Raw genomic sequence first — 54,741 nt, forward strand, 5'->3', positions numbered from 1 at the left:
GATGAAGTCATCGCCCTAATCCGCGCTAGCAAAGACACAGAGGAAGCAAAAAACGGGCTTATGAGCAAATTTGGCTTAAGCGAACTACAAGCAAAAGCTATCCTAGAAATGCGCTTGCAACGGCTAACAGGACTAGAGCGCGACAAAATCGAAAACGAATATGCCGAGCTACTAAAACTTATCGATGAGCTAAGCAAAATCCTAAAAAGCGAAGAGCGACTAAAAGAAATCATAAAAGAAGAGCTAGCAGAAATCAAAGATAAATTCTCCACACCGCGCAGGACGCAGATTGAGGAGGATTATGACAATATCGATATAGAGGACTTAATCCCAAATGAACCTGTGGTAGTAACAATGAGCCACAGAGGCTATGTCAAACGAGTGCTACTCAAAACTTATGAGAAGCAAAATCGCGGTGGCAAAGGCAAAATAAGTGGCAACACACACGAAGATGATTTCATAGAATCATTCTTTGTGGCAAATACCCACGACACGATAATGTTTATCACAAATCGTGGGCAACTCTATTGGCTAAAAGTCTATAAAATCCCAGAAGCAGGGCGCACCGCTATCGGCAAAGCTGTGGTAAATCTAATCAACCTCCAAGCTGATGAAAAAATAATGGCAACAATCACAACAAGTGATTTTAACAAAGACAAATCGCTAGTATTCTTTACCAAAAACGGAATCATCAAGCGCACAAACCTAAGCGAATATAGCAACATAAGAAGCGTAGGCGTGCGAGCGATAAACCTAGATGAAAAAGATGAAGTCGTAACCGCTAGAATCATCACCCAAGAAGTAAAAGAGCTATTTATCGCCACACAAAAAGGAATGTGTATCAAATTCCCCATACAAGATGCAAGAGAAATCGGCAGAGTAGCTAGAGGTGTAACAGGCATACGATTCAAAGAAAAAGGCGATTGTGTCATCGCGGCCACCACGATAGGAAGCGATGAAGACAAACTCCTAACCGTGAGTGAGCGCGGTATCGGCAAGCAAACAAACGCAGGTGCATATCGCTTGCAATCACGCGGAGGAAAGGGAGTCATCGTAATGAAAATAGATGACAAAAAGACAGGGAATCTCGTAAGCGTGGTAAATGTAAATGATGAAAAACTAGACCTTATGGTGCTAACAAGCAAGGGCAAAATGATACGCGTAGATACCGAAGCAATAAGAGAATCCGCACGCAATACAATGGGTGTCAAAATCGTAAATGTCGCAGGCGAAAAGGTGGCGTTTGCCGTTACTTGCCCCAAAGAGGACAAAGAAGACGAACTAGATGAGGGAGAGGGTGGAAGTGATATAAAGGGCGAAAATCTCTAAACCACACATAATCAAAAAGTGTAGGATTGAGGTAGTATAAGTCCAAAATAGCGATAAGTCAAAGTGGAGGGATTTGCTTAGATTTTATTTTGCGTATGTTTTTTATAGATTCTAAGATTTTGCGTAGTCCCTTTGCGCAGTTTAGTTTTTAGTGAATCTTTGTTTTATGAGGGATTTTGTTGTCGAGGGGAGTTTGCTATCTTTAGGTTATAAAACTATTTTTGGTGGGGGTTTGATTCTTGTGGTTTTTACTAAATTTTGGCTACAAGGTCTAGTAAGTATAAGATTTGCTCTTATAGATTGTTTGTGATTCTATTTATACCATAGCGATTATGACGGATTTTTAGCTTGATTGCTTTAAGGGGCAAGATTAGCAAATCGCCTCTTTTGCGCCTTTGCCAAGACTTTTGACAAAAATAAAATAGCTCAAAGGCAAAGTTATAATCGCTTGGGATTAGTTTGTGCAAATCGCAAGATTTGCCACCACAAGATTCACCACTAGATTCGCCAAATTTACGCGATTTCAAAATCTCTTTTGGATTCTTACCAAAGACTTTTGCCACCACAAAAGGCAACGCAAAAAATCCAAGCGGATTTTTTACACATTTTAGCAAGTAAATCGCCACGCAATTTTCGTAATTCTTATCGCTATTTGCGCTTAATCTCTCAAACTCGCTTTGCAAAATGTCCGCAAATTGTGGCGTTTTTAGCGCGACTTCCCACCAAAGCAAACTAATATTTTGTCCTTGCACATTGCAGATTTTTGGATTTTGCCACTGTTTCGCACAAGCACTTGTAAAGTGAAAAATCACAGGATTTTTTAATGCAAAATCCATCTCTTTGCGCGTGTAGTCAAATTTGAAATGATTGGATTCATCATTGCAGATACTTTGCAAAAATGCGCGTGGCAAGATGTTGAATTCAAAAGGAAGTTTTAGACGATTTTGCTCCACTATCACAGCATTTAGCGTATCTTGGTCATGCATATCCAAATGATAATTTGCCATAACCTCAAAGCATTTTTGCACAATATTTTGTTTTTTCCATTCGGGTAAATTTAGCAGTAAAAATCCCGCATTAAAATGCGTCCCTGTGAAATCAATATCTCTAAAATCACTTCTCTTAGCAATTAGTTTTGGTTTTTTACGCAATGAATTCCTTACAATATAGTCCTTTACCACGCCCACGCATTTTTCACCCATATCAAGCGCAAATAATTCCCTCAAATCGCCCACCACAAGCATATCAATGTCTAAATACAAGCACACGGCGCAATTTTGTGGTATGAATTGTGGGATAAAAAAGCGAAAATATGTCAAATAGTTACCATTTAGGCGTGGAAGTCCGCTAAATAGCTTGTCATCGCAAATATGAATGTAAATCTCACAAGGATAGATTTTGGCTAAATCTTTGGCAAGATAAGTAAACCTAGTGCGTGAATCATCACTCAAAAAATCACTAATTATGTGAAAAATATAGCCCTCGCGCCTCTCATCATCACTTAGTGAATCATAATCACGCTTTGGGTAAGAATCTAAATGAGAATTTGTAGAATTTCTTAATGAACTTTTAGGATTTAAACTCTCTCTCTCTCTCTCTCTCGTTTGCGGCAAAGAAATCTCTAAATCGTTTTGCGCTATCTGTGCTTTTGATAATGCTAGTTATCAACACAGCGGTATATTTCGCATACGCTTCATTGGCACAAAAAGATATGTGAAACATTATAAAATCCTTTGTAATGTTTAAATTTTATGAAATTTCCCGCCAAAAAAAAAAAAAAAACGACAAGCAAAAATAACATAAAAAAACTGAAGTAAAAACTACTAAGAGCTAGATTCTACAAATCTAGCTCTTAGGTAATCTTTTTTAGAGATAGGTAAAAAAAATGAATTTTTATGATTTTTGTATTTTTTTAGCTACTTTCTCCACTACGAGTTTCTAGTTTTTCACAAACTCAATAGTAGCCATTTGTGAAGCATCTCCACGCCTTGTGCGAGTGCGGTTGATACGAGTGTAGCCACCTTTGGTATCTTTATAGCGTGGAGCAACTTCTGTGCATAGTTTTTTGGTAGCGGATTTATTTTGCAAATACGCATACACAAGTCTATGTGCGTTAAAATCCCCTACCCTCGCAGTAGTTACAAGTTTTTCTATATAAGTTTGCAATTCTTTTGCCTTAAATACGCCTGTTTCAATTTTTTCATTGTCAATAAGCGCAATAGCAAGGTTTTTTAACAATGCCTTTCTATGCGAGCTTGTCCTACCCAATTTACGATAGCCGTGATTATGCCTCATTAGATTCTCCTTATCTTGTTTTGCCGATTTTTTTGTTAAACGCTGCTTGGACTTCTGGAGGTAGATTTGAGCCAATAGGATAGCCAAGAGAGCTAAGTTTTTCAGCAATCTCATCAAAAGATTTTTTGCCCATATTTTTGATACCTTTTAGGGTTGATTCTGGCATCATAGCTAGCTCGCCAATGTATTGCACACCGATTTTATCAAGGCAATGAAAGCAACGAGTGCTAAGGTTTAGGGTGTCGATTTTGATAAGCAAGGTTTTTAAGTCAATCGGGTCATCTGGTGGAAATTTTATATCTGGATTTAGCACTGAAACTTCACTGCCAAATATATTCATATGAGCCTGTGCGATAGCAATAGAGTTTTTAAACACATCAAGTGGCTCTACTTGCCCATCTGACTCAATCTCAAAAACAACTTTTTCATAGTTTGGATTATCATCCACAAGAACATCTTGAATTTCGTAGATGACTTTTTTGACAGGTGTAAAATGTGCATCCAAAGGAATAAGCCCGATTTCGCCCGTGAAATCTTTATCCTTGCGCACTAAGTCATTTGGCTTAAAGCCGATAGAGCGCTTCACTACAAGTGAGAAGCTAAACTTCGCGTCTTCATTGATAGTGGCAAGATGAGCCTCTTTGTTTACGACATCAATTTCATCAGTAACCAAATGTGCACCTTTCAACTCCATAGGTCCTTTGAAATTATAATTAACGCGAATAGTATTTTGTAATTCTTTAGATTTGCTAGCAAAGCGAATTTTTTTAAGATGCATAATAAAAGGAGTTACATCTTCAACCACGCCACGCATAGAATCAAACTCGTGAGAAACGCCATCAATATGCAGCATAACAGGTGCATAGCCCGGCGTGCAAGATAGCATAAGCCTGCGCAACGGATGCGCAAATGTGATAGCATAGCCCGGCTCAAAAGGCCACACACTTACACGAATACGATTTGTGCCAATGTCCTCTACTAAAATCTCATTTGGAATGTGAGGAACTGTCTTAAAAATATCCATATTACCACCTACTTTTTTGCATTATTTGGAATACAACTCAACGATAAGTCTCTCTTCGATAGGAATCACAACTTCTTCTCTTTGGGGATAGCGCGTGAAAATCCCAAACTTCTTATCTTTATCAACATCAACCCACGCTACGATTCCGCTTTGAGCACTCAAATCAAGTGCGCGAACAACTTGTGGATTATTTTTTGTTTTTTCTTTTAGCTCAATCTTTTGCCCCGCTTTGACTATGTATGAGGGAATATCAAGCCTCTTGCCATCGACTAAAATATGCCCGTGTGTAACAAGCTGACGAGCATTTCTCCTAGTGGTGGCAAAACCCATACGATACACGACATTATCAAGCCTTCGCTCAATAAGTTGGATAAGATTTTCACCCGTATTGCCCTCTAAGCGATTTGCCTCCACAAAAATAGAGCGAAACTGCTTCTCTGACACCCCATACATTGCCTTTGCTTTTTGTTTTTCACGCAGTTGCAATCCATAGTCCGAAATCTTACCTCGCCTTTGTCCGTGCTGTCCGGGCGCATAAGGACGCTTATCAAGCGCACTCTTACCTGCTAGTCTCCTCTCTCCCTTTAGTGCCAAAGACACACCAAACCGTCTCTCTAGCTTTTCTACTGGTCCTCTATATCGTGCCATATTACCTCCTTACACTCTTCGTCTTTTAGGTGGTCTGCAACCATTGTGCGGAAGCGGTGTAATATCCTTTAGCCAAAGCACCTTGATGCCCTCTGTCGCACCAACACTTTTTATCGCTGTCTCTCGTCCGCTTCCCGGTCCTTGCACCTTGACACCGACTTCTTTCACACCGTGCTCTTTTGCTTTAGCTAGCGCACTCTCTACTGCTTGTTGCGCTGCGTAAGGGGTGGATTTTTTACTCCCCTTGAATCCTAGCCCACCAGCAGTTGCCCAGCAGATGACATTGCCCATTTCATCGGTAACAGTTACATTTGTATTGTTAAAGGTTGCAGAAATACACACAATCCCTCGTGCGATATTTTTCTTTACAACCCGCTTTTTATTTGTAGTGGTTTTTGCCATATCTTATCCTTGTATAATACTCAAATATTATGAGCTTTTTGAGCCCACAGTCTTGCGTTTGCCCTTTCTAGTGCGAGCATTATTTTTTGTCGTTTGTCCACGCACAGGGAGTCCTTTTCTATGCCGCAAACCACGATAGCTCCCCAAATCCATTAAGGATTTTATATCCATTTGCACTTTTTTGCGCAAATCCCCCTCAACAACATAACTCTCTTGTATTTTCTTTGCAATCACGGAAACTTCGCTTTCGCTGAGATTATCAACTCGCTTATCAAAAGAAATATTTACAGCGTTTAAAATATCCCTAGAACTCTTCAGCCCTATGCCATAGATATAAGTAAGCGCATACTCAACTCGTTTCTTTTTTGGCAAATCTACACCAGCAATTCTCGCCATTTTTTATCCTTGTCTTTGTTTGTGTTTGGGTGTGGAGCAAATCACTCTTACCACGCCTTTTCGCTTGATAATCTTACACTTATCACACATTTTTTTTACCGATGGTCGCACTTTCATTTATATCACTCCTTTTTGTGTCAAAATTTGTGCCTATCATTTTTGAAAACCGAGATTTTACCCAAATTTAGTTTAAAACACGCTTATTTTCACTTATATCGATAAGTGATTCTACCTTTGTCCAAACTATATGGGGTAAGCTCAATCTTTACTGTATCCCCGGGCAAAATCTTAATATAGTGCATTCGCATTTTGCCTGCAATATGACAAAGCACGATATGTCCATTATCAAGCTGCACACGAAAAGTCGCATTTGGCAATGCTTCAATCACTTTGCCATCGACTTCTATGACATCATCTTTTGCCAATCTAACCTCCTTAAGCTGTTGTTAGGATTCTAGCTTTGCCACTTTGGATAGCGATAGTATGCTCATAGTGGCTACCATTTAGCCTATCTTTTGCCACCACTGACCACTTATCCTCCAAAATCACAGGCTCGCCATCTTTTTGCGCTATCATCGGCTCTATGCAAAACACCATTCCTTCTTTGATTTTGGGACCTTGTTTTGGGTTTGGGGATTCTAGGTAATTTGGTATTTCAGGCTCATCGTGTGGCTTCCTGCCTATACCGTGCCCACAAAACCCTTTCAAAGGCACAAATCCTTTTGAATGGATAGCTTCTTCTAAAAACGAACTTAGCTCTTTAAAATGCAAGCCCACCTTGATAAAATCTATCGCTCCATAAAGCGTATCCTTGGCGCAAGCTATAAGTTCCTCATCTTTTTTGCTAATCTTGCCAATCCCCACACTTACCGCACCATCGCCATACCAACCATCACACTCCACGCCCAAATCAATGCCTAAAATATCGCCCTCTTTTAATTTGTAGTTTGTAGGGATTCCGTGAATTATGACTTCATTTAACGACAAGCAAGTGGCATTTGGGAATCCATAAAGCCCCTTAAACGCAGGTTTGCCACCACTTTGTAAAATGTGATTTTCCACCATAGAATCTAGCTCTTTTAAGCTAACTCCTGCCTTAGCGTTTTTAGAAGCAAAGTCTAGTGCGCTAGCTACGATAGCAGATGACTTCGCGATAGAATCTATCTCTTTTTTGCTACGAATGATGATAGCCAAACTAGAATCCCACCGCGCTAAGCGTTTTATATTTATTCATATAGATTTGTGCTTCTATTTTGCGCATCGTATCAATAGCTACTTGCACGACAATCAGCACTGCTGTCCCACCAAAATAAAATGGAACACCAAGTAACTTTACCAAAATCCAAGGTAGTGTAGAGACAAGTGCAAGATACAAAGAACCCCACAAAGTAAGATTATTTGCCACAGAATTCAAAAACGAAGATGTCCCCTCTCCCGGTCGCATACCGGGGATATATCCGCCTTGTCGCTTGAGGTTATCGGCAATGTCTTTTGCATTAAACACAATAGAAGAGTAAAAATACGCAAAAAACACCACAAGCACAAACATTAAAATATTGTAAAAATATTGATTTGGATTTAGAAAATCTGAAATAGCTTGGAGATATTGATTGCTAGAGGCCTGCAAAATCGTAGATGGAAACACCAAAATCGCGGAAGCAAAAATGGGTGGAATCACGCCACTAAGATTTAGCTTGATAGGAATGTAATTCATAATACGCTTATTTTGGTTTTGCATAATGACTTTGCGAGCATACGAAATGGGAATCCTGCGCTCTGCTAGTTCAATATACACGATACAGCAAATCGTAGCAATGATAATCACAGCAATAAATATGAGGCTAAGGATATTGATTTCGCCTGTATTTACTAGCTTAAATGTCGCAGCTACAGCACTTGGTATCCCAGAAACGATACCGCCAAAAATGATAAGACTAATGCCATTCCCCACACCTCTTTGGGTAATCTGCTCACCTATCCACATAAGTAGCATAGTCCCCGTAAGCATACAAAATACAGAGATTACCAAAAATTCACTCATATTGATAAGTATCGCACCATTGCTACCACCACCGATACTACGCAAACCAAATGACACACTAATGGCTTGAACGACGGTAATAAAAATAGTTACATAACGAATAATCTGCATATATTTCTGCATACCGTCGCGCTCTTTTTTCATCTTGCCAAGTGCAGGGAAAGTCGCCGCAAGTAGTTCCATAACAATAGAAGCAGTAATATAGGGCATAATACCTAGCGAGATTATGCTTAATCGTTCTACCGCATTCCCGCTAAACATATTAAACAACCCTAACGCATTGCTTTGGTTGGTATCAAAAAAATCCTTGATAACAACCAAATCAACCCCGGGAATAGTGATATATGCCAACACCCTATATGCAAAAAGAAATGCCAAAGTGATTAAAATCTTGTTAATGATTGTTTTATTCATCGCTTCTTACTCTTTTTTACCTTTCACTCTTTGCAAACTTATATGAATGATAACCTTTAATCGTCTTTTTGGCTAGATTTTGATTTGGTATGTTTAGCATTGCTACCACTTAGCGAGATTCTATCATCTTTTATTTTGCTAGAGAGCGATTGCGCTCCCTTGCCGATAAGTTTGACTAAAATCTGCTTTTTTGACTTTTTTATTACTTCTTTTGTGTTTTTGCTCACAGTTTCCTTTTTTTGCGTTTTTTTTGAGATTTTAGCAGTGCCTTTAGAGTCAGCAATATCCAAACCACGAGCAAATGTAGGAAGTTTATGCACAGAATGGATAGATTCTATACTGATTTGTGATAATTCAGCGACTTGCTTGATTTTGTCGACATTTATTGTGTATGGCTTTTGCACCCGACTCGCAAAGCCCACTTTTGGCAATCGTCTTTGCAATGGTTGTTGCCCCCCCTCAAATCCCCTCTTTGTCTTATAGCCTGTTCGCGCAGTTTGTCCTTTACCCCCTCTAGTAGAAGTCTTACCCATTCCACTACCCTGTCCGCGCCCTACTCGCTTAATATCCTTAGTGCTACCGCTAGCAGGTTTAATTAGATGTAGAGAAGCCATTTTTTCTCCTTATGGATTTGATTTTTATGCTTTGATTTTTGAAAGAGCATCAAAAGTCGCCCTAACGACATTGTAAGGATTGCTAGAACCTAACGACTTAGTAAGAATATCTTTTATCCCAGCCAACTCTATCACAGGTCTAGCAGAACCACCAGCAATAACGCCCGTTCCCTCACTCGCAGGCTTTAGTAAAATTCTACTAGCATTGTATTTGTATTCTATATCGTGAGCGATAGTTGTGCCTTTGACATTGACTTTGATGATATTTTTAAACGCATCATCAATGGCTTTTTTTATCGCATCGGGCACTTCTTTTGCCTTGCCAAGTCCAAAGCCCACAAGCCCATTGCGATTGCCTACTACTACAAGCGCGTTAAATCGTAAGCGTCTGCCACCTTTTACGACTTTGGTTACACGCCCAATATTTACAACAACCTCGCTAAATTCTTCTCTATTGATTTCCATTTCGTTTCCCTTTTATCATAGCTTATAGCGTGATGCCATTTTCTCGCAAAGATTCTGCAAATTCTTTGACAACGCCGTGAAATAAATAGCCATTGCGGTCAAACACTGCACTGCTAACACTTTTTTTTTGCAAATCTTTAGCAAAAATACCGCCAATTTGTTTGGCATTTTCTTTATTGTTGCCAAGCTTTAATTTTCTGCCATCAACGCTTGCGATAGTCATACCTACCGTATCATCAATAGCTTGGGCATACAGATATTTATTGGAGCGAAAAATAGTGATTCTAGGGCAAGACTTCGTGCCTGAAATTTTACCACGAATACGAGCTTTTCGCTTAAGTCGTAGTGTCTTTTTTAGTTCTAAAATCTTTGATGTCATTTTGCTATCCTTTTACCTAATTTTATATCTGTCATTTTTGTATTGTGATTCTACTATTTTTTAGCAGTTTTGCCCGCTTTACGGATAATAGTTTCATCAATATACTTAATCCCTTTGCCCTTGTATGGCTCTGGCGGGCGAAATTCGCGAATTTCTGCAGCTATCTGTCCGATTTGCTGTTTGTCGCTACCTTTGATGATGAGCTGATTTTTATCCACACTCATTTCCACACCATCAGGAATAGGATACTTTATGGGGTGAGAAAAACCAAGAGCAAGTTCCAATGTTTTACCAGCCACAGAAGCCTTGTATCCCACACCATTTATCTCTAGCGTCTTGCTAAAACCACTTGTAAGCCCTAGCACAATATTGTTTGCCAAAGCCCTATAAGTGCCCCAAAACGCCCGAGACTGTGGAGTAGAATCCACCGCGCTAAAAGTCAGCTCTTTGTTTTGCAAATCAATTTTTACTCGCCCGTGAGTCTCTAGCTCTTTACTTGCTTTTGCGCCTTTAAATACAATCCTACTCCCTTCTACACTTGCTTGAATAGAATCTGGGATAGATATAGGTCGCTTTCCAACTCTTGACATAATCGTTCTCCTTATGCTAACTATAACTTTATCAAAATTACCAAATGCTACAAAGTGCCTCACCACCAACATTTTGTCGATGAGCCTCATCATTTGAAATCACACCTTTACTCGTGCTAACCACAATCACACCATAGCCATTTTTAAATCGCTTTAATTCATTATGTCCTTTGTATACACGGCGTCCGGGCTTGCTTATGCGCTTAATTTCATTTATTACAGACTTGCCTCGCTCATCATAAGCAAGCTGGACAAGGATAGACTGCTTTCCGTCTTTATCGTTTATGCTATACCCCTTGACAAATCCTCTTGATTTAAACACCTCAAGTATAGAAACGACAATCTTTGCATAGTATAGTGTTGTGGATTCTAGTCGCCTCATTGATGCGTTGCGTATTCTTGTTATAGAGTCTGCAATAATATCATTTACCATTTTTACACTCCTTACCAGCTAGATTTTCGCAATCCGGGAATCAACCCCTCATTGCCCATCTTTCGCAAGCACACCCTGCAAAGCCCAAAATCCCTATATACAGAGTGAGGTCGCCCACATACTTTGCATCGTGTATAAGCCCTCACACCAAACTTAGCCTTTCGTTTTGTTTTTGCAATCATTGATTTTTTTGCCATTTTACCGTCCTTTTGAGAAAGGCATACCAAATAGCTCTAGTAGCTTGTATGCCTCTTTGTCATCTTGTGTTGAAGTGATTATGTTGATATTCATACCGTGCGTTACCATAATATCATCATAAACAACTTCAGGAAACATAAGCTGTTCATTTAGTCCGAAGCTATAATTTCCACGCCCATCAAAGCCATTTCTTGGCACACCTCTAAAGTCTTTCACGCGTGGCAAAGAAATCACAATGAGTTTTTCTAGAAAATTATACATTTGATTCCCGCGAAGTGTTACTTTCACACCCACAGGCATACCTTCTCTTGTCTTAAAGCTAGAAACGGATTTTTTTGCCTTGGTAATAATCGCTTTTTGTCCAGCTATGATTGAGATAGTATCCGCAATGTTTTGCATAATCTTGGAATCTTTTGAGTAATCCCCTGCACCAACACTGATGACAATTTTCTCCAATTTTGGCAACAGCATAGGATTAGTAATATCTAATTCCTTCTTAAGTTGTTCTTTTATTTCTTGGTTATACTTTGTTTTGAGTGCAAACATTGATTATTCTCCCTCTTTTTTGACATTGGAAATGTGCATAGGCATTTCCTTGTTTATAAAACCACCTTTTTGATTCTCATCATTTGGCTTGATAGCTTTTTTAGCAAGTTTGCAACCCTCTACAAGCACTTGAGCGCGTTTAGGATATACTGCAAGCACCTTGCCTACCCGCCCCTTATCATCGCCAGCGACAATCTTTACCATATCGCCTTTTTTGATTTTATACTTTATCATTTTTTGCTCTCCTAATCTTTCTTAAACACTTTTTATAGCACCTCTGGTGCTAGCGACACTATTTTCATAAAATTTGCATATCGCACTTCTCGGCTTACAGGACCAAAGATTCTCGTGCCGATTGGTTCTTTTTTGTTGTCCAAAATCACGGCAGCATTATCATCAAATCTCACTAGCGAACCATTTTGTCTATGAATCTCTTTTTTTGTTCTTACTACGACCGCCTTGACAACTTGAGCTTTTTTCACCTTACCATTTGGGATAGCCTTTTTTACAGAAGCTACAATCACATCACCCACGCTAGCATACCTTTTGTGGCTTCCGCCTAACACCTTGATACACATAATCTCTTTTGCGCCACTATTATCAGCGACATTTAGCCTAGTAAAACTCTGTATCATATTTTTCTCCTGTTCTTTTCTGTAAAGTCCAACTACACGCCAACTTGAACTATCTCTTTAAGATTGAAAGACTTTGTTTTAGAAATAGGCTTGCACTCTATCGCAGAGATGACATCCCCCACCTTGACTTGATTTTTCTCATCGTGAATAGTGTATTTTTTAAATCGCTTAACGATTTTGCGATACTTTGGATGCACCACCTTTCTTTCAACCAAAATCACAGCACTCTTATCGCCAGCTTTAGAGACTACTTTACCCTGTATAAGTCGCTTATGCGGTTGCTTTTGCGTATCACTCATTTCTTAGTCCTTTTTAGCAGATATTGCCGTATTTATCCTAGCAATATCCTTACGAACAGAAGAAATCTTGCTAGTATTTGTTAGTTGCATTGTTTTAAGCTGTAAGCGAAGCTCAAAAAGTTCATTTTTTTTGTCTTTCAGCATTTTTTGTAACTCGTTTTTTTCTTTATCTTTTATTTCAGTAAATTTCATTTTCACCCTCACTTGTGATGATTTTTGTCCTAAAAGGGAGTTTGCTTTGTGCTAGCATAAGAGCTTCTCTTGCCATTTGCTCTTCCACGCCCGTGATTTCATAGATGATTCTACCCGGTTTAATATTCATAACCCATTTTTCCACAGCTCCCTTACCTTTCCCCATCCTCACTTCTAGAGGTTTAGCAGTAAGTGGCTTATCGGGAAAAACACGAATCCATACCTTACCAGTGCGCTTGATATGCCTCGTGAGAGCAATTCTTGCAGCCTCAATCTGTCTAGAATCAATGCGTCCAAGCTCCAATGCCTTAATACCTATGTTTCCATAGGCTAAACTTGAGCCACGCATCGCTTTTCCACGATTGCGACCTTTCATCTGCTTGCGATATTTTGTTTTCTTTGGCATCAACATTAGCTTTGTCTCCCTCTTCTAGATTTATGACGAGAATCTTCGTAACCGTCCTCTTTACGCTCAGGTTGGATTCCTTTTTGTAAAATTTCACCTTTGAAAATCCACACTTTCACACCGATGATTCCATAAGTCGTATATGCTTCAGCAAAACCATAATCAATCTTTGCACGAAGCGTATGCAATGGCACACGACCCTCCATATACCACTCTGTCCGTGCTATTTCAGCACCAGCCAAACGCCCAGAAACTTTGATTTTTACTCCTCTAGCACCAGATTTCATTGCGGACTGCATTACCTTTTTCATTGCTCTACGAAACGCTACGCGTTTTTCTAGCTGTGTAGCGACATTTTCGGCAGCAAGTTGAGCATTCGCTTGAGGACGTTTCACTTCCTTGATATTGATAGATACTTCTTTGCCAATCTCTTTTTTGAGTGCTTCTCGCTTGATTTCTATATCAGCACCTTTTTTACCGATGATAAGCCCCGGACGCGCTGCAACAACAGTTACGCGAACTTTGCTAGCTGCACGCTCAATGATGATTTCACTCACTCCTGCATAATATAATTCTTTTTTTAGAAACTTGCGGATTTTATGGTCCTCTATAATGTTTGCGGGAGTTACTTTAGAGTTTGGAAACCATCGCGAAGTCCAATTTCGATTTATCCCCAGTCGAAGTCCTATTGGATTAACTTTTTGTCCCATAGCTATTTATCCTCATCTTTTTTTGTGGTTTTAGGTTTTGCCGTAGTTTTCGGATTGGTAGTTGAACTAGCCTTTGTTTCTTTGTTTGTCTTAGTAGCACTTTTCTGAGCCACTTTTTTTTGAGAATCATCTTGCTTTGTTTTTGTGCTACTAGTTTTTGTTTGGTTTGATTTATTTACCACCGAAGCGGTTTCATTGGATTCTATCTTTTTTGCAGATTTAACACTTTGAGCTACTTTAGAAACTGCCTTTTTAGAGTTTTTAAAAGAAGTCTTTAGCGTGTCAATTTCATTCTGATTCATCACTTCCACAAGTATATGAGAAGTTGGTTTGCGAATCGGTGTAGCCCTACCCCTAGCGCGTGGCATAAACCTGCGCAAAACAGGACCTGCATCTACTCTGCAAGAATGAACAATAGCACTTTTTGCTTCATATCCACCATTTGCTACGGCTGAAGCAATAACTTTCGCAATAACCTTAGCCGCTTTATTAGGAGTAAATTCTAGGCTTGCAAGCGCAATTTCTGCGTTCATTCCCTGCACTTCTCTTGCTACCAAACGAGCTTTTGTGGGGGACAATCGTATAAATCGTAATAATGCTTTGCTCATTTTCTACCTCTATTTACCAATTTTCTTTTGGACACTGCCCTTGTGCCCCTTAAATGTCCTAGTAGGCGCAAACTCACCGAGCTTATAACCCACATGATTTTCTGTGATATACACAGGCACAAACGCCCTGCCGTTATGGACATTGAAAGTAAGCCCAATCATATCAGGTAAAATTGTGCTTCTGCGCGACCAAGTCTTAATGGGCTTGTTATCTTTTGTTTCCTTGCTTTTAGCCACCTTTTTTGCTAAATGAAAATCTATAAAAGGACCTTTTCTAATCGACCTTGCCATTGTTGTTTCCTTTAATTATTTTTTCTTTCTTGAAATGATAAGTCTATCGCTCGCCTTTTTCTTGCGAGTTTTAAAGCCTTTAGCAGGTGTGCCCCAAGGCGAAACGGGGTGTCCGCTAGAGCCTGTCTTACCCTCACCACCACCGTGTGGGTGGTCTACTGGGTTCATAGCACTTCCGCGAGTTTGTGGGCGAATGCCACGATGACGATTGCGCCCTGCCTTACCGATAGAAATATTGATAAAATCCTCATTTCCTACCACACCGATTGTCGCCATACATTCCTCTAAAATGTAGCGCATTTCTCCGCTTGGCATTCTTAGGATAATGTATTTGCCCTCACGCCCCATTATTTGTGCGCTTGCTCCTGCGCTTCTAGCGAGTTGCCCGCCAGCACCGGGGTGCATTTCAATATTATGCACGATTGTTCCTATGGGGATAGCCTTTAGCTTCATAGCATAGCCTGTTTTTATGTCTAGTCCAGATTCTGCTGCGATAACCACGCTCCCTACACTTAGCCCACTTGGCTGCAAAATATATCGCTTTTCGCCATCGGGGTAAGAAATAAGTGCAATTCTACAATTTCTGTATGGGTCATACTCAATGGCTACAACCTTGCCCTCAATATTAAATTTATTGCGTTTAAAATCAATGATTCTATACAGTTTCTTTGCTCCACCCTCTTTGTGTCGGCTTGTGATTCTGCCGTTGTTGTTGCGCCCTGCACTCACAGACAGCTTTGTCAAAAGTCCTCGCACACTAGGTTTTGCAGTAATATCTTTTGAGCTAAGATTGCTCATAAACCTGCGGGAGGGCGTATATGGTTTGTAGGTTTTAATCGCCATTTGTTACTCCTAATCTTGTATCTTTAACTCTTTTACTTTTAGAAAAATCTAAGCAGTAAGTGCATCGATTTTTGCGCCCTCTGGAATCTTCACATAAAATTTCTTATATGAATTCCGTTGTCCAACTCTTCCTTTGAATCGCTTAACTTTGCCTTCTTGTCGCAAAGAATTTACTCTCAATGGCACAACGCCAAAGTATTCTCTAAACACCTCTTTTAGTTGATTTTTTGTTACTTTTGTGGAAGTTTGCACCACAAGCACACTTTTTTCCTGCAACGAAAGTGATTTCTCTGTGTAAAGGATAGATTTTATATCAGTTATATCAGCCATTATTTCCCCTTATCGCTAGAATCTAAAAACGCTTCAAGCACTGCTTTTTCAATAACGACACTATGAAAAGCAGCTACAAGGTAAGCATTCATCTCATTACCGTCAATAAAATAGCAATCTTGTAGATTTCTATATGCTAAAAATGTTTTTTCATCGGCAATACTTTGTGCCACAAACAGCACACTACGCTCGCCAATAGATTTAAACACACCAAACGCATCTTTTGTCTTGCCACTAGGAATACTTAGCGAATCCAGCACATACAGCTTTCCTATGCTTGCTTTTTGTTGAAGCGCACACTCTAGTGCTAGTCGCTTCTGTTTTTTGTTGATTTTTATCTCATAGTTTTTGTTGTTGCTCGGTCCGTGAGAAACACCGCCGCCGACAAACACAGGAGAAGTAATACTCCCCGCACGCGCTCTACCCCCACCTTTTTGTGCCCAAGGCTTCTTGCCACCGCCACTGACTTCGCCACGATTTTTTGCCTTTGCACCATTGGCTCTAAGCGAAGCTAGATAAGATTTTACATACAAATAGAGATTATGCTCATTTATATCTTTATATCGCTCGGGTAGAGCAATTTCACTTGCCTTTTTAAACTTATTATCCAAAACTATTGCACTCATTTGCCACCCCTAATGACAGAGATTTTACCCTGCGCACCATTATATCCAGCCACCGAGCCTTTTAGCACCAAGACAGAATTGTCTTTGTCAAAAGACACTACCTCCGCTTGCACGGTAACTTTTTCATTTCCATAGTGTCCAGCCATTTTTTTGCCTTTTTGGACGCGTCCTGGCCACTCTCTATTGCCGATAGAGCCCACTCTGCGATGAAATCGTGAGCCGTGAGCTGCAGGACCGCCTTGAAAATTCCATCTCCTCATTACACCGCTAAAACCACGACCCTTTGTGCAAAAAGTAGCCTTTACCCTTGCTGCACTTTCTAAGACAGACATATCCAAATCAATTGCCTTTGATTTATTTGCTTCTTTGTTTGACTCTGCCTGTCCATCCGTTTGTCCAGCTTGTTGAGCGTCGCCACTCACACGAAGCGTTACAAAGCGATTAAACTCTTTGCTTAGGCTATATTTCTTTTGTTGCCCTGCTATGGATTTGTTGTGTGCTTTACCTCTTGGATATGCCACTATGGCTTTCCCATTTTCTTGCGTATCGCATACCTTAGCATTGATGATTTTCAACAAAGTAACAGGAATACTAGGAGAACCTATCGTCCTACTCATTCCTATCTTTTCTACCAAAAATTCCATTCTTCTTTCCTTAAATCTATGACTTTAACTCACATAACCCACTAAAAATGCCTACTTACTCATCGAAGTAACTTCGACATCCACTTCAGGTGCTAAATCTAGCTTCATAAGCCCCTCGACTGTATCAGGCGTAGCAGACATAATATCTATGATTCTACTATGTAGTCGTATCTCAAACTGTTCTCGAGAGTCCTTATTGATATGTGGCGAACGAAGCACGGTGTATTTTTTCTTTTTGGTAGGCAAAGGTATCGGTCCACAAATCTCTGAGCCTGTGCGCTTCACTGCCTCTACTATCGAAGCTACCGAGCGGTCTAAAACCCTATGGTCATAAGCCTTAAGCTTAAGTCGAATCTTTTCCATAATATTTCCTCTATAACTTTAATCTAAGAAAATGTTGCGCCTACACTTATGCTACCAAATGCGCCTAAAACACCGATAAAGAACATCGCTAAACACTCCAAATAGTGCTTCCAAATAGCACACCGCCAAGCAGTATCGCAAAACAAAAGCGTAATTCTAGTGAAAAATAAAACTTTAGTCAAGACTTTTTGCCTATTTTTCGCAAAAGTTTTGTTTTTTTACTTCCTTACAACAAGGAATAAAGTAATAAACTTAAAAAATAAAAAACAAAGTTTTTTACAAGTTTTTTTTTAATCTATATTCTATTAAATTTTTACATTTTATAAAATCACAACATAGATTTAGATATAACCTTTTATGATATAATCCAAAAATATTTTTGCATTTTTTCCTATTCTTTTACACTTTTGCGCTTTCTTGAGCGATTCTCAAGTAAATTTTTAACTCTTCGAGGAGAAAAAAATCTATGGCTACTTTTGATAGGACTTCATTACCTAGCTTCATCTCTTACTTATCTTGCATACCACATAGATTTAGCGGGAGGGGGGGGGGCGATATAAGTATCCTCTAAATGCGCTAGGTTTATTTTTTCTTAATCTCTCCTGCCATTTTTTCTTGCCATTCGTTTTTTTATTTCTCCTCACTTCTTGTGCTTCCAAACCAAAATACATAACAGATTCTAGTGATTATACTTCCTTTGGCATTGATTACCACGACATAGAAAATATGCTAGATGACAATGTAAAATCATTTTTAGGCTCTGATTTTGTGAAAAATTTAGAGGGTAAAAAAGTCCTTGTGATTGCGAATATAGAAAATCTAACAGATGATGACATAGATATAGAGCTGCTAAGTCGCAAATTTGCAAGGCAAATCCGCAATAGCAAAAAGTTCGTCCTTACAAACGCTATCGCAGGAAGTGGCAGTAAAAAAGATAAAATGATAAAAGATTCTCGCGCTCTACGCAACGATGAAGAATACGACCAATACACCACCAAAGAAAAAGGAAACCTACTCTCGCCTGATTATTCTCTCGCAGGCAAAATCACGCAGCGCACAAAAAACATTGGCAAAAAGGTAAGAGTTGATTATCAGTTTTTGCTTGTGCTTACGGACTTAAAAACAGGCGTAGTGCTATGGGACAATGAGGAAATCATCTCAAAAGTCATAGCAAGGGATAAATTACAAGAATTTGATGGGATGGAATCTAAACAAAACAACACACTAATGAAAGATATGCAAAACCAACAGAAAAACAAACAATATTCCTACACAGGTGAAAAAACAAAGGAGTTTTTTAGAAATGCAGGGTATAAAGCAAAGGAGTTTTTAGCCAAATCTTACGATATGACAAAAAATTTTATTCTTGGTTTTGGACATAAAAATCATATAGTTTTAGGAATGGATTTGGGACTTGGTGGAGGGAGAATAAATATGCCTCCAATTGATTTTAAATTGATAAGAGTAGACAATAATTATTGGAGTGGTCCTACCACCAAAACAGAAAACCACACACTATATATGGACGACTTTGATAGTTCTCACATATTTATAATGCCAATCAATGTTCGTGTAGGATATTTGCGTGATATTGGGGAAAATTGGGCTTTTGCACTAAATTTTATTTATAACTATACTGTTGCTTCTTTTGATTCCTACAAACTAGAAGCAACTACTTATAGTATTGAGTTTGGAAGCAAAAAATTAACTTCTACAATCCAAAGACTTGGTGGTGAGATTTTGATTTATTACAAACTGCTAGAGAAACTTCATATTTTTGTGGGTAGTGGAGTATTGAAAGATATTAGCTCAAAATATAATCTTTCATTTGAAATTGGCAGTAGAGGTTGGTATGAAGACGATATATCTATAAATGTTCAAGGTCAAAAAAGATTCAATTTTGAATCAAAAATAGATTCTTGGTATCCTATTGTAAAAATTGGCGGGCTTTTTATTTTTGGTTACTTTGGCATAGATAGCACAATTTATTGTAGCTGGGCTACGAAAGAAAGAAATTATTTGGGAACAAACTGCGGAGTTTCAATAGGAGGTCAAATAAAATATTAAATATTTCTAGTTATTTCCATACAAAAGTTGTGGACTAAAAAAGTTAAATGATGCTACTTTTTGACATTGATGAAGTTTAAGAAATATTTTTACAAACTTCATCGTTTTTTTTTGTGTATTTCCCCCAAAACATTTTTTAGATTTTGCCTTATAAATTCTAGCTTTTTTGTTTAGTTTTTTACACAATTACCACATTGACTTGCGCAAGCTAGTAAGTCAATGCTTGTGCAAAAACACAGCAAACAAACGCCACAAGCCAAGCTAAAATCACACTAGATTCTAGCTTGCCCCATTTTAGGGATTTGTTTTTGCGAAGTTTTGTAAATTTTGATTTAGAAAATGTCGACTTAAAAATAGCCCCCTTAAGCCGACACAAATCTCATTACCCCAAATTTTCCTCTATTAGCTTATGAACTCGCGAGTTAAACTCTTTCACACTTTGCAAGCCGCCAGATTCTAGTAGCACCGCGCAGTCATAAAGCAGATGGGCACATTCTTGCACTTTGGCAGATTCCGCGCCTTTTAGCTTGCTAAATATGCTATGCGAGACATTGATTTGCAAAGTCTTGGGTGATTTTGGTGGCTCTTGCCCCATTTGTCGCATTAGATTTGCCATCATAGCGTTTGCCTCCTCGCCCACAAGCGCGATAGGTGAGCTCAAATCATCGCTTAGCTCCACTTCTTTTATCTCACTTCCCAAAGCCTCTTTGAAGTCTTTGATGATTCCCTCAAATTCCTTTTTCACACCCTCATCTATGCTGCTTTCTCCTAGCTCTTTTAGTGCTTCGCTTGAGGCGGCATCTTTTAGCGGGGTTTTGTCATACTCTCCCACACTTGGCATCACAAAGCTATCGATTTCATCGCTTAGAAGTAGCACGGTATAGCCCTTTTTGGCATATTTCTCCAAAATCGGTGATGCTTTTAGTAGCTCTTTGTTTTCGCCGATGAGATAGTAGATACTTTTTTGCTCTTTTTGCATTGCTTCTTTGTAGGATTTTAGGCTTACACTCTCGCTTAGCTTACCATCGCTAGCCACACTATCAAAGCGCAAAAGCTCCAAAATCTTTTCTTTGTTTTCAAAATCACTATAAAGCCCCTCTTTTAGTGCTTTGCCAAATTGAGTATAAAAAGTCTTATATTTTTGACTATCTTTTGCTATATTTGCGATTTCTCCTAGAATCTTTTTTGTCGAGGCGGACTTGATATTTGCCAAAATCTTGTTTTGCTGCAAAATCTCACGGCTGACATTTAGTGGCAAATCCTCACTATCAATAATTCCTCGCACGAAGCGCAAATATTGTGGCAATAGCTCTTTATCATCATCAGTGATAAACACACGCTTGACATATAGCTTCACACCACTTCTATAATCCACTCTAAACAAATCAAATGGCGCAACACTTGGGATAAAAAATAGCGTGGTGTATTCTAGGTTGCCCTCTACGCGCGTGTGGATATAGCTTAGTGGTTCGCTATTATCGTGTGCAAAGCCTTTGTAAAATTCCTTATAGTCTTCATCTTTTAGCTCATTTTTAGGGATTTTCCATATCGCTTTGGCATTGTTTAGCTGCTCGGTTTTGGATTCTTTGACTTCTTTTTTGTCAGCCTTTTTTGATTGTCCCTTGCCCTCATCACTACTATCCTCGCTTTTTTCATTGCTAGAATCCTCATACCTTGTTTCCTCATAAGTTAAAAAGATAGGGAAAGCAATGTGCTCAGAGTATTTTTTGATGATAGATTCTATCTCCCAGCGACTTGCGAAATGCTTCTCATCATCTTTTAGGTATAGCGTGATTTGAGTGCCGTGTGTGTCTTTTTGACAAGGAGTTATTTCATACTCGCCACTGCCATCACTTATCCAGCTATATGCCTGCTCATCTGCCTTGCCAGCTTTTTTGGTAGTTACCACTACTTTGCTAGCCACCATAAAGCTTGAGTAAAACCCCACACCAAACTGCCCTATAAGCGCGGAATCTTTCTTTTTATCCCCACTTAGTGCGTTTAGAAAGCTCTTTGTGCCAGATTTTGCTATCGTGCCTAGATTTTGAATCAGCTCCTCCTCGTTCATACCTATGCCAGAATCCGCCACACTTAAAATGCCCTTTTTCTCATCAAATGTTATATCTATGCGCGGACTAAAGGCGATTTGCTTATATCCTTCATCGCTGATTGTTAGGTAGTTTAGCTTATCAAGCGCGTCAGAAGCGTTGCTTACTAGCTCACGCAAAAAGATTTCTTTGTTTGAATAAAGCGAGTGAATCATCAAATCTAGTAGTTGCTTTATTTCTGTTTGGAATGCCATTTTTTTGCTCATTTGTAGCTCCTTAGGTAAAAATTTGGCAATTATAGCATTTAATTGATAAATATTTGGAAACTTTATAGCCATAATATCAAGTTTAGTTAGTCTAAAGATATAAAGTTTTTTATATACAAAAAGTCAAATACATAAAAATCCACAAAAACAAGTAGTCCCAAGTCTAGATTCCATCACACCCAAATATTCGCTCAAATCACGCAACACAGCGCAAAATCTGCTACAATAGCACGACTTAATCCATAAAACCTAATCCCACAAAATCCCCACAAAGAGTATCAATGCAAAATCGCAATCCTTTTTGCCCTTACTTAAGAAAAACCCCAAACAAATGCGGTGGTTGCGAAATAGACGCGCCCTACCCTACCCAGCTAGCCAGCAAAAAAGAGCGGATTTTAGAGCTTTTTGGCAAAGACTTAAATTGTGCGAATTTTCGTGTATTTGCCTCGCCAGAAGTGGGCTATCGCGCAAGGGCGGAGTTTCGCATTTATAGAGAAAGCACAGCTAACCAAAGCGCGACTGCTAAAAATCTAGCCCAAATAGATTTGGCAATGATGAGTAAGCAAAAAACCACAAAAGCAAATCCGCAAAAAAATCTAGCAAACAAAAATCAAACAAACAAATCAATCAAAATCCCTATAAAATCCTGCCCGATTTTGCTACCAAATATCAGCCTTGCGCTCAAATCTTTTATAGATTTGATAAATGATTTGGCACGAAGTGAAAACAAGCAAGACTATGAAGTGCTATCCAACAAGCTATATGCCATAGAAGCACTTGGCGTGGCAAATCCACCATTTTCTACAAAAACTACAAATGACTTAGATTTTGCCACCCAAAATTCTAATAGCGTGATTTTGACACTTATCTATCACAAAAAGCTAGATAAAAAATGGGAGCAAAAAGCAAAAGAGCTAAGCCAAAAACTCCCGCAAAATCTAGCCCTCATAGGACGAAGCAAAAACCAAAAAATAACTCTACAAACCGACAAACTACTAGAATCTATCACGCTAGAAAAAACATACATATTTTTGCGAAGCGAGGGGAGGTTTAGCCAGCCAAATGCCTATATAAATCTGCTAATGATAAACTTTGTCAAAGACGCGATAAAATCGCACAAAAAAGAGGATTTGTTGGAGTTGTATTGTGGCGAGGGCAATTTTTGTGTAAGTTTGGCTAGCGAGTTTAGGCGCATCCTAGCCACAGAAGTGGTAAAGTCCTCTATCCCAGCTTTGAGAGAAAACGCTAAAAACAATGGCATATCAAATATCACAGCACTGCGACTAAGCGGGGAGGAAAGCATAGAAGCATTGGAGGAAAAAAGGGAATTTTTTCGCGCTAGGGAGGTGGATTTGAAATCTTTTAGATTTTCACATATTTTGATAGACCCGCCAAGAAATGGGATTAGTGGAAGTAATATTAGTCAAAGCGAGATTAGCGGGAGTGAGATTAGCATAAGCAGTGTAAGTGCAAGCAAAAAAAGCGGAGGCGAAATTAGTAGTAGTGCATTCAGCGCAAATCAAACAAATAACAAAACAAGCACAAAAAATGCAATCAAAAATCCCTTGCAAAAAGCTAGAGAAATGCTAGATTTTATCGCCAAACACGACTATATCATTTACATTTCTTGCAATCCTTTAAGCCTAAAAAATGATTTAAGCATTCTGCTACAAACACATAAAATCACGCATTTTGGACTTTTTGACCAATTCCCACATACTCATCATATAGAATCCGCCCTAATCCTAAAAAAGCACCAAAAATAGCCACTTCACGCCAAACCTTGCCACGCTTTTTTAAAATATTTTTACAAACCACACCAATCAAACACCCACACTCCACAAACAAAAAATCTTAAAAATCCTCAAATTCCCTAACAAAAGCGCACCAAATCCTTATCCACCCCACAAAAATGTGCTATAATCCGCCCTATGTGTAACCAAGACCACCTCCAAAACATTTCTCTAACCTCGCTAAATGGCTACCTCTCGCGGAGAATCGAAGCATACATAGCCACGCTTTTGCGCCCTTATGGATTGGGCGTGGAGCAGATGATTGCGCTAATGATTCTTGCAAAAAATAGCGATATTTTTGGCGATGAGTGCCAAAAACACAAAAAAAATAGCTGTATGAATGTCTCCCAACTAAGTGAATTTCTACTAAAAGACAAAACCACCACTTCGCGCCTCATCACCTCCCTAGAGCAAAAAGGCTTTGTCAAAAAATGCTATGACAGCAAAAAAGACAAGCGAATCGTATATGTAGAGCTGACAAAACAGGGTGAAGAAAAATGCAAAGAAATAGGCTCTAGCAATGTAAAATCACAAACCGATGAGATATTTGAAAAAGCCCTAGATAAAAACGAGAAAGAAGCATTTAAAAAATTATTACTAAAGATTTTGGAGGTGCTAGATGAAAAAGCTAAATAAAGATTTTATCTTTTTTGTGCTGGCTTTTGGGATTTTTGCTTGTGCGTTGAGTGCCGCTCCAAACGCAACAAAACCTCAAAACACAGCACAAAAAGGCACAGCTATTGAAGCACTACCTATCAAGCAGGGCAGTCTAAACAAAAACGAATCTTTCATCGGCAGTGTGCGCTTCAAAGAAGTCAGCTCTATCGCTTCAAGCTCACAAGGCATAGTAAAAAGCGTGTTTTTTAGCATAGGACAAAGCGTAAAAAAGGGGCAAAAACTCCTAAGCCTTGATACAGATTTGCTAGCCCAAGACATAAGCATAAAACGCGCAAAAATCGCAGACGCACGCTACACGCTAGAGCGACAAAAAAACGAGCTAGAACGCTACAAAAACCTACTGCATTCCCAATCAATCTCTATCCAACAATACGAAAACTTAGAATACGAAATCAAATCTCAAGAAGCTAGAATCCAAGCCCTAGAGGGCGAGCTAGCTATCTCAAAAACCCAAATCGCCCAAAAAACTATCTACGCACCATTTGAGGGAATCATTGTCGAGCAGGGCGTGCGCGTGGGCGAGTGGGTGAAAGAGGGGCAAGCGATATGCCAAATCCTAAATTCTCGCGACACCGAAGTCATCATCGATGTTTCAAGTGCAGTGGTTGGCAAGCTAAGCCTAAAACAAAAAGTAGATTTGCTCATAGGTGGCAAATCTCACAGCGGGCAAATCTCCGCACTTATCCCCAAAGCAGATTCTCTCTCTCGAACCTTTCCTGTGCATATCGCTGTGCGAAATGATGGGAGCTTTTTGGACGGAATGGCAGCACAAGCAAGGCTTGACATCTCTGGACAAGCCCAAGAGGAGCAAAAAGGAGGACAAGCTGGATTCCTAGTCCCACGCGATAGTATCGTATATAGTGCTGGCAAGCCCCATATTTTCATCGTGCAGACTATCTCTCAAGCTATGCAAGCTAGAATCGTGCCTATCACTATCATCACTACTCAAGGCTCTTTCGCGCTTATCAAAAGCCTAAAACAACCACTAAAAGAAAACGACTTAGTCGTAGTGCGCGGACAAGATAGCCTAAAAGACGGCTCACAAGTGTGGATAACAAACCCCCGCAAAATCTCATACAAAGATTCTTACCCAAAATCTTAAAAGGGTAAAATCCCAAAAACCACACAAAAAGCAAATAAGAGCAAGAGAGAGATAGAGAATGTCTGCAATATATTTATTTCTAAAAAACCGCGTGCTATGCGCTGTTTGTGCAATATTTATCCTACTTTTTGGATTTATCTCGCTAGAGAAAATCCCCTATCAGCTACTCCCACAGATAAATCGCCCCACCATAAGTATCTACACCACTTGGGCAGGAGCTTCACTCTATCAAGTAGAAAAAGAAATCATAGACACCCAAGAAAAACACCTAAAAAACCTAACCCATCTCCAAAGTCTAACTTCCACTTCACGCGACGGTATGGGAATCATAAACTTAGAATTCTCACTAGAAGCCGATATGCAAAGCGTATTTTTGCAAGTCAGCTCCAAGCTAGAAGAAATCAGTGGCTACCCCGAAAATGTCCAAAAACCTATCATCAAAGCCACAGGCGAGATAATCCCAATCAGTGTGTATCTTTTTGCAAAAAGTTTGGATTCTAGGCAGCCCATAGAAAAGCAAAAAGACTTCATAAATGGCGAGATAGTCCCCCTATATGAGCGAATCGAGGGTGTGGGCGAAGTGATAATTTCAGGTGGAGTATCAACCCAAGCTCATATCTACCTAAACGCCCAACAGCTAGCCTACAACAACATAACCATAGAGGAAATAATAAGCGCGATAAAAACCCAAAACCGCAATATCTCCGCAGGCAACATAGACTTTGACCAGCGCAACTATCGCTTGCAAACTATTGGAGAATATCGCTCGCTAAATGAAGTGCTAAACACTATTATCAAAGTCCAAAATGGCAAGGTTACAAGGCTAAAAGACACGGCAAGCATTGAGATTTCTCACGAGAAAAAAACAAGCCACAATATCCACAACAACGATGAAACTATCTCTATCCAAATCCGCCCCACCGCAGAAGCAAACATACTAGAGCTGACAAAAAAGGTGGAGGATTTGACAAAGCACCTAAACACCGAAGTCCTACCAAAATCTAGCCTACAAATAGAGTGGGGGCGAGACCAAAGAGGGTTTATCCTAAATGCACTATCCCAACTAAAGCTAAGTATTGCACTAGGAATGACCCTAGCAATCCTCGTTCTGTGGCTTTTTTTGCGCAATTTTACTTCGCTTTTTATCATCGCCCTTGTGATTCCTCTAAGTATCATAGGGACTTTTATATCACTGCATTTTTTCAATCGCACGCTAAATATCATCTCCCTAGCAGGCATTTCTTTTGCCATTTCTATGGTAATAGATTCTGGTATCGTGGTGCTAGAGTCGATTTTACGAAATCAAAAAAAATCCAAAAACACCATAGAATCCACTGCTAGAGGTGTGCGCGAAGTGCTAGGTGCACTTTTTGCCTCCACTATCACTACGATTGGGATTTTTGTGCCTATCATTTATTTGAAAGATGAGAGCGGGCAGCTATTTGCCGACATAGGCATAGCAGCAAGCAGCGCGATTATCATTGCGTTTTTTGTATGTATATTTATTTTGCCTGCATTTTTGCTTAAACAAAATGCAAAATCTCCTAGCGCGAAATCCACCCTAGAATCAACCAAACCAAGCACAAAATCTAACCAAGATTCTAGCCCATACCATAGAGCACAATCCAAAGATTTACACTATACAAAATCCTATTTTGACTCTCTACCACAGACAAATCCACTAAAATCATCTCTACAAACATTTTGGTATAAATCCCGCCAAAATTTCTACACACTTTGCAAAACCTTGCGCTACAAATTTTTACACTCCAAATATTCACAAAAACTTCCACAAACACTCATCACTATAAATGCCCCTTTTGTCAAAAATCTACTTCATAGCACCAAGCAAAAATGCGTAAATATAAATTTCCAATCAATCTCGCAAAAATATTTCCAAATGATTTTGCGCTACACAAAGCCGCTAGCCAAATCCTACAACAAAGCCACGCAAACCCTCATAAATTCCACAAATGTAGCAAGCGCAAAATCTAAGCAATCTTGCAAAACTCTATATGCAAAATACAGCGCAAAAGCACTGCCACTCATTGCCAAAACCACCACTCATCTAAAGACTTTTTTGCAACTTTTCCAAGCCAAAAAAACGCAATTTTATGCGTGGCTTGAGGAAGTAGGAAAATTTTTAAGTGGCAAGATAATGAAAGGATTATATTTTTGTGCGCAAACACCAAAATCTAGGATTATTAGCATTGTTTCATTTTTGGGAATTACGCTAGGATTTAGCCTGCTTGCATTTCCTAAAAGCGACTATATGCCAAAAGGAGAGCAAAACTTCATCATAGCCTATCTCGCCCCTCCGCCCGGACTATCGCTAAACGAAAAACAATACATTGCAAGCTCGATTTATGAGCATATCTCGCCGTTTTTGCGCGTAAATGGCTACACACAAAAATCCCAAAAAAAATGTCAAAAAACAAAAGACAAAAAATCCTGCGTGCCTGTGATAAAAGATTTTTTTGTAAGCGTGGGCAATAGCATTTATTTCTACCTTGTCGCGCAAGACCCAAAGCAAGCAAGTGCTCTTATAGATTTTGCTAGAAATCTCATCGCCCAAATCCCAAATGTTTCAGGCGTGGTGCTTCGTCAAGAGATTTTTAGCGCGGCTGGTGGAAGCAGTATCGATATAAACCTTAGTGGTGGGGATTTAAGCAGGCTAGCAGATGCTGCACTTCGCACGCAAGAAGTGCTAAATGAAAAATTCCCAAGCCTAAATGTCCGCATAGTCCCATCTCTTGCAGAAAATAACCGAGAGCTAAACCTATACCCAAACACCTACGCCCTGCGAACAAATGGCTTAGATGTCGCTAGCTTTGGCAACATAGTAGAAGTCATCACAGAGGGCAAAAATCTAGGAAGTGTCCGCGCTGGTGGGGTAAATGAGCAAGACTATATCGACTTAGTGCTAAAAGACAGCGAGCAAAATCGCTCCCCCGAAGATATACTCTATGCCCAAGTGTATGCACCAAGCGGACATATCATAATGCTAGGCAGCCTAAGCGAAGTAAAAAACGAGCTAGGCATAGCCCGCATAAGACACTATGAGCAAAAGCGCAATATTTTGCTCATACTAAACCCCACAAACCTAACCAAAAACGCACCATTAGAAGAAGTCATAGATTCTATAAAATCTAGCGTAATAGAGCCTCTAAGCACAGAATTTAGCGACATAGACATAAACCTTAGTGGCAATGCAAACAAACTTAGCAGGCTAAAAGGCGAGCTAGCTTTTGGATTTGGCTTGGCAGTGGTGATTACTTACTTGATTTTAAGTGCGCTTTATGGGAGCTTTTTTTATCCATTTTTTATTATTTTGTCCGTGCCTCTAGCCACAAGTGGCGGGCTTTTGGGACTTTTTCTAGTCGATAAACTAATCGCGCAACAAAATCTAGATGTCCTCACAATGCTAGGATTTATAATCCTTGTAGGAAGTGTCGTAAACAATGCGATTTTAATCATCTACCAAGCCCGCATAAATTTCTTGCACTATAAAATGTCGTGGTGGGATAGTGTGTTTGATTCTACCCATACAAGACTTAGCCCGATATTTATGAGTATGCTTACAAGCGTGCTAGCACTGCTTCCACTTGTGGTGTTTGCTGGTGCGGGCAGTGAAGTCTATCGCGGGCTTGGTGCGGTGCTTATAGGTGGACTTGTGGTGGGGGGAATCATTAGCATATTTTTGATTCCTGCACTATTGCTAAACTTCCCACCAAGAGAATCTTTGCCAAAAGAGTCTATGCCAAAAGATTTTGCTAAATCTAGTGAATCTAAAGATTTTTTATCGCAAGATTCTAGTTTAGATTCTAGTTCGCCAAACTCTAGTTTGCAAAAATAGCAAGATTCCAAAAAATCATTTTTGCAAAATCCACCCAAAAACAATACATAAAGGACAAAAATGAGATTTTACATTTTCTTTGCTGTTTTGTTCTCTTGCGCTTTTTTCATAAGCACTGCAAACGCACTAAATATGCAAGAAGCCATTACCAAAGCTACGGAATATTCTGCCAAAATTTCAGCTCAAGCTAGCACCACAAGCGCAGCTAGATTTTACAAATACTCTACTTATGCGGGATTTTTGCCAAGCCTTAGTGCAGGCTACACCTTTAGCCACAATGCCCCAAGCCTTAGCCCCACATACTCGCTAAATAGCCTAAATATCACGGCAAATATGAATGTATTTCGCGGTTTTAGTGATTATCTAAATTTCGCAGAAGCAAGGCAAAATCTAGCAAGGCAAAATCTAAGTCTTAGCAGTGTCAAAGCTGATATTATCCTCTCTACCAAGCTAGCCTATATCAAAGTCTTGCAAAATCGCGCACTACTAGCCACAGCAAGCGAATCTGCCAAACTACTAGAGGGTCAACTAAAAAAAGCGGATTCTTTCTATCAGCAAGGATTGCGTGCCAAAAACGAGGTGCTAACAATGCAGCTTCAGCTCTCAAATGCCAATATCACGCTAGAATCTGCCAAAATGAATCTAAACTACGCATTAGCCGAGCTATCAAACCTACTAGGAATAAGCATAAACGATGAGGAAGTAAGCGAGATAGACTCAATCGACTTAATAGAATACAACAAAGACAATCTACTATCACTCGCGCTAAATAACAACCCCGACTACTTAAGCCAAAAATCTCGCCTAGAATCTGCAAATATTGAGTTTAGACGCGCTAAGGGAGCGTTTTTGCCACAGGTGGATTTGGTGGGTGTGAAGTATTGGTATATCGATGGTGCAGGGCAAGCAAGTGCAAACTACGGGCTACAAAGCCAAGTGCGACTAAATGTCAGCCTAAATCTTTTCAATGGACTAAAAGATGGATTTTCCTACCAAGTCAAGCGATATGATGTGCTTGCCTCAAAATCCACACTTAGCCAATACGAGCGCAATTTGGAGCTAAGCCTAGAATCTTTGCTACGCGACTACCAAAACGCTAAGCACCAATTCCAAATCGCCCAAGATTCCCTCCAAAAAGCAAAAGAAAACTACCAAATCATAAACAACCGCTACTTGCAAAATCTATCCACTTACACCGAGCTAATCAACGCTCAACTACTCCTAACCACAATGCAAACAAGCATAAACCAAGCCCGCTACAACTTAATCTCTATCCAAGCAAATATCGAGCGACTAAGCAATCCCTAGCCTACTAAAATCTACCAAAATTTACAACGCGTTTTTTTAACCTTATCTTTTTTTGATTCTTGCAATCTTAAAATCTATCTTGCACGATTTTAGCTCACATATTTTTTTAAAACTTTAGGCACAAAATCATACTTTACACAAAAATCATAACACAAAAATCATACTTGCACAAAATCAAAAAGCATTAAAATATTTGCTTTATAATCAACTTTTGATTTTGCCAAAATCTTAAATTAAGCAAATCAACCATCCAAACGCCTAGCAAACGGACGCGCTATGAATGACACACTTACCTTTTTAGCTCTGTTTTTGATATGCTTTGTGCTAGCAGGCTGTGCTTCCATAGTCCCTAGCACGCACTATCTCAAGTCCAAGCCACAAAGCGATTTTGAAGAGAGGGATTGGCTATCTACTCCTATCGCCCTGCCCTACTTAGAAGAACTACAAGAGCCTCAAAAAAGTGGTGCACTGCTAGTGAGTGAGGGAAGCCACGCGATACTTCATCGCATAAGCCTAGCGCGAATGGCACGCTACTCTATCGAAATCCAAACATATATCTACAAAAACGAGCTTGCTTCACGCGTGCTTATGCACGAAATCTATGAAGCAGCAAATCGTGGCGTAAAGGTAAAAATTCTAATCGATGATAACGGACTAGACTCGGACTACTCTGATGTCATCGCTCTAAATCATCACCCAAATATACAAGTGCGGATTTTTAACCCCTACCGAAATAGAATCAAACTTTTTCGATTGCCAGAGATGATTTTGCGATTTGACAAAATCAATCGCCGTATGCACAACAAACTTTTTATCGCGGACAATATGGCTCTAATCATCGGTGGGCGAAATATCGCTGATAGCTACTTTGACTCTAGTGTGAATGTAAATTTTGCCGATACAGAAGCGTTTTTCATCGGCAAAATTGCCAAAGACGCCAAAGAAAGTTTCAAGCAGTATTGGGAATATCATCGCTCTATTCCTGTGGAGTTTTTGCCCTCAAAGCGTAAGATGAGGAAATTTATGAAGCACTATCCCAAAATCATCAAATCCCTAGAATCTGATGAGGAAAAGTGGGAAGAATACTCCCAAGCCATAAATGAAGCTATCGATAACTATCAGCAAAAACAAAATAAAATGTATTGGGGGGAGGCAAAACTCATAGCCGATGATGTAAAAAAAATCGATGAGCGCAATCCCACAAGCAAAATCTATGAGGAGCTAAAAGACATTTGGGAGGGCACAAATGATAGTATCTATATCTCATCAGCATACCTTGTCCCGGGCAAAAGAGGACTAAAAATGATGCAAGATTCTATCCAAAACGGGCTAAATCTATTTGTGCTTACAAACTCTCTCTCAAGCACGGACTCACTCCCTGTGTATGCAGCGTGGGAGAGGTATAGAGATAGTCTTGTGCGGCTTGGAGCACAAGTGTATGAATACCGCAGAGGCGAGGACAAAATCAAAATACGCGGACGAGCTTCCAAAGGTGCAAGCCTGCATAGCAAAGTGCTAGTCTTTGATAAGCAAATCACTTGGATTGGCAGCTTCAATCTAGACCCCCGCTCAACTGTGATAAACACCGAAGTAATGGCGACTTTTGATAATGCAGAATTTGCCACAGAAGCCACAAAACTTATCCACATAGATATGCAAAGAGCGTGGAGGCTAGAGCTACAAGGTAGCAAATCCAACAAAAATGACGAAAGTCGGGGAGGCAAACTGCGGTGGTGTGCGCCCGAATATGTCGAGGACTCTGCCGATGAAGCAAATAAGCAAAGTAGCCTCATAGATGACTTTGTGCGTGAGGGTGGCGAGCTGTGCTACAAGCACTCGCCCGATACAAGCGCATTTTTGCGCTTGCTAAATGTGTTTATGCGACTTCTTCCAGAGAATCAAATCTAGTAGAATTTTTTGAGTCTTGTTAGAGTATCAAAATTGATATAGCAGTATTTAAATTCAAACAGTGTATGATTCCATTTTTTTTTGATTCATATTTTTTTACGCAAAAAAGCTTTTTTTAAGATTTTTGCATTGCGTGGTTTTTTTATAATTTTTGTTTTATTACAAAAAGCTAAACAATGAAACATTACATACGAGTAATTACTACTGTTGCCATACTCACTCATAAGTAGAGGTACTTTGCCTTGTAATTGCGAAAATGTTGAAAATATTGGTTAATCAACACTTAATGCACCAAATTTGCGCTATTAAAGTAAAATAAAAAAGGTATGCTTATTTTGCGCCACCACTTTTGAGTCAAAATTTTTACACTCTTTTCAAATACCTTAACGCTTTATATATTTGTATGTATTGAATCCAAAATTCAGCTTTATATAACTAACTCTTTACTTTATAATGTTCATCTATCTGATGCTTAGATCTTCTCCCTTTCCGCTACAATAACACGAATTGAAATCTTGTGCGAACGCCAATATTTCTATTCTTTTTCATCAATACTATGGAATTTTTTTGTATTTTCTGCAGTTGCTGCTACATCTATGCCTCGCTTATACCAATCATAATGTTTTGCAAGATGACCTAAATCAAGTGCCTTAAATCCTTCTTTACATAAATCAGAAGCTAAAACACAAGCTGTTGCACCACACATTAAGATATGTATAAAACTCTTGTCGTAACATTTTAACCTTGATAATGTTTCATCATATACACTAAAACAATCTCTGTTCGGCACAAATTCATAGTGCAATTCTAGTGCAGTATCATAAACATTAAATTTAAGATTATCAGCAGCTTCTTTACAACCAACAAGGACGAGTTTTTTGCCCTTAAAATAATGTCTCCATATTTCAAAATCACGCCCACAATGTTGCTTTGAAAAATATTCTGTTGAATAATATTGCATAGAATAGTTTATATATTTATCATAAGCTCTCCGAGACTTTGGCACACTGTACATATAACAATTTTTTTCCATATGATTCGTATCTCTCAATAATCCAATTACATTCTGGAATGGGGCAAATATATTGTTTATCCCAACACACAAATTTTCTTGTTCATTGGCTATAATTTCTTGCATTCTCATTGCTAACTTTTTGTCATATTTTTGATAAAACATACCCTCTCCGTCAATAATGGCTATCTCCGCGTCCCCAAATCGTGCAAGGCTTTTATTTGAATTCAATAACTCTTGTATCGTGTCCTCACTAGTCTTGATATTTGGGCGTTTGACACCACTTGATGGAATTTGATATAAAATTTGCTCAATAAGTAAATCAACTTCTAATCGTTTTAATCGGTTCAACCCTTGTATGTCTTTACGAATATCCCTTATCGAAAAACGAAAACTATCCCTTATGTTCCACAAAAAATTACGCACGAATTTGTAAAGCAAAATCACTCCTTATAGATTTTTATGGTCATAGTACAAAAAAAAAAAAAACGAATTGTAAAAAATTTATGAATTCAATATAATTTAATCAAAATTTACCGTGATTATTTCATTTACACGGCACTCTACTTTTAAACAAGATAGATGGGTTTTGTTTTATTTCTAAGCCACATTAACCTTACCGATGAGTTTGAACGCACAAGAGTAGTTGAACAAGATAGAAAAAACTCTACACCACATCATAGGGGACAAGATAAGCGTAAAATTCTGCAAAGCAAACACACATTTATCTGCTAACTGATGAGATTCGCACTTGTAATGTCAAATTTAAAAAAAAGCAAAACAATCTAGAAAAAGCACTTAAAAGCCACCCTCTTCGCGAAATTTACACAGAGCATCCCCCATTTTTTTTACGAAGGAAACTATGGAGTGGTAAAAATCCACAAGACAAACAAGCAATCAAATCCCAAATTACAACCTAAAAAAGAACTTACCAAACTTAAAAAATAGCGATTTTAAAAGCACCCTCTCCTTGCAGGAGGGGTGTGATACTAAATAAATCTGCACAAGAATCTAACCACCACCTATCCCACTCGTGCTATGGGAGGGGAATCCTCCCACTCACTTTGAAAACTAGAAACTCATCATTGCAAGAATTGTGAAGCGATTAGTGGCAATCCATACTATGCCAAAAAACGCAAAAACCACAAACGCTGAATTACCCTTTGCAATCCAAAACTATTGAGCGTATGTAAGATTTGGTATATTTGTGAGATTTCAAGCAGTATTTCTATCAACGATAATTTACCTATTTTAGATACAAAATATTTAAGAAATGAAATCTACAAAAACATTTGCAGATAGCGGAAATATGGTTTTTGAAAATGATAGATTGATTTTAATGGACGGGAAAAATTCTGGCGAAGTATTTATCGCAACCGAACAAGGATTTTTTGGAAAGCACTTTGAAAAAACTTGAATATTCTACGATTGCTCAAAATATATTTGCTGGTTTTTTTGTTACTTTATTATAAAGATTTTTCGAAGAGAATAAAAAGGGAACAGCAATGCCCCACTTGGATAGAAAATTATTTGTAAATTTAATGATTCCACTCCCACCACTAGCTTAAGCAAAAGACAAATCGCCCAAACCCTTAAAAATCTCTTTATTATAAGTAAAGGTTTAAGTGTAGAGTAAAAGTCTAATTTAAAGTCATTATAGTTTTTAAGTTTTGACCTCTTACATATTTTAGCCTTTGCTAATTTGGCACTACTTCACCAAATTTTCAAGCGACTCTTTTGCTTGCTCCTCGCTTAATGCGCCCACGATATTATGCGGGATATATGCTTCCTCTAGATAGGCGATTTCATTAGCACTAAGTTTGACACTCATCGCGCCCACTGCTTCATCGATATATTTGGTTTTATTCGCACCGATGATTGGCGAACCAGCACCTTTTGCCAAAAGCCACGCTAGAGAGATTTGACTCATCGCCACGCCTTTTTTCTTTGCGAGTTCATTTACGCGCTGTGCGATGATTTTATCCTGCGCCTCTGTCTTGTCATACTTGCCCATAGCGGTTTTATCCGTCTTGCTGCGAATCGTATCGCTTTTCCACTCTGCACGAGCCAAACGGCCACTTGCCAAAGGCGAGTAAGGCATAAGCGTAACGCCTTGTTGTTTGCAGATTGGGATTAGCTCCCTCTCGTCCTCGCGGTAGAGCAGGTTATAGTGATTTTGCATAATGCTAAAAGGCGTGAGATTGTTATCTTTTGCCACTTGCTGCATATTTGCAAACTGATAGCCATACATCGCAGACGCACCTAAAGCGCGGACTTTCCCAGCCTTTATAGTCTCGTGCAACGCCTCCATAGTCTCCTCAATAGGCGTAGTGTAATCAAAGCGGTGGATAATATAAATATCCAAATAATCCGTGCCAAGTCGTTTGAGTGTGCCATCAATCTCGCGCAAAATCGCCTTGCGTGAGAGCACGCCTTTATTGAAATACACCTTTGATGAGATGATTACTTCCTCGCGTTTGGCAAATTTTTTGAGTGCTTTGCCGAGATATTCCTCGCTAGTCCCCGCAGAGTAGATATTTGCCGTATCAAAGAAATTTAGTCCCTTTTCTAGCGCATATTTGATGATTGCTTCGCTCTCTTTCTCATCAAGCGTCCAATCGAGGAAAGTCCCTGCCTTGCCAAAGCTCATCGCGCCTATGCAGATTTGTGAAATCTCAATGTCTGTGTGCCCTACCTTGACGAAATTAACGCCGTTTTTGGTGCGCGAAGTGTTTGCTTTCATACTCGCTCCTTTTGTTGAATTTGTGTCTTTTGCCATTAGTGGCAATGTGCCTATCATCGCCACGCTAGCAAGTTTGGCAGAATTTGTGATAAACTCGCGCCGTTTTAAATCGTGTAGATTTTGCATTCTTACTCCTTTATTTATGGGGATTTTGCGCTTAGATTTGCCTACCCCCACCTAAGTTTATGCTTTATAATTCGCCAAAAAGCTCACCGTTTTTGGGTCTCTATGGTCGATAAAGAGCGATTTGCCTGTATCAAGTTTGGCGATTTTTGCCTTGTCATCGGCATTTAGTTTGAAATCAAACACCGCAATATTTTCCTCCATTCGCGCCTTTCGCGTGGTTTTTGGAATGACGATGACATTGCGTTCAATTAACCACCTCAAAATCACTTGCGCAGGGGTTTTGCCGTATTTATCGCCAATAGATTTTAGCACCTTGTTGTTAAACATATCGTTTTTGCCCTCTGCGAAACTCGCCCAGCTTTGCACCGCTACACCCAAGTCGTTGTTGATTTTTTGCTCATCGACTTTTTGGAAAAATGGGTGCATTTCAATTTGATTTACCGCAGGTTTTATGTCGTTAAATAGGCAAAAGTCCGTGATTTTATCGGCATAAAAGTTACTCACGCCAATCGCGCGGATTTTCTTTTCTTTGTAAAGTTTGCTCATCGCCCTCCACGCGCCATAAGTGTCGTTAAATGGCTGATGAATGATATACAAATCAATATAATCCACCCCTAGCTTTTTCAAACTCGCATCAAAGGCTTTGAGTGCGTCTTTTTCGTTTGCGTGGCTTATCCAAAGTTTTGTTTCGATAAATAAATCCTCGCGCTTTACCCCGCCACTCATTGCGGTTTTTAGTGCCGCGCCTACGCCCTCTTCGTTAAAATACGCCTGTGCGGTGTCGATTAACCGATAGCCCACGCTTATGGCGTCTTCCACGCATCTTTGCGACTCGTTTTGTGGAATCTGATAAGTCCCATAGCCTAGTATTGGCATTTTCACGCCGTTATTGAGTTTGATTGTTTGCATATTTGCTCCTTTTTTAGCATTTTTCATATCTTTTGCAAGCAGGGGCGAAATCCCAGATATTGCGCCCGCCGCACCTACTGCCACTCCTGCTAGCGCGAGTTTGCTAGTGTTTTTGACAAACTCCCGCCGTTTTTGATTGCTGATTTTATCGCGCTGTGTAGCGCGCACATCGCGGTTTGTTTCATTCATTTTTGCTCCTTATGGTAGATTTACCCTCTAGATTCTAGAATCTAGAGGCGATAATGGAATTATAAAAGATGAGAGCAACTATCAGTCAAGGGGTAAAATGCAAATTTTTGCAAAAAATGAGGAAAACCTCAATCTTTTTCCCCTCGATTTTCCCCACTTTTTCCTTATTTTTTCAATGTCAGCTCATCAAGCGCAGCAAGCGCGTTTAAGCTGCGTGGATAGCCGATATAAGGCACAAGCGCGGTAATCACTTCGATGAGAAACGCCCTGCTATGCCCGATATTTAAGTTACCTTGAATGTGCGCTTTGACTTGCGAATCCGCCCCACCAAGAGAGGCTAAAATCACAAAGGTAAGCAACTCCCTAAAGTGTAGCTCCAGCCCCTCGCGCGTGTAGTAATCCCCAAAGCAATTCGCGCTTAAAAACTTGCGGATATGCTTTTCATCATTTGGCGCACTCGCATTGCCTTTGTCAATGGCAGAGCCAAAAAACTTCCTTTGCACTTCTAGCCCTTTTTCGGCTCGATTTTCCCGCGTAGTCGTGCCTTGTGGCTTTAGAGGGAGTTTTATGCCTTGTGCCTTAAAGACTTCGTTACTCAAAAGCAAAAAGTCCATACTCTTGCCAATGCCGATATAGGGCGTGGTTTGGTAGATAATCTCTTTGATTTCAGTGGGATTTACGCCGTTTTTTAGCGCGGCGGTAAGCATAGTGCGAAACTCCGCCTTGCCCTGCACTGCGATAAGTGCGGCTAAAATGAGCTTTAGCCGTGTTTGTAAATCAATGCTTTTGCTCTCCGCAAACACTTCATCAAAAGCGAAATTCGCGTAGTTCTCTATAAACTCGGGGTCGGTTTTTGCCACTCCCCCGCTAATGTTGCCAAAAAGTTTGGCGTGGTTTTGTTTTGCTGTTGTGGATAGATTCATATTTGCTCCTTTAGTTGATTTCGCGCTTGTGTTCGCGCTTAGTGGCAGTGCGGTGGCAAGTGCCGTGATTCCAGCGATTTTCGCCGAATCTGCCAAAAACTCCCGCCGTGCTTTATCACGCAAATCTTGTGAATCTTGCGTATCTTGTGAATCACGCCTTAAGTCGCGCAAATCGCTTGCGCTTAAATCGCATCGTGATTCTTGCAAATCACTTGTGCTTACACCTAGCGCGAAATCTTGCAAATTTCGCCGTGTTTTTTCATTCATTCTTGCTCCTTAAATTTAGGTTTTTCCCTCTAGATTCTAGAATCTAGAATGAAAAAACACAATTATAAAACCTGATAGCAACTCCAAGTCAAGAGGTAAAATGCAAAATTTATAAAAATTTGTGCGTGAAATTTTATGTGTGTTTTATACGCGCAAAAAATATTTGCATTAAACTTTAAGCCAAATATGCTAACATCTCTTGCGATATTTTGCCAAAAACAAGAGCAAAGAAAAATCTAAAAGCCACGAATAAATGGAAATGACAAAATGACAACAGCATTAGCTAAGCGCGACAATCATACCGAATTTGAACCACATAGCGACTCATCTTTGGCAGACGCATCGCGATTAAAAACCCCAAACCTTAGCTTTGCAAATTGTGATTACAAAGAGCTTATCGCTGATATGCAAAAGCAAGGTTTGCAAGTGGATTGTATCCTAACCGACCCGCCGTATAATATTTCGCGCAATCATCAGCTTGGGTTTTCAAATATGGGCAGAGCGGGAATGGATTTATTTGTCTAAAAACAATGTTTTAGACGGAGTCCAATTCTTAGCAAAACCATCTGCTTTTTGCAACCACCTTTTGATTCTGTCTTTGGGTGCAACGCTTTCCCCCCAATACTCTACAAAAAGTGCGTCTTCCATACGAAATGCGGCTTCTATCATTTCGTCTTCTATAAGTTTTAATGCTCTTTTAATATATATACCACCATTATCATCGTTGCTTGGATTTGCAACGCTACCTGCAGAAAATAAATCTCTAGCCTGATGACATAAGACACCGTGATATGTTAAAAGATATAAAACCATATCATCATATTTATTTTTAGAACGACCTGATTTTACTATTGAAGGACACAGTAAAGCCGCTTCAGCTCTTAGCTTAGTTTTTTCTTCCAAACTAAGATTAGTATATAATCTGGCTTGTAATGGCGTAGTGTGAGTATCTACTTCTCTATCATCTATCCACCACAAACGCCCATCTGGATGAATTTTTCTAGCATAAGACCTTATATAGCGCATTTTTTCTTGCATAGGCAACGAACGAAAATTATCATAAGAAATTCCCATTTGTTTAAATAATGATTCTTTTTGCTTTGTTATATCAGGTTGTAATTCAACTTCAAATCTTGGAACATGAGAGGTTCTTACATGAATTACGCTATTTTCGTATTCAGCCCATCGCACCTGCGGTGTTCCACCCATTTTACCAAACACGATATAGATATGTTTTACTTCATCTATGCGGTGTGTTTCTAATACACTATTGGCAACACTTCGCCAAGTATCATTAAGAGTAAATTTTACTTCGACACCATATTGTCCCATAGCAATATCTGGGAATGCTTGTGGATGCGGGCTAAAATCAATACTGAACTTCTTATAGGTTTTTGTGAGATTATGTAATACTTCTCTAACCCTATTTTCAAATTGCGATGATGTTTTAAATATACTTTTTTGAGATTCTGCAGTAAGTTCAATACAGCATTTATTCAAAATTGATTCAAAATCATTTTTTGTCATATATTATCTACTTTAAATTATAGATTTGATAGAGTTGGCAATGTGCCACGCCAAAACAGGTGGAACAGCATTGCCTATTTGTCGTTCCGTCTCCCTTAATCCGCAAGGAAACACAAAGCTATCAGGGAATGATTGTATTCTGGCTGCTTCACGCATTGACATTCGTCTAGGTAAAGAATAATGAAATTGTATATTCCCATGACATTCTGCCCTTATGGTATATCCTGCCCTATCAGCGAGTAATTTTCTATTGCCTTGCTCTGCACTAGCTTTTGCCTCACTCCAAATATGTGAAAAGTCCCTATCATAAGGGTGTGATTCTAAATCTTGCAAGGCAGTTTTTGCGCTTATGGGAATTTTACAAGTAGGTTTCGGTGGAATAAATTCAGCTAAATCTTTTCTAGTTCCAACAAAAATAACTCTTTGTCTAGTTTGAGGAACTCCATAATACTCAGCATTATAGGGTTGATAGTTAAGGTTATAACCCAATGAATAAAAATCGTCTAAAATTTTATTAAGAGAATCTCTATGTTGTTTTAATAATAATCCACCAACATTTTCTACTACAAATACTTTTGGCTTAATACGCCTAATCGCCTGAACAATGCTGATATATAAACCACTTCTTACCCCTTTAACTCCGAGCATTTTACCATTTATAGATATATCTTGGCAAGGAAAACCACCAATAATAATATCCGCATATATTGGCATATTATTTAACTCATTGTTAATATCCCCTTCAACAATGTGATTACCTAAATTTTTTCTATATGTTTTACACGCCGCACTGCTAATTTCATTTGCCCAAATAAGTTTAAAACCTGTTTGCTTATAGTATTTATTAAGAAAATAAAACCCACCCACAAAACCTAAATCCATACCACCACAGCCAGAAAACATAGAAACAATCGTTGCCTGTTTCGTAGATTTTTGTGTTTTTTCGATTTTTGGATTATCAATGCTCGACATAAAAGCTAAATTATCAAAACTTTGTATTGATTTTGAAGCTGACATATCCACCTCACCTAGTTTTTACAGAATTATACAAAACTATTGTATATATTTTAAGAATTTTTTTTATCAAAAATTCTGCGCCAAAGAGTTTGATAGCAAACTCGCTCCCATTAGCATTTCTAGCTTTATTACGCTTATAGAAAAAAGTGCGACATTTAGCGAGTTTAGCGCGAATTTTGATAGGCTTTTTGTGGATAAACTTTTGCGCGATAAAACAGACGAGTATGTCGATAGTGTGAATTTTGTGAGAAATTTAATCTAATCCAAAATCACTGTGTCCAATTTTCTATCCTAAGCCCAGCGATTTGGCTAAATTCGCGCTCATTATTTGTAACCAAAATGAGCTCATTTGCCAAAGCAGTGGCAGAAATCAGCATATCCATATTGCCGATAATCTGTCCTTTTTGCTCCAAATCTGCCCGTATTTGCGCATAAATTTGTGCTTCTTTCAAACCAAAATCATAAATCACAAGCGACTCTAGCATTTGATTTAGCATTTTTGCATTGTGCGCTTTAAATTTGGACTTCTCAATGCCAAAAAACAGCTCACTTGCGACAATAGAGCAAGTAGCCAAATCCCCAAGTTGCATTGTGGCGATTTTTTCAAAGACTTTTTGGGGATTGTGATTTATCACATAGACAAGGATATTTGTATCAAGTAAATATTTTGCCAAAGTCCCTACCTTGCGGTTCATCATCATTTGGAATTGCTATTTTCCCGCGAAATTGTGTTGCCGCCTTAAAAAAACTTTGCCACGAATCGCCTTGTGATGCTGGTTTTAGCAAAATATTATCGCCTAATTTTTGTATCTCAAATGCCTTGATATGCTCCACATTCACACCCTTAGGAATGCGAATCGCCATAGAATTGCCACTTTTAAAAACCTTTGCTAACATTTTGCGCCTTTGTATATTTTAATGCAAAAGTATATACAAAATATGATTTAATACAACTTAAAATTTATGCGATTTTAGGCGCAAATCGCACACGAATCGCCTAAGATTCACGCGCGATTCACGCAAATAACGCACGAATCCACCCGCGAATACAAAAAATCTACTTCGCTTTTTTTAGTGTGGCTTTGTATTCCTCATCGCTTACTTTCTCAAGCCAATTCACATTATTGCCGTCTTTTATGCCTGTTAGCGCGATATGTGCGCCACTTTGCTTATCTCCCGCGCCGTGCCAATGCTTCAAATTCGGCGGGCAAAGGATTGTGTCGCCTTCGCGTGCGATTTGCACCTCGTCTTGCTCCGTGCCTGTGATGATGACGCCTTTGGTAACGATAAGCGTTTGCCCCGCAGGGTGTGTATGCCACGCACTTCTAGCCCCGCGCTCAAACTCTACCAATCCCCCGCCAAATGGACGATAGGGTGCGTCATTAAAAAGTTTGGTTACCTTAACTTTGCCTGTGAAAATCTTTTCATCACCTACAAATCCCCCCAAACTCCCAGCTTTCACAATCTCTTGGGCTTCTTTTGCGCTTGTGATATTTACTAGGCTTAGCGCAATCACGCCTGCTACAATCGCGCTTCTTAGCACTGCGCTTGCAAAAAGTGTGCTCTCAAAAGCTACGCTCCCAAAAATCATTTCCCCCAAATCCGCGCTAAACGCGATAGATTTTACTCCGTTCATATTCACTCCTTTTGCTCTAAATTTAGGCTAGAGAGCCACCTGCGGATACTTGACTTGTTTGCCCCGAAGTTAAACTTCTCTCCATCTTTGACTATCGCATTTGGTGCGAGTTTTTGCATTTCGCGCGGTGCAGGGTCGATACCGCTCCCACCGCTCGTGCAAAATGGCACGATAACCTTGCCACTAAAATCCGTGCTTTCTAAAAAGCTAAAGATGATATGCGGGGCATTATACCACCACACGGGGAATCCTATGATTATCACGCTAAAAGGTGCTATGTCGATAGTTTTGGCAAGCTCGGGGCGTGAGGCTTTGTCCTTGCACTCGATTGTGGTGCGACTTTGCTCATTTGTCCAGTCCAAATCCGCCTTGCTGTAAGGCACTTTTGGCGCGATTTCAAAAAGCTCTACTTTGCCCGCCTCGCTAGATTCGCCTGCCTTTCCACTATCGCCTGCAAACTCACTCGCCACCTTTGCGATAGTTTCCGCCACTTCTTTTGTGATACCACTTGCGCTAAAATACGCCACTAAAATATTCATCTCACACCTCCTTTGGTTTTTTATAGTTTTCAAGCGTTTTTATGATTTTGGCAGGATTTCCGCCTACGATGACATTTGGCGGGACATCTTTGGTTACCACCGCACCCGCTGCGATTATGGAGTTTTCCCCTATGCTTACGCCCGGGCAGATTGTCGCACCGATTCCTACCCACACTCTATCGCCGATTTTGACCCCTTTGCAAAATGTCGCTTGGCGATTGTAGGGGTTGAAGTCGTGGTTTATCGTGGTGATTCGCACATTTGGGGCTATCCACACATTATCGCCTATTTCTATCCCGCCTCTATCCATAAAGGTGCAGTTTTGTTGCAGCAAAAAGCCCTTGCCTACGCTAATGTTTTTGCCAAAATCCACAAAAAACGGCGGCATTATCCAGCAGTCCTGCCCCACTTCTTTGCCGATGATTTGGCTAAAAATCCCCCGCACTTTATCGCTATTTGGTGGGAGTTTGTTTAGCTCGTAGCACAGATTTTGCGTTTGCTGTATAATGGCTAAAATCTTGCTAAATTCAGGCTCATTCATATCCACCATTTCCCCACTTCTATCTCGCTCAAATATATCTTTACTCATTTTCGCTCCTTAAAATCTTTTAGATTCGCGCTTTTTTGCTAACGCCTACTTCCCGCTAAAGACAGGGAAATATGAGTGTTCGCCGTAGTCTTTAAATTTCATTTTCTTTAGCGTATCCAAATCAGCTTCACTAATCGCAAAATCCACTTGCGCGTTTGAAGCGATATGCGCAGGATTCACGCTTTTTGGCAGAGGAATCGTGCCAATTTCTAACGCGTAGCGAATGCAAAGCTGTGGCGCACTTACGCCGTATTTTTGCGCCATTTTTTGGATTTGCTCATCTCTCAAAAGTTCGCCGTGTGCGATAGGCGAGTAAGCCTCCACCACCAAGCCCTGCGCCTTGCAGTAGGCTATCAAGTCAAAGGCCGTGTTGCCTATGTGGGTTAGGATTTGGTTTGCCATAGGCTTTATGGTGCAGTTTGCAAAGATATTTTCCAAATCTTTTTGCAAAAAGTTGCTTACGCCAATGGAGCGGATTTTCCCCGCTTTGTGCGCATCTTCTAGCGCACGCCACGCCTCAATATTGCCCTGTGAGTAGTCCCCACCGCGAAAATCATTCCACGGCTGTGGGCTATGAATCAGCATCAAGTCAATAAAATCAAGCCCGAGTTTGCTAAGCGATTCATCAATGCTTTTTGTAGCGGATTCGTAAGTCTTATGCTCGGCGCGGACTTTTGTGGTTACAAAGATTTCCTCGCGCTTTAGTCCGCCTTTTATCGCAGCTCTCACGCCCTCGCCCGTGCCGACTTCGTTTTCATAAGCCTGTGCGCTATCAAAGTGGCGATAGCCTACTTTTATGGCTTCGCTTATGACATTTGGCACTTTTTCATTTTCGATTCGCCAAAGTCCAAGCCCTAGTTTTGGGATTTTTACGCCATTGCTTAGGGTGTAGGATTCGCCTAAGATTCCTTTTAGATTCGCGCTATTTGCACTATTTGTGGGTAAATCGCTTGAATTGCCCGTGCTAGATTCGCTTGAATCACTCGCGCTTAAATCGCTTTTGTTTGAATCGCCACACGCCACAAAGCTACCGCCAATCACAGCCGCCGCACACATTCTGCGCATAAATTCGCGCCGTTTTTCATTGTCTAAATTCTGCATTCTTGCTCCTTAAATTTAGGTTTTTCCCTCTAGATTCTAGAATCTAGAATGATAAAAACGCAATTATAAAAGATGAGAGCAACTCTAAGTCAAGGGGTAAAATGCAATTTTTTGCAAAATTTTGGTGCTTTTTAGATTTTGTGTGGGAAATTTTGCTGTTTTTGCACTTGACATTAGTCCCTAAAAAGACTATAATTCGTCCTCATAAAGACTATTTAGCTTCCAAAACGCTAAAATTGCTCTAAAATTATCGTAAGGAAAAGTGATGAAAAAGCCAATCACGCACGCGCAAATCCACGATTTTAACAAGCTGTATTACAAAACGCTTGGCTTGTATGCGAGGCTTGATAACGCACTTGGGATAAATGGATTTCTCTACAAAGTTTTATACGCGCTTGCAATCAGCGATTTACACACGCAAAAAGACATCGCACAAAGCTATGAAATGCCAAAACAAACGATAAATAACATTATTTTATCGCTCCAAAAACAAGGATTTATCGAGGTGCAAACTAGCCCCACAGATAAGCGCGAAAAGCTCATAGCCCTCACTCCAAGTGGCAAAATCTACGCCCAAGACTTCATCGCAAAATACACGGACTTTGAGCAAAAAGTCTATGAAAAACTTGGCGCACAAAAGCTCCAAAAACTTATAGAGATTTTTAGCGACTATGAGAGGGCATTTAGCGAAATGCTAAGCGAGATTTACACGCAAAGTGCGCAAGATAAGGGAGCGCAAAGCACAAAAAAAGAGCAAAGCACCCAAAACCAAACCCAACAAAACGGAGGTGCAAAATGAATGCGTGGATTGTGCTGGGAGTGGCGATTGTGTGTGAGATATGCGCGACTAGCTCGCTTAAATACAGCGCGATAAGTGGCAACAAACTCTTTATCGCGCTTTTCGCGCTCTTTATGGGTGCGAGCTTCGCCTTGCTTTTTCAAGCAATCAAAAGCATTGACTTAAGCATAGCTTACGCTGTGTGGAGTGGAGTGGGGCTTGTGCTAGTGGGAGTGGTGGGCTTTGTGGTGTTTAGAGAGGAAGTAAGCGTGATAAAGTTGCTTTGTATGGCATTTATAATCATCGGCGTAGTAGGGCTAAAGCTCCTCTCAAAAGCATAGATTAAAACAATTTGTTCTGGGGTATGCGATTCACACGGCGTATCGCCCATTGCTTCGTCAATAGACTCCAAGTCTTATTTCCTTGCAAGGGGCAAAACGCCGTGCAAAGCCACACCGCCATTACTTCGATTGCGCTAACGCGAATCTATAATTTTATCGTCATTGCGAGGGCGAATCGTAGATTTGCCACGAATTAAGATTTAAAGGTTTTTTATGCAAATGTATCAAAACACAAGTTTTACCGCACTTTGTAAGCACTATATCGCCCCAAGTGTTGTATCAGCGGTATTTTTTTCGGTGTATGCCATTATTGATGGCATTATCGTGGGGAGCTATTTAGGAAGCGAGTCTTTGGCAGCTATGGGGCTTGTGATGCCTTTTATGTTTATCTCTTTTGCCCTTGCAGATATGATAGCCATAGGCTCATCGGTGCAGATTTCCCTGCGACTAGGGAGGGGCAAGGCACAAAAAGCGTGCGAGATTTTTTCAGCGTGTGTGTTGGCAATCGTGCTTATATCTTATTGCCTAGGGCTTGCACTCTACATTGGAATGGAATTTTTGCTTGATTTTATGAGCGTGAGTGAGTCTATAAAAGACTTGTGCGTGGAGTATTTAGAAGTCATCGCTATTTTTATGCCTATCATTTCGCTTTCCTACGCGCTTGATAATTATTTGCGCATTTGCCAAAAGGGCGTTTATGTTATGTGGGTTGGGGTTTTTGTCGTGCTTTGCAATGTCGCTTTGGTGTGCCTTTTTGTCATCGTGCTTGAGTTAGAGATTTTTGGTGTGGCTTTGGCAATGTGCTTAGGGCTTAGCTTAGGGACTATCCTTAGCCTAATGCCATTTTTCACGCAAGATTTGGTGCTAAAATTTTGCTATCCCAAAATGAAGCTAAAAAAGTTCTTAACCGTGCTATACAATGGAAGCTCTGAATTTATGGACACGGCTTCAGGCTCGCTATTTGCGATTTTTGCAAACGCGACACTTCTAAAGCTAAGCGGTGCGCTTGGCGTGGCAGTGTATGCGGCGATTTTATACATTGATGGGCTAGTAGTTTCTGTGATAATGGCGGCAAATGGCTCTTTGCAACCGCTTCTAAGCTATTTTTTTGCCAAGCGCGATAGAGTGCAAATCAAGCATATTTTGCGTATTTTAATCACTATAAATGTGGCGTTTTCACTCTTTGTGTTAGCTATTTTAGGCATTTTTAGGGCAGATTTTGCAGGATTTTTCGCTAAGCAAAACAATGCCGAGTTTATCGCGTTTATGTCGCTAGCCCTTTTGCTTTATAGCTTTGGCTACATTGCAATGTGGTTTAACGCCCTTACAAACGGCGTTTTGACAGCGTTTGATAAACCAACCCTCTCAATGCTCATCTCACTTAGCACAAACCTCATCGCCCCGCTTGCGTTTTTGATGATTTTGCCTAGATTTTGGGGTGTGGAGGGCGTGTTTATCGTGCATTTTTTCGCTGAAATCTGCGTGTTGATTGTAAGTGTGATTTTGCTTAAAAAAGCATTGCAATTGTAGGGCTTAGCACTTATTTACCCTCGCCAAAATCGCCTTTTTATAGCGACTTGCTTACATTATCAGAATTTAAAACCACATTCTATGTGATTGTATTTTTTATAACCCCCTTGACATAATAATATATTTTTTATATAATCAAATTTTTATATTATATAAAAATCATAATTTAAAGGAGCGACAATGCCAAAGAAAAATAACGAGGGTTTTATCCATTTGGGCTTTTTATCTAGGCAAATCTCGCTAATGCTCTATGATGAGCTAAGCGAGATTTACGCAGATTTTGAGCTTGACTCAAGGTGTGCGGGCATACTTTTTATGGGACTAGAGGATAGCTTCTCACAAACTCATATCGCAAGTCTTGCCCGCACGGATAAAAACACTATCGGTGTGATGATAGATTTACTGCAAGAAAAGGGGCTTTTAGAGCGCAGGCAAAATCCAAACAACCGCAAGGAAAATTTGATTGTGCTGACAAAAAGCGGGCAGCAAATCGCCCTATCTTTGCAAAAAAAGATTGCCAAAAAGCAAAAAGAGATTTTAGCCTTTATGACAGATGAGCGATACAGCGCGTTTTGCAGGGATTTGCTCGAAGTATATAGTGTGCTAAAAATCAAACAAACGCACTAAAAAATCAAAAGGACACAAAATGAAAAAATTTACAATTATCCAATACACCGACCCTATGTGTATTTGGTGCTACGCACTAGATGTTGCGTTGCGCAAAATTGAGTTTAGCAATGCTAATAGCGTGGAGATTCAAAATACACTCGGGCTTTTGGTGCGCGATTATAGCGACATTATCGGCAATGATGAATTTACGCCTCTGCGACTTCAAAAGTTAAAAGTGCAGATGAAAAGCCACTTTTTAGACGCCGCAGGGCGCGCAGGACTGCCTATAAACATAGCACATTTGGAGCAAAAACAGCCTCGCGATATAACCTCTCTGCCCGCAAGCCTTGCAATAGAGGCGATGAAAATCGTAGATGAGAGATTGCAAGGAGCGTATTTGCGCCGTGTGCGTGAGGCTTTTCACAGCGATGGGCTAAACACAAGCGATGAGAGCGTCTTGCTAGATTTGGCAGGCGAGTTTTTAAGCGATTTGAATGCGTTTAGAAACGCCTTGCAAAATGGCGAAGCACAAAATGCGCTTGATAAAGATTTGCAGCAATGCTACGCAAAGGGTGTGCGCTCATTTCCCACTATGGAGATTGTGTATGAGGGCAAGCACCAAATAATTGCTGGCTTTATGGGCTATGAGGAGCTAAAGGAGCATATTTCTAGGCTTACGCAGGGTGAATTTATCCCGCAAGAGAAGGGATTTAGCGATGAAAATCTGCTTGAATTTGTGGGGCGATTTGCTCGTGTGAGTGAGAGTGAGGCTACAAACGCGCTTAGCGTGGATAAAACTACGCTTAAAGAGTGCGTAGAAAGGCTATGTAGTGCGGGCATACTTGCAAAGCAGAATTGTGGGGAAAGCTACTTTATCACGCTAGCACAAAACTCTAGCTGTCATAATGGGCAGTGTCAAAACGCGCTTTTTGCGTGATTTAAGATTTTAGATAAAAGGAGAAAAAATGAAAAGATTACTAAAAATTGTCGGGATATGTATCGTAGTATGCGGACTTGGACTAGGTGGCGCAGTGCTTTTTAGCAATGCTAGTAGAGGCGAGTTTATCACCCAAAAGAGCGGTATCCACTTTAGGATGATAAAGTTTGGCTTTATCGAAGTTCTTGGTGAGTTTAGGGAGTTTCACGCGCAAGGCATAGTGCAAAATGGCAAAGTCGTGGAGCTAAAAGGCACGATAGATGCGACTTCTGTGGATAGCAAAAATGAAGTGCGAGATGAAAAAATCCGCGCACAAGAGCTGCTTAATGTCGCGCAAAATCCTGTGATAGCGTTTGAGATGATAGAGTTTGCCTCCTCGCAAAATGGCGATGATAAAGACAGCGATGATATGGGCACAGGCACTATTGTGGGCAATCTCACGCTAAATGGCATAACAAAGCAAGTAGCCCTAAAATCTCACATTAAGCTAGATAACGCACTATCGCTTCGCACGCGCATAAATGTCAAGGATTTTGGTATGTCAAACTTTCCTGTCGTGAGTGATGAAGTAGAGATTAGCGCGAATATCGCTTTAGGGGAGTAGATTTTACTAAGGGGATTTTGGCTTGTGATAGTCATTTGAGTTTGGCAAAAAAATACTAGAGATTTTGTTTGGAAGTTTTGCCTTACTTGCACATTCTAGAATCTAGAGGCGTATTTTTATATCAGGGCTTCACACCATTTTTGCAAACTCTTTGTTTTTCTCACCCTTTTTTTTATGCCATTTTGCTTTTTTTACGCCATTTTCACACCCTCCTTCCTCTTCACCCCCTTTCGCACTTTTTTCACACTTTTTTACGCTCTCAAAATCCCCTAAATCTCCCTTATGATTTTGGCGGGATTGCCCCCTACGATGACATTTGGCGGGACGCTTTTGGTTACCACCGCACCCGCAGCGATTATGGAGTTATCCCCTATGCTAACGCTTGGGAGGATTGTGGCATTTACGCCTATCCACACGCGTTTGCCAATTTTCACGCCCTTGCATAGCGTGGTGGAGCGATTTTGCGGATTGAAGTCGTGGTTTATCGTTATGACATTTACCTTTGGTGCGATAAATGTCCCCTCGCCAATCTCAATCCCGCCCCTATCCATAAAGGTGCAGCAAGTGTTGATAAACACGCCCTTTTCAAGGCGGATATTGCGCCCAAAGTCCGTGTAAAAGGGCGGCATAACCCACACACTTTTATCAAGCGCGTAGCCAAAAAGTTCGCACAAAATCGCGTGTGTTTCCTCGCGCGAGTGATAGCCTGTGTTTAGGTGCGCTACGAGCTTTTGGGCATTTGAGATGGCGTTGTGCATTTCCTCCCAGCCCTCACTCTCATAGTTTATGCCCTCGCCATTTATGTCGCGCGTAAAGATTTCGTGGCTAAAATCCACATTCTCTAAGCCGAGCAATTCTTTTAAATTGAGTTGATTTTGCATTTTGCCAATCCTTTTAAGTTTAAATTTTAAAACGCAATTATAAAAGATGAGAGTTGCTATCTGTCAAGGGGCTTTGTAAAAAATTATAGTAATTTTAAAAAAACTAACTATGTATTAAGTATATATTTTATAAAATTCTGCAGAAAATACTAACTTAAGGAATAGTTCAATGCCACAAAATCTATCAAACTCACCAAACCAAAATTCGCCAAAAACGCTCATCATTTACCTTTCATATCCCGGTTTGGGCGATAGCTTATTTTATAGCCATTTACCACGAATCGCCAAAACGGCTAATGGGGGGGGGGGGGGGAAATTACGATAAAGTCTATATTCAGCCTTTTTATAATTTTAGAAGCGATGATTACAAAAGGCTTATTTGGGAGGCGAATCCCTATGTCGATGGAGTGTTAGAAAACTACTATATCACTTCGCCTTTTGGGTGGCAAAATCCAAACGCAAAGCCACCTTATGATGACACACAAGCCTTTCCATTTTTCTCTTACAAAAATCTACCCTTTACACGCGCAGAAAATCTGCTTGATAAAATTATGCTTCATTTTGGGCTTGATGATGGGGAGCGAATGCACGAGCCAGAGATTTATTATAAGCCAAAATTTCGCCCCGAATTTCATAAGGTGATTTTCGACCCAAATTTTGTGTCCCAAGCAAGTTGCGAATTTAGCGACATACTCACCTTTTTTAAAGAAATGAATGTAAAAATAGACGCCGTAATGGGCAAAAAGCCCACAGGCAAAAATAGTGCCACGCAAAAGGCGTGTTTTGATTATAATATAGACACTGAATTTATAGAAACGCCTACTTTGGAGGACTTTTGCGATTTGATTTACTCAGCAAAGGCGATTTATTGCTTTGTAACAGGCACAGCGAGTCTTTGCGCTGCGCTTAAAAAACCAGCAAATGTTCTTGTGGGCACGAAAGAGCCTTACATTTGCCCTAGATACTTGCATTCGCCACTACATAAATATTATAATATTTACCCCGCTGATATAAGGGCGAATCTATGTCCTAAACGCATAAAGCGGTTTAAGATTTTGGGTATAAAGGGGCAGATTAAGATAAAGCAAAAGAATTTTGAAAGGCTTTTAAGTGTTATAAAAGCCATTTTGCCAAAAAGATTCGGGGCGAATTTGGCGGAGCGTTTAGACTTAGCATTTGGTGCGAATCCAAGCCAAACACTCACGCCAAGAGAAGCCAAAACGCGCTATAAAAATCTCATAAAAGAAGTATTTGTGTTAAAGTCTTAAAATAATAATGTGCGATGAGGTAAAACGCTAAATGCCCAATTCTTGGAATTCTTTTTTGATAACACCTATAAAAGAGCCACTATCCAAATAATAGTTTGGATAAGCTTGTTTAAGTAATTTAAATTTATCAAGCGAAATTAACACGACATCTATGTTCTGATTTTCTTTTGAATCTTGCTCATAAAAATCATAAAATTTCTTTGCTCCATCAAAATCTTTTCGCCTAAAACCCATAATTCTCAAAGTATTTTTCGACAAATTAAGCACGACAATAAAGTAGTAATTTTTTTCATTAACTTGCTTTTCTATATTTTGCCCTGAAACAACTAGCCCTGACAAAGTTTTAAGAATATTGTGCTGTTTATCTAGTGTAGCGATTTTCTTGCATATATATTTTTTTGATAAATTCTCATATTCACTTTGTTTTGTTGTATTTTCTATGCACGAAAATAAGGCACTAGATAATCTAAAAAATTCCTTATAATAATCTTCCCCCTCTCCTTGCTTAATCTTTGACTTACTTTTCATTCCCAAAACTTCCACCGCAGTAGCCCAATAGTGTTGCAGTTGAGTTCTAATCTGTAATTCTAATCGCATTTTAGAGGCATCTTTATATTCAAATATTTGATGAATCGAGCGGTAGCCGTCATTTTTGGGACTTGCTATATAGTCTTTGGTGTCAATAAGTTTAAATTTTCTACTACCTTTTAAATATGTTTCCTCCATAGACTTTTGAAAATTTTTAACTTGTTGCATTTCCTTAAATACAACCCTAACCCCAGCAATATCTTGCATTCTATCAAGTTTCATATCTTTGAATCGTTTTAGTTTAAACTCAATAGAAGTAAGCCTTTTTAGTCGTCTCGCAACTATAATGGCTTTAAGATTATGGATAGTCAGCTTTCTGTTTATGACATTTACCATAGCTGTCATAATAGGAATATGAATGCTTCGCCACAATGATACAGCCTTGTAATCATCAGGTGTAGCTTTGTCATTCCTTATATTTTCACCAGCTTTTCTAACTCTATTCTTAGCAATGATAATATCGTTTTCGCCCATTTTTCAATCTTTTTTATTATATTTTGCATAAACAATGCAAATAAGCAAAAAATAATCCATCGTAAATACAAACTTAAATTTTATTTAGTTTTTATTTGTAAATCCCCTATTTTGTGGCTTTTGTGAAGTGAATCACAAAGTTGCGTTTTTGGGATTTTAGCTTAGCAAGCGTTTGCGTATCTATGCGTCCAAAGCGCACTAGCCCACTATGAAAGGGTTGCTTTGCATAGAAAATCCCCAGATTCTCCCACGGAGAGAAATAAAACAAATCCCCCACTTGCGGGTCATAGCCATTTAGTCCGCTAGTGTTTAGTGGCTTTGGCAGGGCATTTGAGATTTTTTCTTTGCCCACATAGTCGCTAAATTCTAGAGTGAGAGGCAGTTGCGCGTAAAAATCACGCGTGGCAGGATTGTCCTCTAGCTCTATGATTGTGCGCACTTGCGCTTCGTCCTCAAAACTCATCTCTATCATCATTTTTGCTCCATTTGTGCTTTTATTTACGCTAGATTGCGCACCTAGTGGCATTACTATAAACACAACAAACGCTATACACGCCACAAATCCTTTAACAATTTTTGTCATTTTTGCCTCCTTAAACTTCCAAAACGCACTTTGCAAAAATCTCACAAAATCCCTATTTCGCAGGTTTGTTAATACCAAAACTCTCTCTCACGCCAAAGCCTTGCTCCAAACATAGCCGAATCACAAGGTGTGCGATAGATTTGCGCGAGATATACGCACTTGGATTTTTGAATTTCTCGCCCTTTTTGGTAAGCTCATAGTCGATTTCATTAGCATTGCTAAACCACTGCGCACGGATTATCGTGTAGTCTAACCCACTTGCTTCGATTACGCGCACAGCTTCTCGGTGCGGTGGATTGTAAGCGCGGATACGATTTAGCTCCGATTCGGGAATCTCCCCGTCATACACGCCGTAACTGCTTATCCAAATGAGCCTTTTTAGCCCCGCTTCTTTCATCGCAGCTATGATAGTTTCTGCCATTTTTGGCAAGTCGCTCCCAGCGAGATTGGCATACACGACATTTACGCCACTCATCGCGTTTTTGAGCGCGTTTTTATCCAGCGCATCGCCCTCGATAAGTTGCACGCGATTTGGATTTTGCTTTGCCACATTTGATAAGCGACTAGCATTTCGCAAATACAGCTTCAAATCCGCGTTACTCCCTGCGAGAAATCCTTGCGTAGCGACTTTTGCCACGCTACCATTTGCCCCGATGATAAGCACGGACACCTTTTCTTGCGTGCCTTTTATGTCGCTAAAGTCTTTTTCGCTCCAGCTTGTAGCACACGCGCAACCTACAAATCCAAACAATGCGCCACTAAGTGCGATAAGTAATTTTTTCATTGTGAATCTCCTTTATTTTTAAATTCTAACTATCCCAGC

The 54,741-nt window shown here is 39.8% G+C and carries 69 protein-coding genes (2 of these 69 only partly in view); 20 read left to right on the forward strand and 49 right to left on the reverse strand.

Features of this window, described 5'->3' with window-relative positions:
• Positions 1 to 1,329: the 3' portion of a DNA gyrase subunit A gene (gene gyrA, locus HMPREF2086_RS06090; protein ID WP_023927887.1), read on the forward strand. It extends 1,170 nt beyond the left edge of the window; the window shows 1,329 of its 2,499 coding nt (coding positions 1,171–2,499); its start codon lies off the left edge, out of view; it ends in the stop codon at positions 1,327 to 1,329.
• Positions 1,330 to 1,622: 293 nt separating this feature from the next.
• Here gyrA and HMPREF2086_RS10825 read toward each other — a convergent pair whose 3' ends face one another.
• From HMPREF2086_RS10825 to rpsJ, 31 genes are all read right to left on the reverse strand, one after another.
• On the reverse strand, positions 1,623 to 2,942 hold the full coding sequence (locus tag HMPREF2086_RS10825; protein ID WP_023927888.1) for a glycosyltransferase family 8 protein: 1,320 nt from the start codon (positions 2,940 to 2,942) through the stop codon (positions 1,623 to 1,625).
• Positions 2,899 to 3,051, reverse strand: coding sequence for a hypothetical protein (locus HMPREF2086_RS11555; protein ID WP_023927889.1), 153 nt, complete (start codon positions 3,049 to 3,051; stop codon positions 2,899 to 2,901). The genes HMPREF2086_RS10825 and HMPREF2086_RS11555 overlap by 44 nt, the downstream gene beginning before the upstream one ends.
• 216 nt (positions 3,052 to 3,267) lie before the next feature.
• Positions 3,268 to 3,624: a 50S ribosomal protein L17 gene (rplQ, locus tag HMPREF2086_RS06100; protein WP_023927890.1), complete on the reverse strand. Its 357-nt coding sequence runs from the start codon at positions 3,622 to 3,624 to the stop codon at positions 3,268 to 3,270.
• 10 nt (positions 3,625 to 3,634) lie between these two features.
• Entirely contained in the window at positions 3,635 to 4,648 is a 1,014-nt protein-coding gene (locus tag HMPREF2086_RS06105; RefSeq protein WP_023927891.1) for a DNA-directed RNA polymerase subunit alpha, read from the reverse strand.
• Between the two features lie 21 nt (positions 4,649 to 4,669).
• Positions 4,670 to 5,296, reverse strand: a complete 627-nt coding sequence (gene rpsD / locus HMPREF2086_RS06110) for a 30S ribosomal protein S4 (protein WP_023927892.1) — start codon at positions 5,294 to 5,296, stop codon at positions 4,670 to 4,672.
• 9 nt (positions 5,297 to 5,305) lie between these two features.
• Positions 5,306 to 5,698 carry a 30S ribosomal protein S11 gene (rpsK, locus tag HMPREF2086_RS06115; protein ID WP_023927893.1) on the reverse strand — a complete coding sequence of 131 codons (393 nt, stop codon included), beginning with the start codon at positions 5,696 to 5,698 and terminating at the stop codon, positions 5,306 to 5,308.
• Between the two features lie 27 nt (positions 5,699 to 5,725).
• Positions 5,726 to 6,094 (reverse strand): 30S ribosomal protein S13, encoded by a 369-nt coding sequence (rpsM, locus tag HMPREF2086_RS06120; protein WP_023927894.1) that lies wholly within the window; start codon positions 6,092 to 6,094, stop codon positions 5,726 to 5,728.
• A 3-nt stretch (positions 6,095 to 6,097) separates the two neighbouring features.
• Positions 6,098 to 6,211 carry a 50S ribosomal protein L36 gene (gene rpmJ / locus HMPREF2086_RS06125; RefSeq protein ID WP_023927895.1) on the reverse strand — a complete coding sequence of 38 codons (114 nt, stop codon included), beginning with the start codon at positions 6,209 to 6,211 and terminating at the stop codon, positions 6,098 to 6,100.
• 89 nt (positions 6,212 to 6,300) lie between these two features.
• Complete coding sequence (infA, locus tag HMPREF2086_RS06130) at positions 6,301 to 6,519, reverse strand: translation initiation factor IF-1 (RefSeq protein ID WP_023927896.1); 219 nt, start codon at positions 6,517 to 6,519, stop codon at positions 6,301 to 6,303.
• Positions 6,520 to 6,529: 10 nt separating this feature from the next.
• Positions 6,530 to 7,288 carry a type I methionyl aminopeptidase gene (gene map / locus HMPREF2086_RS06135; RefSeq protein ID WP_023927897.1) on the reverse strand — a complete coding sequence of 253 codons (759 nt, stop codon included), beginning with the start codon at positions 7,286 to 7,288 and terminating at the stop codon, positions 6,530 to 6,532.
• A 1-nt stretch (position 7,289) separates the two neighbouring features.
• Positions 7,290 to 8,549: a preprotein translocase subunit SecY gene (secY, locus tag HMPREF2086_RS06140; RefSeq protein ID WP_023927898.1), complete on the reverse strand. Its 1,260-nt coding sequence runs from the start codon at positions 8,547 to 8,549 to the stop codon at positions 7,290 to 7,292.
• A gap of 56 nt (positions 8,550 to 8,605) precedes the next feature.
• Positions 8,606 to 9,163, reverse strand: a complete 558-nt coding sequence (gene rplO, locus HMPREF2086_RS06145) for a 50S ribosomal protein L15 (protein WP_023927899.1) — start codon at positions 9,161 to 9,163, stop codon at positions 8,606 to 8,608.
• 24 nt (positions 9,164 to 9,187) lie between these two features.
• Positions 9,188 to 9,628, reverse strand: coding sequence for a 30S ribosomal protein S5 (gene rpsE / locus HMPREF2086_RS06150; RefSeq protein WP_023927900.1), 441 nt, complete (start codon positions 9,626 to 9,628; stop codon positions 9,188 to 9,190).
• Between the two features lie 22 nt (positions 9,629 to 9,650).
• A complete protein-coding gene (rplR, locus tag HMPREF2086_RS06155; protein WP_023927901.1) occupies positions 9,651 to 10,007 on the reverse strand; it encodes a 50S ribosomal protein L18 in 357 nt (118 codons plus the stop codon).
• A gap of 53 nt (positions 10,008 to 10,060) precedes the next feature.
• The gene (gene rplF, locus HMPREF2086_RS06160) at positions 10,061 to 10,597 is read right to left on the reverse strand and encodes a 50S ribosomal protein L6 (protein ID WP_023927902.1); all 537 of its coding nucleotides are present in this window, start codon (positions 10,595 to 10,597) and stop codon (positions 10,061 to 10,063) included.
• A 37-nt stretch (positions 10,598 to 10,634) separates the two neighbouring features.
• Positions 10,635 to 11,030 carry a 30S ribosomal protein S8 gene (gene rpsH / locus HMPREF2086_RS06165; protein WP_023927903.1) on the reverse strand — a complete coding sequence of 132 codons (396 nt, stop codon included), beginning with the start codon at positions 11,028 to 11,030 and terminating at the stop codon, positions 10,635 to 10,637.
• 11 nt (positions 11,031 to 11,041) lie between these two features.
• Positions 11,042 to 11,227: a type Z 30S ribosomal protein S14 gene (locus HMPREF2086_RS06170; protein WP_023927904.1), complete on the reverse strand. Its 186-nt coding sequence runs from the start codon at positions 11,225 to 11,227 to the stop codon at positions 11,042 to 11,044.
• A 1-nt stretch (position 11,228) separates the two neighbouring features.
• A complete protein-coding gene (gene rplE, locus HMPREF2086_RS06175; protein ID WP_023927905.1) occupies positions 11,229 to 11,774 on the reverse strand; it encodes a 50S ribosomal protein L5 in 546 nt (181 codons plus the stop codon).
• 3 nt (positions 11,775 to 11,777) lie between these two features.
• A complete protein-coding gene (rplX, locus tag HMPREF2086_RS06180; RefSeq protein WP_023927907.1) occupies positions 11,778 to 12,008 on the reverse strand; it encodes a 50S ribosomal protein L24 in 231 nt (76 codons plus the stop codon).
• Positions 12,009 to 12,040: 32 nt separating this feature from the next.
• On the reverse strand, positions 12,041 to 12,409 hold the full coding sequence (gene rplN / locus HMPREF2086_RS06185) for a 50S ribosomal protein L14 (RefSeq protein ID WP_023927909.1): 369 nt from the start codon (positions 12,407 to 12,409) through the stop codon (positions 12,041 to 12,043).
• A gap of 32 nt (positions 12,410 to 12,441) precedes the next feature.
• A complete protein-coding gene (rpsQ, locus tag HMPREF2086_RS06190) occupies positions 12,442 to 12,708 on the reverse strand; it encodes a 30S ribosomal protein S17 (RefSeq protein ID WP_023927910.1) in 267 nt (88 codons plus the stop codon).
• Between the two features lie 3 nt (positions 12,709 to 12,711).
• Positions 12,712 to 12,900: a 50S ribosomal protein L29 gene (gene rpmC / locus HMPREF2086_RS06195; RefSeq protein ID WP_023927911.1), complete on the reverse strand. Its 189-nt coding sequence runs from the start codon at positions 12,898 to 12,900 to the stop codon at positions 12,712 to 12,714.
• Positions 12,887 to 13,312, reverse strand: coding sequence for a 50S ribosomal protein L16 (rplP, locus tag HMPREF2086_RS06200; RefSeq protein WP_023927913.1), 426 nt, complete (start codon positions 13,310 to 13,312; stop codon positions 12,887 to 12,889). The genes rpmC and rplP overlap by 14 nt, the downstream gene beginning before the upstream one ends.
• A complete protein-coding gene (gene rpsC, locus HMPREF2086_RS06205; protein WP_023927915.1) occupies positions 13,312 to 14,016 on the reverse strand; it encodes a 30S ribosomal protein S3 in 705 nt (234 codons plus the stop codon). The genes rplP and rpsC overlap by 1 nt, the downstream gene beginning before the upstream one ends.
• Positions 14,017 to 14,018: 2 nt before the next feature.
• A complete protein-coding gene (gene rplV, locus HMPREF2086_RS12520) occupies positions 14,019 to 14,624 on the reverse strand; it encodes a 50S ribosomal protein L22 (RefSeq protein ID WP_023927916.1) in 606 nt (201 codons plus the stop codon).
• Between the two features lie 9 nt (positions 14,625 to 14,633).
• The gene (gene rpsS / locus HMPREF2086_RS06215) at positions 14,634 to 14,915 is read right to left on the reverse strand and encodes a 30S ribosomal protein S19 (RefSeq protein WP_023927918.1); all 282 of its coding nucleotides are present in this window, start codon (positions 14,913 to 14,915) and stop codon (positions 14,634 to 14,636) included.
• A gap of 15 nt (positions 14,916 to 14,930) precedes the next feature.
• Positions 14,931 to 15,758 carry a 50S ribosomal protein L2 gene (gene rplB, locus HMPREF2086_RS06220; RefSeq protein WP_023927919.1) on the reverse strand — a complete coding sequence of 276 codons (828 nt, stop codon included), beginning with the start codon at positions 15,756 to 15,758 and terminating at the stop codon, positions 14,931 to 14,933.
• A 48-nt stretch (positions 15,759 to 15,806) separates the two neighbouring features.
• Complete coding sequence (locus HMPREF2086_RS06225; protein WP_023927920.1) at positions 15,807 to 16,088, reverse strand: 50S ribosomal protein L23; 282 nt, start codon at positions 16,086 to 16,088, stop codon at positions 15,807 to 15,809.
• On the reverse strand, positions 16,088 to 16,714 hold the full coding sequence (gene rplD, locus HMPREF2086_RS06230; protein ID WP_023927921.1) for a 50S ribosomal protein L4: 627 nt from the start codon (positions 16,712 to 16,714) through the stop codon (positions 16,088 to 16,090). The genes HMPREF2086_RS06225 and rplD overlap by 1 nt, the downstream gene beginning before the upstream one ends.
• Positions 16,711 to 17,358: a 50S ribosomal protein L3 gene (rplC, locus tag HMPREF2086_RS06235; protein ID WP_023927922.1), complete on the reverse strand. Its 648-nt coding sequence runs from the start codon at positions 17,356 to 17,358 to the stop codon at positions 16,711 to 16,713. The genes rplD and rplC overlap by 4 nt, the downstream gene beginning before the upstream one ends.
• A 51-nt stretch (positions 17,359 to 17,409) precedes the next feature.
• Positions 17,410 to 17,721 (reverse strand): 30S ribosomal protein S10, encoded by a 312-nt coding sequence (rpsJ, locus tag HMPREF2086_RS06240; protein WP_023927923.1) that lies wholly within the window; start codon positions 17,719 to 17,721, stop codon positions 17,410 to 17,412.
• A 615-nt stretch (positions 17,722 to 18,336) separates the two neighbouring features.
• On the opposite strand from rpsJ, the gene lpoB reads away from it, so the two are divergent.
• Positions 18,337 to 19,788: a penicillin-binding protein activator LpoB gene (gene lpoB, locus HMPREF2086_RS11185; protein ID WP_084330318.1), complete on the forward strand. Its 1,452-nt coding sequence runs from the start codon at positions 18,337 to 18,339 to the stop codon at positions 19,786 to 19,788.
• A 382-nt stretch (positions 19,789 to 20,170) separates the two neighbouring features.
• Here the strand turns inward: lpoB and htpG are convergent, their stop codons facing one another.
• Positions 20,171 to 22,102 (reverse strand): molecular chaperone HtpG, encoded by a 1,932-nt coding sequence (gene htpG / locus HMPREF2086_RS06250; RefSeq protein WP_023927925.1) that lies wholly within the window; start codon positions 22,100 to 22,102, stop codon positions 20,171 to 20,173.
• 281 nt (positions 22,103 to 22,383) lie between these two features.
• Between htpG and HMPREF2086_RS10830 the strand changes: the two genes are divergently transcribed.
• The 6 genes from HMPREF2086_RS10830 (at position 22,384) to HMPREF2086_RS06285 (ending at position 32,747) form a co-directional block, all read left to right on the forward strand.
• Positions 22,384 to 23,868, forward strand: coding sequence for a hypothetical protein (locus HMPREF2086_RS10830; RefSeq protein ID WP_023927926.1), 1,485 nt, complete (start codon positions 22,384 to 22,386; stop codon positions 23,866 to 23,868).
• 165 nt (positions 23,869 to 24,033) lie between these two features.
• Positions 24,034 to 24,531, forward strand: a complete 498-nt coding sequence (locus tag HMPREF2086_RS06260) for a MarR family winged helix-turn-helix transcriptional regulator (RefSeq protein ID WP_023927927.1) — start codon at positions 24,034 to 24,036, stop codon at positions 24,529 to 24,531.
• Positions 24,515 to 25,675 (forward strand): efflux RND transporter periplasmic adaptor subunit, encoded by a 1,161-nt coding sequence (locus HMPREF2086_RS06265; RefSeq protein WP_023927928.1) that lies wholly within the window; start codon positions 24,515 to 24,517, stop codon positions 25,673 to 25,675. Before HMPREF2086_RS06260 ends, HMPREF2086_RS06265 begins: the two co-directional genes overlap by 17 nt.
• A 58-nt stretch (positions 25,676 to 25,733) precedes the next feature.
• Positions 25,734 to 29,531: an efflux RND transporter permease subunit gene (locus HMPREF2086_RS10835; RefSeq protein ID WP_023927930.1), complete on the forward strand. Its 3,798-nt coding sequence runs from the start codon at positions 25,734 to 25,736 to the stop codon at positions 29,529 to 29,531.
• A 60-nt stretch (positions 29,532 to 29,591) separates the two neighbouring features.
• Entirely contained in the window at positions 29,592 to 30,839 is a 1,248-nt protein-coding gene (locus tag HMPREF2086_RS06280; protein WP_023927931.1) for a TolC family protein, read from the forward strand.
• 276 nt (positions 30,840 to 31,115) lie between these two features.
• Positions 31,116 to 32,747 (forward strand): phospholipase D family protein, encoded by a 1,632-nt coding sequence (locus tag HMPREF2086_RS06285; protein WP_023927932.1) that lies wholly within the window; start codon positions 31,116 to 31,118, stop codon positions 32,745 to 32,747.
• 535 nt (positions 32,748 to 33,282) lie between these two features.
• On the opposite strand, the gene HMPREF2086_RS06290 is transcribed toward HMPREF2086_RS06285, so the two are convergent.
• The gene (locus HMPREF2086_RS06290) at positions 33,283 to 34,200 is read right to left on the reverse strand and encodes a GT-D fold domain-containing glycosyltransferase (protein WP_023927933.1); all 918 of its coding nucleotides are present in this window, start codon (positions 34,198 to 34,200) and stop codon (positions 33,283 to 33,285) included.
• An 832-nt stretch (positions 34,201 to 35,032) separates the two neighbouring features.
• On the opposite strand from HMPREF2086_RS06290, the gene HMPREF2086_RS11560 reads away from it, so the two are divergent.
• Complete coding sequence (locus HMPREF2086_RS11560) at positions 35,033 to 35,176, forward strand: hypothetical protein (RefSeq protein ID WP_156921315.1); 144 nt, start codon at positions 35,033 to 35,035, stop codon at positions 35,174 to 35,176.
• Between the two features lie 291 nt (positions 35,177 to 35,467).
• On the opposite strand, the gene HMPREF2086_RS06295 is transcribed toward HMPREF2086_RS11560, so the two are convergent.
• The 3 genes from HMPREF2086_RS06295 to HMPREF2086_RS06305 form a co-directional block, all read right to left on the reverse strand.
• The gene (locus HMPREF2086_RS06295; protein WP_023927935.1) at positions 35,468 to 36,628 is read right to left on the reverse strand and encodes an aldo/keto reductase; all 1,161 of its coding nucleotides are present in this window, start codon (positions 36,626 to 36,628) and stop codon (positions 35,468 to 35,470) included.
• A 57-nt stretch (positions 36,629 to 36,685) separates the two neighbouring features.
• Complete coding sequence (locus tag HMPREF2086_RS06300) at positions 36,686 to 37,726, reverse strand: aldo/keto reductase (protein WP_023927937.1); 1,041 nt, start codon at positions 37,724 to 37,726, stop codon at positions 36,686 to 36,688.
• Positions 37,727 to 37,890: 164 nt separating this feature from the next.
• Positions 37,891 to 38,916, reverse strand: a complete 1,026-nt coding sequence (locus tag HMPREF2086_RS06305; protein WP_023927939.1) for a carboxymuconolactone decarboxylase family protein — start codon at positions 38,914 to 38,916, stop codon at positions 37,891 to 37,893.
• Between the two features lie 267 nt (positions 38,917 to 39,183).
• Between HMPREF2086_RS06305 and HMPREF2086_RS06310 the strand changes: the two genes are divergently transcribed.
• On the forward strand, positions 39,184 to 39,441 hold the full coding sequence (locus HMPREF2086_RS06310) for a hypothetical protein (RefSeq protein WP_023927941.1): 258 nt from the start codon (positions 39,184 to 39,186) through the stop codon (positions 39,439 to 39,441).
• On the opposite strand, the gene HMPREF2086_RS06315 is transcribed toward HMPREF2086_RS06310, so the two are convergent.
• Together HMPREF2086_RS06315 and HMPREF2086_RS06320 are read right to left on the reverse strand one after the other, a co-directional pair.
• Positions 39,430 to 40,443 (reverse strand): hypothetical protein, encoded by a 1,014-nt coding sequence (locus HMPREF2086_RS06315; protein WP_023927943.1) that lies wholly within the window; start codon positions 40,441 to 40,443, stop codon positions 39,430 to 39,432. The genes HMPREF2086_RS06310 and HMPREF2086_RS06315 overlap by 12 nt on opposite strands.
• A 12-nt stretch (positions 40,444 to 40,455) precedes the next feature.
• Entirely contained in the window at positions 40,456 to 41,415 is a 960-nt protein-coding gene (locus HMPREF2086_RS06320; protein ID WP_034560426.1) for a DNA cytosine methyltransferase, read from the reverse strand.
• Here HMPREF2086_RS06320 and HMPREF2086_RS06325 point away from each other — a divergent pair.
• Positions 41,405 to 41,722, forward strand: a complete 318-nt coding sequence (locus tag HMPREF2086_RS06325) for a hypothetical protein (protein WP_034560427.1) — start codon at positions 41,405 to 41,407, stop codon at positions 41,720 to 41,722. The two genes, HMPREF2086_RS06320 and HMPREF2086_RS06325, sit on opposite strands and share 11 nt — an antisense overlap.
• Positions 41,723 to 41,729: 7 nt before the next feature.
• On the opposite strand, the gene vapC is transcribed toward HMPREF2086_RS06325, so the two are convergent.
• The 6 genes from vapC to HMPREF2086_RS06355 all read right to left on the reverse strand — a co-directional run bounded on the left by vapC (position 41,730) and on the right by HMPREF2086_RS06355 (position 45,325).
• On the reverse strand, positions 41,730 to 42,161 hold the full coding sequence (gene vapC, locus HMPREF2086_RS06330; RefSeq protein WP_023927946.1) for a type II toxin-antitoxin system tRNA(fMet)-specific endonuclease VapC: 432 nt from the start codon (positions 42,159 to 42,161) through the stop codon (positions 41,730 to 41,732).
• The gene (locus HMPREF2086_RS06335; protein WP_023927947.1) at positions 42,115 to 42,357 is read right to left on the reverse strand and encodes an AbrB/MazE/SpoVT family DNA-binding domain-containing protein; all 243 of its coding nucleotides are present in this window, start codon (positions 42,355 to 42,357) and stop codon (positions 42,115 to 42,117) included. Before HMPREF2086_RS06335 ends, vapC begins: the two co-directional genes overlap by 47 nt.
• A gap of 160 nt (positions 42,358 to 42,517) precedes the next feature.
• On the reverse strand, positions 42,518 to 43,003 hold the full coding sequence (locus tag HMPREF2086_RS06340; RefSeq protein ID WP_408605733.1) for a cupin domain-containing protein: 486 nt from the start codon (positions 43,001 to 43,003) through the stop codon (positions 42,518 to 42,520).
• Between the two features lie 95 nt (positions 43,004 to 43,098).
• Positions 43,099 to 43,635, reverse strand: coding sequence for a flavodoxin (locus HMPREF2086_RS06345; RefSeq protein WP_023927949.1), 537 nt, complete (start codon positions 43,633 to 43,635; stop codon positions 43,099 to 43,101).
• A gap of 1 nt (position 43,636) precedes the next feature.
• A complete protein-coding gene (locus tag HMPREF2086_RS06350; protein WP_023927950.1) occupies positions 43,637 to 44,224 on the reverse strand; it encodes a sugar O-acetyltransferase in 588 nt (195 codons plus the stop codon).
• A 45-nt stretch (positions 44,225 to 44,269) separates the two neighbouring features.
• Positions 44,270 to 45,325: an aldo/keto reductase gene (locus HMPREF2086_RS06355; RefSeq protein ID WP_023927951.1), complete on the reverse strand. Its 1,056-nt coding sequence runs from the start codon at positions 45,323 to 45,325 to the stop codon at positions 44,270 to 44,272.
• A 265-nt stretch (positions 45,326 to 45,590) separates the two neighbouring features.
• Here HMPREF2086_RS06355 and HMPREF2086_RS10840 point away from each other — a divergent pair, with 265 nt between their 5' ends.
• The 7 genes from HMPREF2086_RS10840 to HMPREF2086_RS06385 all read left to right on the forward strand — a co-directional run bounded on the left by HMPREF2086_RS10840 (position 45,591) and on the right by HMPREF2086_RS06385 (position 50,124).
• Entirely contained in the window at positions 45,591 to 46,124 is a 534-nt protein-coding gene (locus HMPREF2086_RS10840; RefSeq protein WP_023927952.1) for a MarR family winged helix-turn-helix transcriptional regulator, read from the forward strand.
• A complete protein-coding gene (locus tag HMPREF2086_RS06365; protein ID WP_023927953.1) occupies positions 46,121 to 46,444 on the forward strand; it encodes a DMT family transporter in 324 nt (107 codons plus the stop codon). The genes HMPREF2086_RS10840 and HMPREF2086_RS06365 overlap by 4 nt, the downstream gene beginning before the upstream one ends.
• Positions 46,445 to 46,467: 23 nt before the next feature.
• Positions 46,468 to 46,641, forward strand: coding sequence for a hypothetical protein (locus HMPREF2086_RS11920; protein ID WP_187367102.1), 174 nt, complete (start codon positions 46,468 to 46,470; stop codon positions 46,639 to 46,641).
• A 22-nt stretch (positions 46,642 to 46,663) separates the two neighbouring features.
• Entirely contained in the window at positions 46,664 to 47,974 is a 1,311-nt protein-coding gene (locus HMPREF2086_RS06370; protein ID WP_187367103.1) for an MATE family efflux transporter, read from the forward strand.
• Between the two features lie 180 nt (positions 47,975 to 48,154).
• On the forward strand, positions 48,155 to 48,601 hold the full coding sequence (locus HMPREF2086_RS06375; RefSeq protein WP_023927955.1) for a MarR family winged helix-turn-helix transcriptional regulator: 447 nt from the start codon (positions 48,155 to 48,157) through the stop codon (positions 48,599 to 48,601).
• Between the two features lie 19 nt (positions 48,602 to 48,620).
• A complete protein-coding gene (locus HMPREF2086_RS06380) occupies positions 48,621 to 49,520 on the forward strand; it encodes a DsbA family protein (RefSeq protein ID WP_023927956.1) in 900 nt (299 codons plus the stop codon).
• Positions 49,521 to 49,548: 28 nt separating this feature from the next.
• Entirely contained in the window at positions 49,549 to 50,124 is a 576-nt protein-coding gene (locus HMPREF2086_RS06385) for a YceI family protein (RefSeq protein ID WP_023927957.1), read from the forward strand.
• A 269-nt stretch (positions 50,125 to 50,393) separates the two neighbouring features.
• Here the strand turns inward: HMPREF2086_RS06385 and HMPREF2086_RS06390 are convergent, their stop codons facing one another.
• Entirely contained in the window at positions 50,394 to 51,005 is a 612-nt protein-coding gene (locus HMPREF2086_RS06390) for a sugar O-acetyltransferase (RefSeq protein WP_023927959.1), read from the reverse strand.
• Positions 51,006 to 51,174: 169 nt separating this feature from the next.
• Here HMPREF2086_RS06390 and HMPREF2086_RS11565 point away from each other — a divergent pair, with 169 nt between their 5' ends.
• Positions 51,175 to 51,330, forward strand: a complete 156-nt coding sequence (locus HMPREF2086_RS11565) for a hypothetical protein (protein WP_023927961.1) — start codon at positions 51,175 to 51,177, stop codon at positions 51,328 to 51,330.
• Positions 51,302 to 52,273: a hypothetical protein gene (locus tag HMPREF2086_RS06395; RefSeq protein ID WP_023927963.1), complete on the forward strand. Its 972-nt coding sequence runs from the start codon at positions 51,302 to 51,304 to the stop codon at positions 52,271 to 52,273. Before HMPREF2086_RS11565 ends, HMPREF2086_RS06395 begins: the two co-directional genes overlap by 29 nt.
• Positions 52,274 to 52,300: 27 nt before the next feature.
• On the opposite strand, the gene HMPREF2086_RS06400 is transcribed toward HMPREF2086_RS06395, so the two are convergent.
• The 4 genes from HMPREF2086_RS06400 to HMPREF2086_RS06415 all read right to left on the reverse strand — a co-directional run.
• A complete protein-coding gene (locus HMPREF2086_RS06400; protein ID WP_023927964.1) occupies positions 52,301 to 53,335 on the reverse strand; it encodes a RelA/SpoT domain-containing protein in 1,035 nt (344 codons plus the stop codon).
• A gap of 106 nt (positions 53,336 to 53,441) precedes the next feature.
• The gene (locus HMPREF2086_RS06405) at positions 53,442 to 53,918 is read right to left on the reverse strand and encodes a cyclophilin-like fold protein (RefSeq protein ID WP_023927966.1); all 477 of its coding nucleotides are present in this window, start codon (positions 53,916 to 53,918) and stop codon (positions 53,442 to 53,444) included.
• A gap of 52 nt (positions 53,919 to 53,970) precedes the next feature.
• The gene (locus HMPREF2086_RS06410; protein WP_023927968.1) at positions 53,971 to 54,702 is read right to left on the reverse strand and encodes an NAD(P)H-binding protein; all 732 of its coding nucleotides are present in this window, start codon (positions 54,700 to 54,702) and stop codon (positions 53,971 to 53,973) included.
• Positions 54,703 to 54,727: 25 nt separating this feature from the next.
• Positions 54,728 to 54,741, reverse strand: the 3' portion of a protein-coding gene (locus HMPREF2086_RS06415; RefSeq protein WP_023927970.1) for an aldo/keto reductase. The gene runs 937 nt beyond the window's last position; the window shows 14 of its 951 coding nt (coding positions 938–951); its start codon lies beyond the right edge, outside the window — the gene reads right to left on this strand; its stop codon occupies positions 54,728 to 54,730.

The sequence above is a fragment of the Helicobacter macacae MIT 99-5501 genome (assembly GCF_000507845.1).
Taxonomy (GTDB): domain Bacteria; phylum Campylobacterota; class Campylobacteria; order Campylobacterales; family Helicobacteraceae; genus Helicobacter_B; species Helicobacter_B macacae.

Bases quoted from the DNA above. Each gene is read 5' to 3' on its own strand.
- HMPREF2086_RS11555 (WP_023927889.1), bottom strand. From the start codon at position 3,051: ATGTTTCACATATCTTTTTGTGCCAATGAAGCGTATGCGAAATATACC.
- rplQ (WP_023927890.1), bottom strand. From the start codon at position 3,624: ATGAGGCATAATCACGGCTATCGTAAATTGGGTAGGACAAGCTCGCAT.
- HMPREF2086_RS06105 (WP_023927891.1), bottom strand. From the start codon at position 4,648: ATGGATATTTTTAAGACAGTTCCTCACATTCCAAATGAGATTTTAGTA.
- rpsD (WP_023927892.1), bottom strand. From the start codon at position 5,296: ATGGCACGATATAGAGGACCAGTAGAAAAGCTAGAGAGACGGTTTGGT.
- rpsK (WP_023927893.1), bottom strand. From the start codon at position 5,698: ATGGCAAAAACCACTACAAATAAAAAGCGGGTTGTAAAGAAAAATATC.
- rpsM (WP_023927894.1), bottom strand. From the start codon at position 6,094: ATGGCGAGAATTGCTGGTGTAGATTTGCCAAAAAAGAAACGAGTTGAG.
- rpmJ (WP_023927895.1), bottom strand. From the start codon at position 6,211: ATGAAAGTGCGACCATCGGTAAAAAAAATGTGTGATAAGTGTAAGATT.
- secY (WP_023927898.1), bottom strand. From the start codon at position 8,549: ATGAATAAAACAATCATTAACAAGATTTTAATCACTTTGGCATTTCTT.
- rplO (WP_023927899.1), bottom strand. From the start codon at position 9,163: ATGGCTTCTCTACATCTAATTAAACCTGCTAGCGGTAGCACTAAGGAT.
- rpsE (WP_023927900.1), bottom strand. From the start codon at position 9,628: ATGGAAATCAATAGAGAAGAATTTAGCGAGGTTGTTGTAAATATTGGG.
- rplR (WP_023927901.1), bottom strand. From the start codon at position 10,007: ATGACATCAAAGATTTTAGAACTAAAAAAGACACTACGACTTAAGCGA.
- rplF (WP_023927902.1), bottom strand. From the start codon at position 10,597: ATGTCAAGAGTTGGAAAGCGACCTATATCTATCCCAGATTCTATTCAA.
- rpsH (WP_023927903.1), bottom strand. From the start codon at position 11,030: ATGGTAAATGATATTATTGCAGACTCTATAACAAGAATACGCAACGCA.
- HMPREF2086_RS06170 (WP_023927904.1), bottom strand. From the start codon at position 11,227: ATGGCAAAAAAATCAATGATTGCAAAAACAAAACGAAAGGCTAAGTTT.
- rplE (WP_023927905.1), bottom strand. From the start codon at position 11,774: ATGTTTGCACTCAAAACAAAGTATAACCAAGAAATAAAAGAACAACTT.
- rplX (WP_023927907.1), bottom strand. From the start codon at position 12,008: ATGATAAAGTATAAAATCAAAAAAGGCGATATGGTAAAGATTGTCGCT.
- rplN (WP_023927909.1), bottom strand. From the start codon at position 12,409: ATGATACAGAGTTTTACTAGGCTAAATGTCGCTGATAATAGTGGCGCA.
- rpsQ (WP_023927910.1), bottom strand. From the start codon at position 12,708: ATGAGTGATACGCAAAAGCAACCGCATAAGCGACTTATACAGGGTAAA.
- rpmC (WP_023927911.1), bottom strand. From the start codon at position 12,900: ATGAAATTTACTGAAATAAAAGATAAAGAAAAAAACGAGTTACAAAAA.
- rplP (WP_023927913.1), bottom strand. From the start codon at position 13,312: ATGTTGATGCCAAAGAAAACAAAATATCGCAAGCAGATGAAAGGTCGC.
- rpsC (WP_023927915.1), bottom strand. From the start codon at position 14,016: ATGGGACAAAAAGTTAATCCAATAGGACTTCGACTGGGGATAAATCGA.
- rplV (WP_023927916.1), bottom strand. From the start codon at position 14,624: ATGAGCAAAGCATTATTACGATTTATACGATTGTCCCCCACAAAAGCT.
- rpsS (WP_023927918.1), bottom strand. From the start codon at position 14,915: ATGGCAAGGTCGATTAGAAAAGGTCCTTTTATAGATTTTCATTTAGCA.
- rplB (WP_023927919.1), bottom strand. From the start codon at position 15,758: ATGGCGATTAAAACCTACAAACCATATACGCCCTCCCGCAGGTTTATG.
- HMPREF2086_RS06225 (WP_023927920.1), bottom strand. From the start codon at position 16,088: ATGGCTGATATAACTGATATAAAATCTATCCTTTACACAGAGAAATCA.
- rplD (WP_023927921.1), bottom strand. From the start codon at position 16,714: ATGAGTGCAATAGTTTTGGATAATAAGTTTAAAAAGGCAAGTGAAATT.
- rplC (WP_023927922.1), bottom strand. From the start codon at position 17,358: ATGGAATTTTTGGTAGAAAAGATAGGAATGAGTAGGACGATAGGTTCT.
- rpsJ (WP_023927923.1), bottom strand. From the start codon at position 17,721: ATGGAAAAGATTCGACTTAAGCTTAAGGCTTATGACCATAGGGTTTTA.
- htpG (WP_023927925.1), bottom strand. From the start codon at position 22,102: ATGAGCAAAAAAATGGCATTCCAAACAGAAATAAAGCAACTACTAGAT.
- HMPREF2086_RS10830 (WP_023927926.1), top strand. From the start codon at position 22,384: ATGCAAAATCGCAATCCTTTTTGCCCTTACTTAAGAAAAACCCCAAAC.
- HMPREF2086_RS06260 (WP_023927927.1), top strand. From the start codon at position 24,034: ATGTGTAACCAAGACCACCTCCAAAACATTTCTCTAACCTCGCTAAAT.
- HMPREF2086_RS06265 (WP_023927928.1), top strand. From the start codon at position 24,515: ATGAAAAAGCTAAATAAAGATTTTATCTTTTTTGTGCTGGCTTTTGGG.
- HMPREF2086_RS10835 (WP_023927930.1), top strand. From the start codon at position 25,734: ATGTCTGCAATATATTTATTTCTAAAAAACCGCGTGCTATGCGCTGTT.
- HMPREF2086_RS06280 (WP_023927931.1), top strand. From the start codon at position 29,592: ATGAGATTTTACATTTTCTTTGCTGTTTTGTTCTCTTGCGCTTTTTTC.
- HMPREF2086_RS06285 (WP_023927932.1), top strand. From the start codon at position 31,116: ATGAATGACACACTTACCTTTTTAGCTCTGTTTTTGATATGCTTTGTG.
- HMPREF2086_RS11560 (WP_156921315.1), top strand. From the start codon at position 35,033: ATGAAATCTACAAAAACATTTGCAGATAGCGGAAATATGGTTTTTGAA.
- HMPREF2086_RS06295 (WP_023927935.1), bottom strand. From the start codon at position 36,628: ATGCAAAATCTACACGATTTAAAACGGCGCGAGTTTATCACAAATTCT.
- HMPREF2086_RS06300 (WP_023927937.1), bottom strand. From the start codon at position 37,726: ATGAATGAAACAAACCGCGATGTGCGCGCTACACAGCGCGATAAAATC.
- HMPREF2086_RS06305 (WP_023927939.1), bottom strand. From the start codon at position 38,916: ATGAATGAAAAAACACGGCGAAATTTGCAAGATTTCGCGCTAGGTGTA.
- HMPREF2086_RS06310 (WP_023927941.1), top strand. From the start codon at position 39,184: ATGACAACAGCATTAGCTAAGCGCGACAATCATACCGAATTTGAACCA.
- HMPREF2086_RS06315 (WP_023927943.1), bottom strand. From the start codon at position 40,443: ATGACAAAAAATGATTTTGAATCAATTTTGAATAAATGCTGTATTGAA.
- HMPREF2086_RS06325 (WP_034560427.1), top strand. From the start codon at position 41,405: ATGCTCGACATAAAAGCTAAATTATCAAAACTTTGTATTGATTTTGAA.
- HMPREF2086_RS06320 (WP_034560426.1), bottom strand. From the start codon at position 41,415: ATGTCGAGCATTGATAATCCAAAAATCGAAAAAACACAAAAATCTACG.
- vapC (WP_023927946.1), bottom strand. From the start codon at position 42,161: ATGATGATGAACCGCAAGGTAGGGACTTTGGCAAAATATTTACTTGAT.
- HMPREF2086_RS06335 (WP_023927947.1), bottom strand. From the start codon at position 42,357: ATGTTAGCAAAGGTTTTTAAAAGTGGCAATTCTATGGCGATTCGCATT.
- HMPREF2086_RS06345 (WP_023927949.1), bottom strand. From the start codon at position 43,635: ATGAATATTTTAGTGGCGTATTTTAGCGCAAGTGGTATCACAAAAGAA.
- HMPREF2086_RS06350 (WP_023927950.1), bottom strand. From the start codon at position 44,224: ATGAGTAAAGATATATTTGAGCGAGATAGAAGTGGGGAAATGGTGGAT.
- HMPREF2086_RS06355 (WP_023927951.1), bottom strand. From the start codon at position 45,325: ATGCAGAATTTAGACAATGAAAAACGGCGCGAATTTATGCGCAGAATG.
- HMPREF2086_RS10840 (WP_023927952.1), top strand. From the start codon at position 45,591: ATGAAAAAGCCAATCACGCACGCGCAAATCCACGATTTTAACAAGCTG.
- HMPREF2086_RS06365 (WP_023927953.1), top strand. From the start codon at position 46,121: ATGAATGCGTGGATTGTGCTGGGAGTGGCGATTGTGTGTGAGATATGC.
- HMPREF2086_RS11920 (WP_187367102.1), top strand. From the start codon at position 46,468: ATGCGATTCACACGGCGTATCGCCCATTGCTTCGTCAATAGACTCCAA.
- HMPREF2086_RS06370 (WP_187367103.1), top strand. From the start codon at position 46,664: ATGTATCAAAACACAAGTTTTACCGCACTTTGTAAGCACTATATCGCC.
- HMPREF2086_RS06375 (WP_023927955.1), top strand. From the start codon at position 48,155: ATGCCAAAGAAAAATAACGAGGGTTTTATCCATTTGGGCTTTTTATCT.
- HMPREF2086_RS06380 (WP_023927956.1), top strand. From the start codon at position 48,621: ATGAAAAAATTTACAATTATCCAATACACCGACCCTATGTGTATTTGG.
- HMPREF2086_RS06385 (WP_023927957.1), top strand. From the start codon at position 49,549: ATGAAAAGATTACTAAAAATTGTCGGGATATGTATCGTAGTATGCGGA.
- HMPREF2086_RS06390 (WP_023927959.1), bottom strand. From the start codon at position 51,005: ATGCAAAATCAACTCAATTTAAAAGAATTGCTCGGCTTAGAGAATGTG.
- HMPREF2086_RS11565 (WP_023927961.1), top strand. From the start codon at position 51,175: ATGCCACAAAATCTATCAAACTCACCAAACCAAAATTCGCCAAAAACG.
- HMPREF2086_RS06395 (WP_023927963.1), top strand. From the start codon at position 51,302: ATGGGGGGGGGGGGGGGAAATTACGATAAAGTCTATATTCAGCCTTTT.
- HMPREF2086_RS06400 (WP_023927964.1), bottom strand. From the start codon at position 53,335: ATGGGCGAAAACGATATTATCATTGCTAAGAATAGAGTTAGAAAAGCT.
- HMPREF2086_RS06405 (WP_023927966.1), bottom strand. From the start codon at position 53,918: ATGACAAAAATTGTTAAAGGATTTGTGGCGTGTATAGCGTTTGTTGTG.
- HMPREF2086_RS06410 (WP_023927968.1), bottom strand. From the start codon at position 54,702: ATGAAAAAATTACTTATCGCACTTAGTGGCGCATTGTTTGGATTTGTA.